The 52210-nt window shown below is 32.3% G+C and carries 76 protein-coding genes and 6 tRNA genes (1 of these 82 only partly in view); 30 read left to right on the top strand and 52 right to left on the bottom strand.

Annotated features, from left to right (window positions below):
• Window positions 1–261: 261 nt before the first annotated feature.
• From AB5150_RS04790 to AB5150_RS04535, 52 genes are all read right to left on the bottom strand, one after another.
• Entirely contained in the window at window positions 262–2790 is a 2529-nt protein-coding gene (locus tag AB5150_RS04790) for a phage tail tape measure protein (protein WP_368291400.1), read from the bottom strand.
• Window positions 2791–2901: 111 nt separating this feature from the next.
• Window positions 2902–3402 carry a hypothetical protein gene (locus AB5150_RS04785; RefSeq protein WP_368291399.1) on the bottom strand — a complete coding sequence of 167 codons (501 nt, stop codon included), beginning with the start codon at window positions 3400–3402 and terminating at the stop codon, window positions 2902–2904.
• A complete protein-coding gene (locus AB5150_RS04780; RefSeq protein WP_368291398.1) occupies window positions 3392–3664 on the bottom strand; it encodes a hypothetical protein in 273 nt (90 codons plus the stop codon). The genes AB5150_RS04785 and AB5150_RS04780 overlap by 11 nt, the downstream gene beginning before the upstream one ends.
• Before the next feature lie 14 nt (window positions 3665–3678).
• Window positions 3679–3810 (bottom strand): hypothetical protein, encoded by a 132-nt coding sequence (locus AB5150_RS04775; protein WP_368291397.1) that lies wholly within the window; start codon window positions 3808–3810, stop codon window positions 3679–3681.
• Window positions 3811–3876: 66 nt separating this feature from the next.
• A complete protein-coding gene (locus AB5150_RS04770) occupies window positions 3877–4443 on the bottom strand; it encodes a RusA family crossover junction endodeoxyribonuclease (RefSeq protein ID WP_368291396.1) in 567 nt (188 codons plus the stop codon).
• A 68-nt stretch (window positions 4444–4511) separates the two neighbouring features.
• Window positions 4512–4688, bottom strand: a complete 177-nt coding sequence (locus tag AB5150_RS04765; RefSeq protein ID WP_368291395.1) for a hypothetical protein — start codon at window positions 4686–4688, stop codon at window positions 4512–4514.
• A 12-nt stretch (window positions 4689–4700) separates the two neighbouring features.
• On the bottom strand, window positions 4701–4898 hold the full coding sequence (locus tag AB5150_RS04760) for a helix-turn-helix transcriptional regulator (protein WP_368291394.1): 198 nt from the start codon (window positions 4896–4898) through the stop codon (window positions 4701–4703).
• Between the two features lie 76 nt (window positions 4899–4974).
• Window positions 4975–6195, bottom strand: a complete 1221-nt coding sequence (locus tag AB5150_RS04755; RefSeq protein ID WP_368291393.1) for an NUMOD1 domain-containing DNA-binding protein — start codon at window positions 6193–6195, stop codon at window positions 4975–4977.
• Between the two features lie 49 nt (window positions 6196–6244).
• Window positions 6245–6418, bottom strand: a complete 174-nt coding sequence (locus AB5150_RS04750) for a hypothetical protein (RefSeq protein ID WP_368291392.1) — start codon at window positions 6416–6418, stop codon at window positions 6245–6247.
• A gap of 15 nt (window positions 6419–6433) precedes the next feature.
• Window positions 6434–6907 carry a hypothetical protein gene (locus AB5150_RS04745; RefSeq protein ID WP_368291391.1) on the bottom strand — a complete coding sequence of 158 codons (474 nt, stop codon included), beginning with the start codon at window positions 6905–6907 and terminating at the stop codon, window positions 6434–6436.
• Window positions 6908–6920: 13 nt separating this feature from the next.
• A complete protein-coding gene (locus tag AB5150_RS04740) occupies window positions 6921–7976 on the bottom strand; it encodes a GH25 family lysozyme (protein ID WP_368291390.1) in 1056 nt (351 codons plus the stop codon).
• 2 nt (window positions 7977–7978) lie between these two features.
• Entirely contained in the window at window positions 7979–8368 is a 390-nt protein-coding gene (locus tag AB5150_RS04735) for a hypothetical protein (protein WP_368291389.1), read from the bottom strand.
• Window positions 8369–8422: 54 nt separating this feature from the next.
• Window positions 8423–9568 carry a cysteine desulfurase family protein gene (locus AB5150_RS04730; protein WP_368291388.1) on the bottom strand — a complete coding sequence of 382 codons (1146 nt, stop codon included), beginning with the start codon at window positions 9566–9568 and terminating at the stop codon, window positions 8423–8425.
• Window positions 9569–10105: 537 nt separating this feature from the next.
• Window positions 10106–11107: an Ig-like domain-containing protein gene (locus AB5150_RS04725; RefSeq protein WP_368291387.1), complete on the bottom strand. Its 1002-nt coding sequence runs from the start codon at window positions 11105–11107 to the stop codon at window positions 10106–10108.
• A 46-nt stretch (window positions 11108–11153) separates the two neighbouring features.
• The gene (locus tag AB5150_RS04720; RefSeq protein WP_368291386.1) at window positions 11154–11927 is read right to left on the bottom strand and encodes a hypothetical protein; all 774 of its coding nucleotides are present in this window, start codon (window positions 11925–11927) and stop codon (window positions 11154–11156) included.
• Window positions 11917–12513 (bottom strand): hypothetical protein, encoded by a 597-nt coding sequence (locus AB5150_RS04715; protein ID WP_368291385.1) that lies wholly within the window; start codon window positions 12511–12513, stop codon window positions 11917–11919. Before AB5150_RS04715 ends, AB5150_RS04720 begins: the two co-directional genes overlap by 11 nt.
• Before the next feature lie 4 nt (window positions 12514–12517).
• On the bottom strand, window positions 12518–13549 hold the full coding sequence (locus AB5150_RS04710; protein ID WP_368291384.1) for a hypothetical protein: 1032 nt from the start codon (window positions 13547–13549) through the stop codon (window positions 12518–12520).
• Between the two features lie 12 nt (window positions 13550–13561).
• Window positions 13562–13957 (bottom strand): hypothetical protein, encoded by a 396-nt coding sequence (locus tag AB5150_RS04705; RefSeq protein WP_368291383.1) that lies wholly within the window; start codon window positions 13955–13957, stop codon window positions 13562–13564.
• A gap of 11 nt (window positions 13958–13968) precedes the next feature.
• Window positions 13969–14586, bottom strand: coding sequence for a hypothetical protein (locus tag AB5150_RS04700; RefSeq protein WP_368291382.1), 618 nt, complete (start codon window positions 14584–14586; stop codon window positions 13969–13971).
• Window positions 14587–14869: 283 nt separating this feature from the next.
• Window positions 14870–15967, bottom strand: a complete 1098-nt coding sequence (locus AB5150_RS04695; RefSeq protein WP_368291381.1) for a hypothetical protein — start codon at window positions 15965–15967, stop codon at window positions 14870–14872.
• 33 nt (window positions 15968–16000) lie between these two features.
• A complete protein-coding gene (locus tag AB5150_RS04690) occupies window positions 16001–16426 on the bottom strand; it encodes a hypothetical protein (RefSeq protein WP_368291380.1) in 426 nt (141 codons plus the stop codon).
• A 74-nt stretch (window positions 16427–16500) separates the two neighbouring features.
• Complete coding sequence (locus tag AB5150_RS04685; protein ID WP_368291379.1) at window positions 16501–17724, bottom strand: hypothetical protein; 1224 nt, start codon at window positions 17722–17724, stop codon at window positions 16501–16503.
• Window positions 17725–17807: 83 nt separating this feature from the next.
• Window positions 17808–19472: a hypothetical protein gene (locus tag AB5150_RS04680; protein ID WP_368291378.1), complete on the bottom strand. Its 1665-nt coding sequence runs from the start codon at window positions 19470–19472 to the stop codon at window positions 17808–17810.
• Between the two features lie 35 nt (window positions 19473–19507).
• Window positions 19508–21334 carry a hypothetical protein gene (locus AB5150_RS04675; protein ID WP_368291377.1) on the bottom strand — a complete coding sequence of 609 codons (1827 nt, stop codon included), beginning with the start codon at window positions 21332–21334 and terminating at the stop codon, window positions 19508–19510.
• A complete protein-coding gene (locus AB5150_RS04670; protein WP_368291376.1) occupies window positions 21318–22331 on the bottom strand; it encodes a hypothetical protein in 1014 nt (337 codons plus the stop codon). Before AB5150_RS04670 ends, AB5150_RS04675 begins: the two co-directional genes overlap by 17 nt.
• 202 nt (window positions 22332–22533) lie before the next feature.
• Window positions 22534–22617, bottom strand: a tRNA-Ser gene (locus AB5150_RS04665).
• 5 nt (window positions 22618–22622) lie between these two features.
• Window positions 22623–22710, bottom strand: a tRNA-Ser gene (locus AB5150_RS04660).
• 167 nt (window positions 22711–22877) lie between these two features.
• Window positions 22878–23147, bottom strand: a complete 270-nt coding sequence (locus AB5150_RS04655; protein ID WP_368291375.1) for a hypothetical protein — start codon at window positions 23145–23147, stop codon at window positions 22878–22880.
• Between the two features lie 37 nt (window positions 23148–23184).
• Window positions 23185–23268, bottom strand: a tRNA-Leu gene (locus AB5150_RS04650).
• 39 nt (window positions 23269–23307) lie between these two features.
• Window positions 23308–23380: transfer RNA gene (locus AB5150_RS04645), tRNA-Glu, on the bottom strand.
• Between the two features lie 1210 nt (window positions 23381–24590).
• Window positions 24591–25625, bottom strand: coding sequence for a tyrosine-type recombinase/integrase (locus AB5150_RS04640; protein ID WP_368291374.1), 1035 nt, complete (start codon window positions 25623–25625; stop codon window positions 24591–24593).
• Window positions 25626–25826: 201 nt separating this feature from the next.
• Window positions 25827–25909: transfer RNA gene (locus tag AB5150_RS04635), tRNA-Tyr, on the bottom strand.
• A 174-nt stretch (window positions 25910–26083) separates the two neighbouring features.
• Window positions 26084–26671 (bottom strand): hypothetical protein, encoded by a 588-nt coding sequence (locus AB5150_RS04630; RefSeq protein WP_368291373.1) that lies wholly within the window; start codon window positions 26669–26671, stop codon window positions 26084–26086.
• Between the two features lie 13 nt (window positions 26672–26684).
• Window positions 26685–27014 carry an HU family DNA-binding protein gene (locus AB5150_RS04625; RefSeq protein ID WP_368291372.1) on the bottom strand — a complete coding sequence of 110 codons (330 nt, stop codon included), beginning with the start codon at window positions 27012–27014 and terminating at the stop codon, window positions 26685–26687.
• A 328-nt stretch (window positions 27015–27342) separates the two neighbouring features.
• Window positions 27343–28593: a hypothetical protein gene (locus AB5150_RS04620; protein WP_368291371.1), complete on the bottom strand. Its 1251-nt coding sequence runs from the start codon at window positions 28591–28593 to the stop codon at window positions 27343–27345.
• 15 nt (window positions 28594–28608) lie between these two features.
• The gene (locus AB5150_RS04615) at window positions 28609–28836 is read right to left on the bottom strand and encodes a hypothetical protein (protein WP_368291370.1); all 228 of its coding nucleotides are present in this window, start codon (window positions 28834–28836) and stop codon (window positions 28609–28611) included.
• 49 nt (window positions 28837–28885) lie between these two features.
• Window positions 28886–29503 (bottom strand): ATP-dependent Clp protease proteolytic subunit, encoded by a 618-nt coding sequence (locus AB5150_RS04610; RefSeq protein ID WP_368291369.1) that lies wholly within the window; start codon window positions 29501–29503, stop codon window positions 28886–28888.
• A gap of 3 nt (window positions 29504–29506) precedes the next feature.
• A complete protein-coding gene (locus AB5150_RS04605; protein WP_368291368.1) occupies window positions 29507–30958 on the bottom strand; it encodes an MBL fold metallo-hydrolase in 1452 nt (483 codons plus the stop codon).
• Between the two features lie 115 nt (window positions 30959–31073).
• Window positions 31074–31147, bottom strand: a tRNA-Pro gene (locus tag AB5150_RS04600).
• A gap of 523 nt (window positions 31148–31670) precedes the next feature.
• The gene (locus AB5150_RS04595; RefSeq protein WP_368291367.1) at window positions 31671–33917 is read right to left on the bottom strand and encodes a hypothetical protein; all 2247 of its coding nucleotides are present in this window, start codon (window positions 33915–33917) and stop codon (window positions 31671–31673) included.
• Window positions 33914–34477, bottom strand: a complete 564-nt coding sequence (locus AB5150_RS04590; protein ID WP_368291366.1) for a hypothetical protein — start codon at window positions 34475–34477, stop codon at window positions 33914–33916. Before AB5150_RS04590 ends, AB5150_RS04595 begins: the two co-directional genes overlap by 4 nt.
• Before the next feature lie 19 nt (window positions 34478–34496).
• On the bottom strand, window positions 34497–34712 hold the full coding sequence (locus tag AB5150_RS04585) for a hypothetical protein (RefSeq protein ID WP_368291365.1): 216 nt from the start codon (window positions 34710–34712) through the stop codon (window positions 34497–34499).
• Window positions 34713–34795: 83 nt separating this feature from the next.
• Complete coding sequence (locus AB5150_RS04580) at window positions 34796–35053, bottom strand: hypothetical protein (protein ID WP_368291364.1); 258 nt, start codon at window positions 35051–35053, stop codon at window positions 34796–34798.
• Between the two features lie 125 nt (window positions 35054–35178).
• Window positions 35179–35472, bottom strand: a complete 294-nt coding sequence (locus AB5150_RS04575) for a hypothetical protein (RefSeq protein WP_368291490.1) — start codon at window positions 35470–35472, stop codon at window positions 35179–35181.
• Between the two features lie 16 nt (window positions 35473–35488).
• Entirely contained in the window at window positions 35489–35821 is a 333-nt protein-coding gene (locus AB5150_RS04570) for a hypothetical protein (RefSeq protein WP_368291363.1), read from the bottom strand.
• Window positions 35814–36005 (bottom strand): hypothetical protein, encoded by a 192-nt coding sequence (locus tag AB5150_RS04565; RefSeq protein WP_368291362.1) that lies wholly within the window; start codon window positions 36003–36005, stop codon window positions 35814–35816. The genes AB5150_RS04570 and AB5150_RS04565 overlap by 8 nt, the downstream gene beginning before the upstream one ends.
• Before the next feature lie 103 nt (window positions 36006–36108).
• Window positions 36109–36915, bottom strand: coding sequence for a hypothetical protein (locus tag AB5150_RS04560; protein ID WP_368291361.1), 807 nt, complete (start codon window positions 36913–36915; stop codon window positions 36109–36111).
• A gap of 302 nt (window positions 36916–37217) precedes the next feature.
• A complete protein-coding gene (locus AB5150_RS04555) occupies window positions 37218–37598 on the bottom strand; it encodes a hypothetical protein (protein ID WP_368291360.1) in 381 nt (126 codons plus the stop codon).
• 2 nt (window positions 37599–37600) lie between these two features.
• Window positions 37601–37954: a hypothetical protein gene (locus tag AB5150_RS04550; protein WP_368291359.1), complete on the bottom strand. Its 354-nt coding sequence runs from the start codon at window positions 37952–37954 to the stop codon at window positions 37601–37603.
• 177 nt (window positions 37955–38131) lie between these two features.
• Window positions 38132–38917, bottom strand: coding sequence for a hypothetical protein (locus AB5150_RS04545; protein ID WP_368291358.1), 786 nt, complete (start codon window positions 38915–38917; stop codon window positions 38132–38134).
• A gap of 1010 nt (window positions 38918–39927) precedes the next feature.
• Complete coding sequence (locus tag AB5150_RS04540) at window positions 39928–40146, bottom strand: helix-turn-helix domain-containing protein (RefSeq protein WP_368291357.1); 219 nt, start codon at window positions 40144–40146, stop codon at window positions 39928–39930.
• A 2-nt stretch (window positions 40147–40148) separates the two neighbouring features.
• A complete protein-coding gene (locus tag AB5150_RS04535) occupies window positions 40149–40355 on the bottom strand; it encodes a hypothetical protein (RefSeq protein ID WP_368291356.1) in 207 nt (68 codons plus the stop codon).
• Between the two features lie 494 nt (window positions 40356–40849).
• Here AB5150_RS04535 and AB5150_RS04530 point away from each other — a divergent pair, with 494 nt between their 5' ends.
• The 30 genes from AB5150_RS04530 to AB5150_RS04385 form a co-directional block, all read left to right on the top strand.
• Complete coding sequence (locus tag AB5150_RS04530) at window positions 40850–41083, top strand: hypothetical protein (protein ID WP_368291355.1); 234 nt, start codon at window positions 40850–40852, stop codon at window positions 41081–41083.
• Between the two features lie 83 nt (window positions 41084–41166).
• On the top strand, window positions 41167–41331 hold the full coding sequence (locus AB5150_RS04525) for a hypothetical protein (protein ID WP_368291354.1): 165 nt from the start codon (window positions 41167–41169) through the stop codon (window positions 41329–41331).
• Between the two features lie 1044 nt (window positions 41332–42375).
• Window positions 42376–42615 carry a hypothetical protein gene (locus tag AB5150_RS04520; RefSeq protein ID WP_368291353.1) on the top strand — a complete coding sequence of 80 codons (240 nt, stop codon included), beginning with the start codon at window positions 42376–42378 and terminating at the stop codon, window positions 42613–42615.
• A 172-nt stretch (window positions 42616–42787) separates the two neighbouring features.
• A complete protein-coding gene (locus AB5150_RS04515) occupies window positions 42788–43177 on the top strand; it encodes a hypothetical protein (protein WP_368291352.1) in 390 nt (129 codons plus the stop codon).
• Window positions 43178–43275: 98 nt separating this feature from the next.
• Window positions 43276–43494, top strand: coding sequence for a hypothetical protein (locus AB5150_RS04510; RefSeq protein ID WP_368291351.1), 219 nt, complete (start codon window positions 43276–43278; stop codon window positions 43492–43494).
• 13 nt (window positions 43495–43507) lie between these two features.
• Complete coding sequence (locus AB5150_RS04505; protein ID WP_368291350.1) at window positions 43508–43675, top strand: hypothetical protein; 168 nt, start codon at window positions 43508–43510, stop codon at window positions 43673–43675.
• Window positions 43676–43867: 192 nt separating this feature from the next.
• Complete coding sequence (locus AB5150_RS04500) at window positions 43868–44065, top strand: hypothetical protein (RefSeq protein WP_368291349.1); 198 nt, start codon at window positions 43868–43870, stop codon at window positions 44063–44065.
• A 34-nt stretch (window positions 44066–44099) separates the two neighbouring features.
• Window positions 44100–44249, top strand: coding sequence for a hypothetical protein (locus AB5150_RS04495; RefSeq protein ID WP_368291348.1), 150 nt, complete (start codon window positions 44100–44102; stop codon window positions 44247–44249).
• Between the two features lie 40 nt (window positions 44250–44289).
• Window positions 44290–44508 (top strand): hypothetical protein, encoded by a 219-nt coding sequence (locus tag AB5150_RS04490; RefSeq protein WP_368291347.1) that lies wholly within the window; start codon window positions 44290–44292, stop codon window positions 44506–44508.
• A gap of 28 nt (window positions 44509–44536) precedes the next feature.
• Window positions 44537–44689, top strand: coding sequence for a hypothetical protein (locus AB5150_RS04485; RefSeq protein WP_368291346.1), 153 nt, complete (start codon window positions 44537–44539; stop codon window positions 44687–44689).
• A 35-nt stretch (window positions 44690–44724) separates the two neighbouring features.
• Window positions 44725–45246 (top strand): hypothetical protein, encoded by a 522-nt coding sequence (locus tag AB5150_RS04480; RefSeq protein WP_368291345.1) that lies wholly within the window; start codon window positions 44725–44727, stop codon window positions 45244–45246.
• Window positions 45247–45288: 42 nt separating this feature from the next.
• On the top strand, window positions 45289–45432 hold the full coding sequence (locus AB5150_RS04475) for a hypothetical protein (protein ID WP_368291344.1): 144 nt from the start codon (window positions 45289–45291) through the stop codon (window positions 45430–45432).
• A 69-nt stretch (window positions 45433–45501) separates the two neighbouring features.
• On the top strand, window positions 45502–45912 hold the full coding sequence (locus AB5150_RS04470; RefSeq protein WP_368291343.1) for a hypothetical protein: 411 nt from the start codon (window positions 45502–45504) through the stop codon (window positions 45910–45912).
• A gap of 18 nt (window positions 45913–45930) precedes the next feature.
• Window positions 45931–46509, top strand: coding sequence for a hypothetical protein (locus tag AB5150_RS04465; protein ID WP_368291342.1), 579 nt, complete (start codon window positions 45931–45933; stop codon window positions 46507–46509).
• Between the two features lie 17 nt (window positions 46510–46526).
• Window positions 46527–47051 carry a hypothetical protein gene (locus AB5150_RS04460; protein ID WP_368291341.1) on the top strand — a complete coding sequence of 175 codons (525 nt, stop codon included), beginning with the start codon at window positions 46527–46529 and terminating at the stop codon, window positions 47049–47051.
• A complete protein-coding gene (locus AB5150_RS04455; RefSeq protein WP_368291340.1) occupies window positions 47035–47382 on the top strand; it encodes a hypothetical protein in 348 nt (115 codons plus the stop codon). The genes AB5150_RS04460 and AB5150_RS04455 overlap by 17 nt, the downstream gene beginning before the upstream one ends.
• A gap of 43 nt (window positions 47383–47425) precedes the next feature.
• Window positions 47426–47629: a hypothetical protein gene (locus AB5150_RS04450; protein WP_368291339.1), complete on the top strand. Its 204-nt coding sequence runs from the start codon at window positions 47426–47428 to the stop codon at window positions 47627–47629.
• Complete coding sequence (locus tag AB5150_RS04445; protein WP_368291338.1) at window positions 47616–47783, top strand: hypothetical protein; 168 nt, start codon at window positions 47616–47618, stop codon at window positions 47781–47783. The genes AB5150_RS04450 and AB5150_RS04445 overlap by 14 nt, the downstream gene beginning before the upstream one ends.
• 265 nt (window positions 47784–48048) lie before the next feature.
• The gene (locus AB5150_RS04440; RefSeq protein WP_368291337.1) at window positions 48049–48621 is read left to right on the top strand and encodes a hypothetical protein; all 573 of its coding nucleotides are present in this window, start codon (window positions 48049–48051) and stop codon (window positions 48619–48621) included.
• Window positions 48622–48632: 11 nt separating this feature from the next.
• The gene (locus AB5150_RS04435) at window positions 48633–49271 is read left to right on the top strand and encodes a hypothetical protein (RefSeq protein WP_368291336.1); all 639 of its coding nucleotides are present in this window, start codon (window positions 48633–48635) and stop codon (window positions 49269–49271) included.
• A gap of 44 nt (window positions 49272–49315) precedes the next feature.
• Window positions 49316–49507 carry a hypothetical protein gene (locus AB5150_RS04430; RefSeq protein WP_368291335.1) on the top strand — a complete coding sequence of 64 codons (192 nt, stop codon included), beginning with the start codon at window positions 49316–49318 and terminating at the stop codon, window positions 49505–49507.
• A 2-nt stretch (window positions 49508–49509) separates the two neighbouring features.
• Complete coding sequence (locus AB5150_RS04425) at window positions 49510–49923, top strand: hypothetical protein (RefSeq protein ID WP_368291334.1); 414 nt, start codon at window positions 49510–49512, stop codon at window positions 49921–49923.
• A 5-nt stretch (window positions 49924–49928) separates the two neighbouring features.
• Window positions 49929–50102 (top strand): hypothetical protein, encoded by a 174-nt coding sequence (locus AB5150_RS04420; protein ID WP_368291333.1) that lies wholly within the window; start codon window positions 49929–49931, stop codon window positions 50100–50102.
• Window positions 50103–50107: 5 nt separating this feature from the next.
• A complete protein-coding gene (locus tag AB5150_RS04415; protein WP_368291332.1) occupies window positions 50108–50353 on the top strand; it encodes a hypothetical protein in 246 nt (81 codons plus the stop codon).
• Window position 50354: 1 nt separating this feature from the next.
• Window positions 50355–50549 carry a hypothetical protein gene (locus AB5150_RS04410; protein WP_368291331.1) on the top strand — a complete coding sequence of 65 codons (195 nt, stop codon included), beginning with the start codon at window positions 50355–50357 and terminating at the stop codon, window positions 50547–50549.
• 361 nt (window positions 50550–50910) lie between these two features.
• The gene (locus AB5150_RS04405) at window positions 50911–51210 is read left to right on the top strand and encodes a hypothetical protein (RefSeq protein ID WP_368291330.1); all 300 of its coding nucleotides are present in this window, start codon (window positions 50911–50913) and stop codon (window positions 51208–51210) included.
• Window position 51211: 1 nt separating this feature from the next.
• On the top strand, window positions 51212–51460 hold the full coding sequence (locus AB5150_RS04400) for a hypothetical protein (protein ID WP_368291329.1): 249 nt from the start codon (window positions 51212–51214) through the stop codon (window positions 51458–51460).
• A gap of 5 nt (window positions 51461–51465) precedes the next feature.
• Window positions 51466–51663 (top strand): hypothetical protein, encoded by a 198-nt coding sequence (locus tag AB5150_RS04395; protein WP_368291328.1) that lies wholly within the window; start codon window positions 51466–51468, stop codon window positions 51661–51663.
• Between the two features lie 11 nt (window positions 51664–51674).
• Complete coding sequence (locus AB5150_RS04390) at window positions 51675–52028, top strand: hypothetical protein (protein ID WP_368291327.1); 354 nt, start codon at window positions 51675–51677, stop codon at window positions 52026–52028.
• 38 nt (window positions 52029–52066) lie between these two features.
• Window positions 52067–52210 carry the 5' portion of a hypothetical protein gene (locus AB5150_RS04385; protein WP_368291326.1) on the top strand. 30 nt of this gene lie beyond the right edge of the window, so the window shows 144 of its 174 coding nt (coding positions 1–144); it begins with the start codon at window positions 52067–52069; the stop codon falls past the right edge of the window.

The following is a 52210-nucleotide window of genomic DNA, read 5'->3' as shown; positions in this document are numbered from 1 at the left end:
ATCTCACCCATAGCATTACTGTGGCGGTTATTCCTTATATAAGGAAGCTTCCGACCTGACCATACGAGTTCACACATTGTCACTATAGCCTAATTTGTTACCAAAATAGGAGAGTAGTGTGAGGTTGACGTAATTCCCAGTTATGTGTTTATGTCACACAAGTCTATTCAGACGTTATAGGGTGTTTATCACCGTGTATCTCACGGATAACATACTTTAAACCTCTGTATCCAGAGTAAATTATGTATGTTGTCGGCATATTCAAAAACTGAGGGAATACATTTTATCCCTACCGACATTTTTAATTCCAGCTACAATACCTCCACCAAGACCAAGTGTACCAATTGTACCTAGAGCAGAAGTCAATTTATTTACTCCTGTTAATATTTCATTTAAAAATGAAACAGCAGTTTTTAGTTCATCTGAACCTACAATATTATTTACAGTAGAACTCCAAGTATTAGAAAGAGTATTTAATCTGCCACTAAGAGAATCGACACTTTTTTGTGCTTCTTCCATAGCAGATCCAGAACCTTCCGAATAATCCTTGAGCATTTTGTCCATCATATCAACATTCTGTAAGAGTGCTGCAAGTTTTGAAGCTTGATATTTTCCACCGACATTCGTGAGTATTTCTGCACGTAATGGATCATCTTCATCAAGACTATTAAAGGTTTTTGCTAAATCACGCAAAATAGCAATAGGATTTCTCAATTTTTCTGTTCCATCGACTAATTCGGTCATTGACGCATTTGCTTTGTCAAGAGTGCCTGTTATTTTACTTGAAGAAACATTTTGAAGATTAATCAAAATAGACTTGAGTGCATTTCCGACCTCTTCACCACCTGATTTAGTTACAGCCTCCATTGTACCAATCATAGCAGTTAAGTCTTCAACGCTTACACGGTAACTAGATGCAACAGTACCAGCTTTCGACATACCTTCAGCCATATCTTCCATTGCTACACTGTTTCTGTTAGATACCATATTTTGTCCATCGAGAATTTCATTAAGTTTTTCAGCGTTTCCACTAAGCTTATATGCAGCATTTGTAGCAAGTATATATTTATTTGCCAATTCAGCAGTCATATCACCAGCAGCTTGAGCTAATAACGACTGTTGTGCCATAGACTCGCCTTGATCTCCATAATATCCAGAACGAGCCATTTCTTCAACGCCGCTTAAATAATCACTAGCAGTACGCCCAAGGTTACTTGCTTTATCAAATGAACTTGATGCTAATTCTTTCAACTGTGGAGTAGTCATATCAGAAGTCTTACTAATTTCTGTTATGATGTCATCAATGTCCTTCAATTCCGAAACGGATTGTTTGAATTGATAAACAAGTGTCATAATACCAGAACTAACAGAAACCCACTGAGTAAAACTTTCAGCCGCCTGTTTCATTTGATCCTTAAAACTCGCTCCAAGTCTTCCTAGACCACGCATAGCAGTTTCAGTATTTTTAAACCCCGTTTGAATGTTACCAAACTCCATTTTGGTCATCTGGGTATTAAGATCACGAAGAGAGACAATATACTGTTCATTTGTTACTTTTACTTCCTTTGTTGCCTTGGAATTTTTCTGATTCCAAGCTTCAATGGTGTTTGCCATTGAGAGTCTTCGCTGTTCAGTCACATATTGACTTGCTTCTTTTTTTACAGCTTGTAATTCAGATTTTGCAACACGAAGCTGATCGGTAAATTTATCTAACGATGCTTTATCCCCAATTTGTGAAATAGCGGTATCTAACGACTTTACCGTATTCTCCATTTGAGAAAAATTGCTTGCTTCTGTTTTAAATTTAGCCAAATTATTTTTTGCAATATTCAAAGCGGAAGATATGTCAACACTCTTCATTGTACTAGCAACATTTTCAGCATTTCTAAATTGAGAAATCATACTTTCTAGTGCAGCGATTTCCTTCTTTACGTTTGCCTCCATAGAAGACATTGTTGAATTATCTGCATTTCGTAATCCTTCGATAATTTGACTTACTTTGTTATATTGAGCCTCAAGAGCAGAAATATTACTTGCATCTTTAATTGGACGAGAAGCATTCAAATCAGAATAATTATTTTTAAGTTTCTCAAGCTTAATGAACAAATTGTCTGCTTTGGTAGCAATAGTATCAAATTGTTTTATTACGCCATTGTTATTAATAGAACCACCAGAATATTGAAAGAATCTATCTAAAATATTTCCCTTATCATCTTTCAACGTCTGTAGACGATAATTAAGTTGTTCTACAACACCATCTGCATTTTTGAGCGAAACTACAAAACCAGTTAAATTATTATTCTCTCCAAGCTTCTCTTGAACCGAAACAATATTTGATAATTTTTGAAAGTAAGCTTCAGCTTCTTTAGACACATTATTAATTCCACTGCCAGAATCTTTAAAAATCTTATCAAAGTTGCCTTTTTGGATAACAGAACTTATTCCACTTTGAATCTGTTGTCCAATCTGCTGTCCAGTTCTTTGAGCGTTCTGAACAATTCCACCATTATTCAAATTGCCAATATTTATATTAATTCCACTTAATGCAGAATTAATCTGAGAAACCATTTTTATAATAGCAGTCTGACTAATACTAACATTTTGCAAATTAATCTGAGCAGAATTTAATTGCCTTGTGAGATCAGCAATAGTTTTATCATCCAACTTGGCTTGAATTTTTATTTCACCAAGTTGATTTTTCAAAGCTTCAATATCCTGACTAAGTTGCTGTTTAGATTTTGTTTCGTCTAATCCAGCAATTAATCCAATTTGAAAATCATTTAAAGCCATTTTTATATTCTCCTTCCTAAGTGATTATTTTTGTACATAAAAATAACGCCCACGAAAGGAGCGTTGTAAAATAGAAAAGCAAGCTGTGACACTTGCAATTCCAAAATTAAGTTATTTAATAAGCATACCTATTTTCTTACAATTTTGTTTAAATAAGTTAGTTATACTACCATATTTAGTATTTATTTCTTCTAAAGCTTCATCCCAATAATCATGTTCACCATCAACCGTACCACCATGAGAGCTATCATTAAAATAATTCAAAACATCATGACCTGTAACGTTGTTGTATGATTTCCCATAATATCTAGTTGTAAATCCTGACGGATACCTGAATTGTAGGTAATCATCGTCAAAACCAACAGTAAAAACAAGTTCATTTCCATCTCTACTGACAGCAGAAGCACTGAGAGATTCCATCAACTTACCTGTTCTGTCATAATAATCAGGTTCAGTCCTGCCAGGTGGTGAAAAGACTGGTTCATTATAATAATCTATTACCTTTTGTGAGATAATTTCAAATATAACATCCCTAGTCATTTTCATAGCTTTTTCAATATATGGCATCAAAACTTTGCCAAGACCATCTATATTGCTTATTTTATTCGCCATCTGCATGTATTTCCTTATACATTATATCGTTTTCTTTTGCATCATCTATTGGTTCTTTATGAGTATCATTATGAATAACTTCTGCAAGAGCTGAGATGAATTTGTCCTGTAACTCATCAATTGGAGTATCTTTTAAAGAAAGATATAAATTTGTGACAGTCGCAACAATATCTTTTCTTTCACTCATCATTTTTTCTATAGAAGAGTAGAGTGCTAATTTGATTCTGTGTTCCTTAATCTTCATTTTAATATATGTAAACATTATAATATCCTCCATTAATTAAATTTTCTGTAAAATGTACCTGTTTTATCTATTGAATGAGCTGTGAATGAACTAATATCTCTCTGCATTTCAGCCCCACAATTATTGCAATAATGGTCTAAATCAGTATAATCAATCATTCTCATTTCAATATTCTCTTTTCTTTTGCATTTAGGACAGATAAATAGATATTGCATTTAATCATTCCCCTTTTATATATTCGATGAGAATTTATCACATTCTCCATTATGTATTTCTTTTTGAATTCGACCTTCTATAGCTTTCTTTAGAAGACTACAATTTCGTTTGTATTTTTTACATCCGATGCAGTGAGACTTAAATTCATCAAACTGTGAAGCATTGTCAAAAACTCCAATGTAGTCAACAGGATAGATAGTCAATTCAATTCTAGGATTCTCTGAATCATAATAAATTCTCTGAACCCTTTCGCATGTAATATTGTCATCTACCCAAACTAAACCTGTTTCTGTAATTGCATCTAGCATACACTTGAAATAATTGTTCGGGTCTTTATCTATCCTATCAAAATAAAAAATCGCATCTATATAAAAATGCTGTGTTGCAACTGGCTTTAAATTATAACCTTGTTTATTTACCTCTTCCTTAACATATTTAATAAAATTCTTTTGATATTTAATTGCCTCTGATGTTTTGTAACTCATTGCTACAAGTTTTTTATTTTTTGTAACAACTCTATAAGAAAGATAATGATTAACTGAGGGTGGAAGAGGAGAAGTAAGTTTTAAAATATTTCCCATTGTTCCTCCAATATAAAAAGAGCAGTCTCCAAAGAAACTGCTCTTTCCAAAACATATTTATTTAATTTTTACATTGTTATTATCATAGGGTATAATTCCCATTTACCATTAGGATATTTGCCAACATTTTCACTAACAACTTCATGTACTTCATCCAAACTACCAACATTCTTGTCGATATGAATGACCTTTCCTCCTAGAATTGAAATCTCTTCGCATATAACATTGTAATATTGCCTATCCATGTGATCCCCTCCTTACTTTGATATGCAAAATAATTCATACATATCAACTTTGAGAGCACGAGATAGGACAATGGCATTTTTGAGAAGTATATCATTAGTGTTGTCATTTTCAATTTTGCTGATAGCGGCAACAGACAAACCTGTTAGTTTTGACAGTTGTTGTAATGTTAATCCTCTTTGGTTTCGATAATACCACACTTTATTTCTCATAATGCTAATATGTACAAATATATTTTATTTATGTAGTATATTATAATATGAGTAATTTTTACTGTGGTAGAAATATTTAATCATCCTTAATTGGCAAACTTAACACTTCTGGTTTTAATTTTTCGCACTTTATATATTTCCACTTGTATTTATATTGTGTTGTATTTAATTCTCCAACACAATTCTTATAAATTAATTGGTAATTAATTCCAGTTTTTTCTTCTGCCTCATATATTGATACAAAAGTTGCTAATGGATTATTATTTAAATCATATTGTATAACAGGTCGGTGAGAATGTTTTGCATATTTATTAAGTCTTATGTAAAAATCCAAGTTTTCAATATCATTTTCATACAGCCAAATATGATTTTTGTAAGAAAAACTTTTATGAGTGCAACAATCGTTTACTCTGTTTTTATTATATTCAGATGGTAAAAATGATGAATTTGCATATATCTCTATTAGATTTCCATTTAATTCATATTGAAAAATCTTATTTGGTAATTTATATGGTGAGATTTTATTTGAAAAATAATCAGTCCAAAGATAGTTATATGCCATATGAGTTTTTGAATTTAATGCTCTTTGAATATTCCCAGTATTATTTATTCCAATAGAATTTCCTGCATCCTTAATACAATTCCATTTTTTTATAAATTCTCCACTTAACGAAAATTGATATATTTCTCTAGCATTTGGATTTTCAGAGCCACACATTTCATCTATTCCACCAACTGCTAAATTATATCCATAATTACGATCGTTAGTTTTATATTCTCGAATATAAAACTTTTCCTTTTCTGAGGCTTCTTTTTCTGTTAATCCAGATAATATAATTTCGTGCGAAAATCCATTGTCCCAACCATATTTATTAATTGCTCTGGTAAAGTATTCGTTATTCGAATATCCCTTTCCTTTATTCCAACGTTTTTCAGGAATATTTTTTGTTATTCCAAAATACATTTTGTCATTATAAATATTTTTATGACAATATAAATAATAAATATGATTTGTATTATCTTTTAATTGCTTAATAGGTTTACTGTGTTCATTAGTTTGAAGAACAAATAGATTTCTTAATTTGCAATTAATAATAGAAGAAGTTGGAATGCTAAAAATTTTATCATTATACAATATTTGGCATTTCCTCGTAGAATGTGAATATGATTTTATTATAAAACTTCCAGTTTTCTTATTGTATTCAAAATTTACAACCCTTCTATTTAACGCACTTGTAACCCAATCTATTTTTCCATTTTTTGTATCTAAATTAGACAAATTAATATTTTTATCCATACTACCTCCATATATTTCTACATAATTATTCTCCATTAGAAAAGGTGGTCTACTTATTTGCAGACCACCTATCTAATAATTCATCAAGTTCTTTAGTTTTTATATAAACCCAAAACAGTTTTTTACTGTTTGGATTTAATGCTGCTAATTTATAACTCATTCCGTTATCTCGCAAATAATTACGAAGTGGGAGAGAGTAGCAGGTATAAAGTTCTACATCCATGCATTTGTACCTCGTCTATTCATCTTTAATCTCTAGCTCCATTACTTCAGGAATAATTTTCCCTTTTATTGAATGGTTTCCGTTAGCCTTAAGATAAATATCAGCTAATAAATTGAAAGTTTCTAGTCCAGCTCTTGTTACATATCCCTGAGACATAAATTTATTATGTAAATTGTAAATTTCTGCTCCAAATTGAACAACTATTCTCTGTCTAGTCTCTTCTTCGTTTAAATCCATTCTTTTTTTTATATCATCTATTCCCTGAGATATCTTAGATATTTCTTTGTATTGCCAATTATCGTGTTTTTCTAAAGTCATAAGTCTATTCTCAACATTTTCTTTGTCCTGCTCAGAACCAGTTTTAATTCGTCCCTTCTCCTTGAAATAAGAAATGAGATCAATTATTTCTTTAATTGCAAATAATAGTAAAAACACTGCTAGGATAACACTTATATAATTTTGATTAAATACAGCTTCTATATATTTCATTCAAGCCACCTTTCTAAGAACATAAGTCCTTGAAAGTTTTCTTAACCGCTTTCGATGTTCCACAAGCTTTCTTTAATCCTTGACCAAACACACCAGGATATTCAACACCCTTTGGATTTTTACCTTTAAGTAAACATAATATTTCAAGTGCTGTAACCATCCATTGACATTCTGATACTTTAACATAATGTGAACCAAATGCGGCATCAGTAGCAGAACCCCAAATTCCATCCACAGTAAGACCAGCACCATAATCCTTGTTAAGTCCTGTCTGTACAACTTTGACAGCAGCCTTTTTGGTTTCAACTCCACGGATACCATCAACAATAATATTACATCCAGCAAACTTGTTCGCTTCGGTCTGTCCCTTTTTTATAATAGAAGAAGTAGAAGAGGTAGCTGGTTTTGAAGCTACAGGCTTAGTGATTGGTCTGACAATACTTGAAATACTTGATATTACGCCAGCCTTAGAAGCATATTTCTTCCATTGAGCTTTATCAAAATATGCTTTGTTAAGGTCAAGATCACCATTATACCCATTAAGTCTACCAACAGAACTATACTGCCTAATCGCACATGAGTAAGCTCCTTCATTCCAAGGTGTGACCTGATATCCAGTTCTATTATGGTCTGGATACTGAGCAATCCATAGTGGAGCACCCACATTTTTAACAGAGTTCATTGCTGACTTCTGTATATAAATGAACGGCTTAACTTTGGTCTTCTTATATACATAATTACACCATTCTTTACACCAAGCATAGTCATTTTTACCAAACTGAGAGTTGCCACCTGATTCCCAATCAAGAACAAATATAGCCTTACCTACATATTTCTTCGCAACTGATAGAAAACGATCTGCTTCAGCCTTAACATTTCCACCATTAGCATAATGATAAAGTCCAAGACACTTGTTGAGTTTGAGAGTCTTGTCACACTGTTTTACACAACAATTACTTGTATATCCTGTGCCTTCAGTTGCTTTCACGATAACAAAATCGCAAGGGACTTTACTAAGATCAATATTTTCTTGCCACGCTGATATATCTATGCCATTCATACTAGCCATAGTTACACCTCCTCGTGCTTTGTATCATAAAGTGCTGTATCTATAAGAGAATCAAGATAATCACCAAAATCCTCATTCGCTTCATTTAATACCTTATATACAATTGTTGGAAGTGCTTGAAGTATCTTAGTCTTAGCAAGCTCTCTAACTTCATTCATTTTATCTTCTGTCCATTCATCTGTACCTTTGATATCCTTGACAACAGATTCATAGACTGCCTTGACAGCTTTCTTAACTTCATCGTAAAGAATCTGACCATATTTATCTAACTTTCTTGCTTCAAGCCATCTATTCACCGATGTAAGAATCTTAGTGCCAACAGGAAGTATAATTGCTGTCCATATAACACCAAGAATTGTAGTCCAATCGAGGCTACTCAATATATCCTTCATAATCAATTCTCCTTTCCAAACAAAAAAAGAACGGCAAACCGTTCTTCTAAAAAGTTACTTATTCAGTTGTCTTAATATCCCCACACATCGTTGTAGATTAGAGCACAAATAATCCAATTCATCCTTTGTCTCATATCCACTAAATGTCATTCGAATACCACTATGTATTAGTTTTTCATCCAATCCAATTGCTGTAAGAGTAGAAGATGGAGTTAAGTCACCTGACGTACATGCAGAGCCAGTTGATACTTGTATATCTGCCATATCCAACAATATCATCAATGATTCACCTTCAATACCATCAAAACAAACATATAAATTATGTGGTAAGCGACTATCAATGTCTGCACCTATAATATGAGAATCCACTATATTATTAATAATGTAATCATGAACATAATCTCTATTCTCAGACGTGATAGAAAAGTAATTATAATCCTCGACTGCTGTACCAAGTGCTGCAATGCCTATTACATTTTCAGTGCCACCAAATAAACCTTGTTCCTGTGAACCATATATAAGTGGTTCTAATTCAATTGATGGTTTTTTATATAAAACACCAGTGCCCTTTAATGCACCTAGCTTATGAGCAGAAAATCCCAGACCATCGGCATTCAACATCTTTACATCAACAGGAATTTGACTGATTGATCCTGTACAATCCACGTAGACGATAGCATTATAAAAGTGGCATATCTCAATAATTTGTTTTACGTCTTGAATAGTTCCTATCTCAGAATTAGCATATTCTATGACTACAAGTTTCTTCATGGTATCCATAGATAAACATTCCTTGAGATCTTGGATATCTATTTTTCCTGTGTAATTAACTTTGAGTGGACACTTGTATTTTAATGACTCTACACACTTCAATACTGATTTATGTGAAGTAGGAGAGTATAATACTTTGCACTCGTTTTTCTGAGTATAGCCTTTTATAAATAGCGTATTATTGGCTGAACCGCCTGATGTAAAGATAATATCTTCTGGTTTTGTATTTATAAATTTTGCAACATTATTTCTTGCAGTAGTAATAATCTTCTTAGCTTCAACACCTGATTGATACATTGAAGATGGATTCTGATATGTATCCAATAGTGATACAATATAATCTTCAACCTGTGGGGTTAATGGGGTAGTAGCTGCGTAGTCAAGATAAACCCCTTTACAATTTTTCAATTTATTTGAAATATTACTCATAATATCCTCTATATAATAACTGTTTAACTAGAATATACATTTTTATAAAAATCTGCCAACGCAGAAAATAACTGAAAATTTTTCTTGAATTTCCAAACAGTTATACCATCAACATTTTTTACAAAAGTATATTTAATACCATGTTGTGTTAAGTAATTTAATTCATCAGTCCAAACACAACTGTATTCCTTATCTATTTTTAAAATTGGTTTCACCACCTTTATCTAAAAGCGTAAAAAATAGGGTAAATAAAATACAAAAATATTAGTATATTATTTACCCTAACAATACACTAATATTTTCTCACTCATATTTTTTACATCCTTTATTTTGATTATATGGGATGTATTTATCCTTATCAGAACAATATCTTTGACATGCGCAAAGGCTATCTATTTCTGATCTATTATTTTCTAACAATTTACAAACTAACATTACTCGTCCTGTACGAGAAATAAGTTTTTCGTAACAATGTTTACACATTATCATCACCTATATAATACAAGGGAGAGACATTAATCCCTCCCTTTTTTATTTTTACTCAGTTACAGTTACCTTAACAACATCGGTTGCATCACCATATTTAACAGTAATAATTGAAGAACCAGCGGCTACAGCTTTAACAACACCACTAGCGTCTACAGTTGCAGTAGCCTTTGTCTCAGAATCAAATTTGCATTCTGCTGGCTCTATCTCAACATTGCTGTAAAGACCACCCTTAATACCAATAACGCTCAGAGGAGCAGTTGCACTCTTCTTAAGAGAAAGAACAGCAGGTGTAACAGCTATGTCGGCTACAGCGATACTAGAAGCCTCTGAAGGTACTTCTGTAATATAAGCATAAACACTACCGTCTTCGCATGTAGCACCATCTACTGCAAGAGCTGAACCATCAAGCTTCGTTGTAGTATTTCCACTTGATTCAAGAGAAATATCAAATGTACCTGAAAGCTGGAATGATGGAACATCAATCTGTACTTCACCAACCTTACCCTTCTTATTATTATGCTTGTCTGCTGTAAGAATAAGTTCACCTACAAGCGGTGTTGACTCAGCATCAATAGTAAGTCTCTTAACAGTAGTATTATACTGATATGTAACATTAACAGTATCATCTGCTTCTCCAACTGTAATAGTAGTACCTGTACCAGTAGCAGTAACCTTAACTGTAGAACCATCTCCCTTTTCTACAAATACATCACCTACTGCCTTATGCTTTAATGTACCAATACCTTTTGTAAGAGTTACACATTCAGCAACAGCAAAAGCGTCCTTTAATCCTTCGAAAATAGTTGTACCAACATTTGCTGCAAGGAACTGAAGATTCCATTCAGCCATTTCAATTGAAGGTTCAACCTTTCTACCATACTTATACTTGTAAAGAGTCTTATTTCCCTTACCACCTGTAATTTCCTGATCCTCCATAGAAACAGATATAGATGTGTTAAGAGAAGTAGTACCTGTAAATGCCAGCATTCCATTATAAATAAATGCAACATCGGCAGTTGATACTAAAAAGTCTTTTGATTTCTTACCCATTGTATTATCCTCCTTAAATAATTTTATAAAAATAAGAGAGTAATCGTTATCCGATTTTCTCTCTTAATTCGTTTTCGTCTGTTTTTAAATTTTCATATTTGTCTTTTATTTCTATACTTGTCATCCAATGCTCGATAGGCTCTTTAAATGTGACCATTCCACTCATCTGTCCATTTAAACAAGCTTCATATTGGTCATATTTATTAATACGCTTTATGTATCTCCAAAATTTTCTAACCGTTAAATTCATGACATAATCATTTGTAGATTTTAAAGAAACTACTAGAGAATCAATATAGTCTTCAATATTAAAGACTTCCTTATTCTTCTTTGCTTCAAAATCTCTTGCTTTTTCCAAAGCTCGTAATGTGTCGATATTCATAAATTCATCAATATCAAAATCAATATCATTCTGAATGATAATTATCCTGCGCAAATCATCAAATATTTCATTTGTCAGGAGTTCATTATTAATATACACATCTAATGTAGATTGATTATATTGTATATCAGAATCCTCTCCACATATTATTGGGAGCATGGTTAGAATATATGAATGATAAATAGAAACCAATGGTAAATCCTTACTGGCAAAGTTTTCAGGATTTAATGCTGCTTCTTTGATAAAATCCCAATAACCCATTTTAATAACATCTTTTCTAGGAAATATAGAATCTTTCCTTGCGGTTATAGCAAGTTGGAATATTTGAAATTCTAAGATGTTGGTCATTCTTATTGGATATAAAGTAATATAATCATCATATTGAACTGGAAGGTCGAATATTAGATTCTTTTGTAAAAGATTTTTATCAATCTCCACAGACATCACCACCTGGGTTATAATTAGTGATACTGTATTTTAAGCATTTCCCATAATAATTATTGTTAGGAATGTATATTGTCATATGATTCCTTGGAGCAGGTTTTATATCACCAATTCCTTTGATTCGACTAGAACCATTAAGAATCCTATCTACACAATCGCACAAAGCATCAATTCTATTCCCATGTGTTGTAGAAGCGAAGAACCCCATATCTTTAACTTCTTTTGCGGTAGGAGAGGTTGTTTCGTTTAATCTTACAAGATCTTTTGATGTAAAAATAAATACATATAAATTAAAATCTGTGAAGATGTTATCTCTGATTGTATCAATATCAGTTTCAACAAACACAAATGTTTTTGTTTCTGTAATCGTATCATTTACAAAATCATAATCAAAAACATAACCTTGTTCCTTCCATTCCTTTCCGTCTATAATCCATTTTCCACCATTAAGAACATCAATTATATCAAGATTAGGACATTCACTTGGGGTAGGAGCTATAAGCTTAATAAAGTTATCACTCTTATATAGAAGATTGATAATATCACTTTTATATTTACTTGCAACATATAAATTAGACATAATATCACCATCCTTCCACAATAGTAATTTCTTGTTCAGCTAATATTTCATTATCATTGTTCAATATTTGCAAAATAAAAGACTCGTCAATTACTGATTCTTCATCTGGCAAAGTTATTTTGATCGTTTCTTGCAATTTATCAATAATAAAATCAGAAATGTCAAAATCAGATTTTATATTCCATATCCAATTATCAAAATCTATAATATTTCCTTCTTTATCCTTAAAACTCACAGACCATACTTTAGATTTTCCAATCCTAATAGTATTACTACCAAGAACTGAAACGACAATTTCCTCTGTTGGAAGGATAGGAGTAGGAGATATATAATCACATATACGAAGCTCTTGATTGTCAGTTTTGCTATTTAATTCATCTTTATCCGCAATAAAACTTAGGATACTTCCATGTGCATCATCGCCGTAATCATATAAAACATCATCGTTACGAGTTAGCTTGAATACTTTTTTAGGATTAGTTTTTCTCTTGTCTATAAAAACACGTTTTTCTTCAAGTTCCAAAGTTTCTTCATCATATGTAATTTTAATTGTATAATTATTAGATGTTAGGAATAAAACATTATTACCAGTTTCGCCAACATCATATTTTGAAGCAGACTGAATATTGCACCATCGTTCTATTATATTGCCGTTACTATTTTGCCATTTAAGATTATATTGACATAAACACATAGTTGCTTTCTCGTAGATTCCTTGTGTTCCAGGGTATCCATCTATCAACCAATATCTATCCTCAAAAAAGATATACATTCCTGCTTTAACAGTCTTAGGCGCAAACAAACCTATACGTTCCATAGATTTCAACTGCGTATCCCCAGTATTCCCTTGTATAATACATCGAATTTTTTGAGATTCTGATAAATCATGATTATATAATATGACTGTAGTAGCAATATCAGTTTCTAATGCTTCGTTAAAAGCATCATCCTTATAATCTTCAAAAGCTTCATTTTCATATCCACCAATACTATTAGGTTTAGTGGAAGAGGAGAGTAAATACCATTCTTTTGCCATGATAAAACCTCCTCAAATGAACGCCGTTGGTTTCTGATTTTCAACGAGATCTCTGGAATTTTCAGCAACATAATCAAGATGCGACTTTTCAGATGTCTTTGTTCCATTGCTTCCATCAATAGATAAATCCTTGCCCACAATACTAACTCTTTTATTGACTTTTGATACTTGTCTTTCCTGATAATATTCTTTCATAAAAGCAGCAAGAGTAGAAATAACGGTATCATTTAAAATACAATCAAATTGTTCCAATGTACTGTCAAATAGTAGTGGGTCTAACTCTAATGAATATCTACTGACAGCTTTTCGCAACCATATAAGTTCAAGATCAAATGGAATAATCTGCTTATCAGCAAAAGACGACTCAAAGAAATCTATTACATCTTTAGCCGTAGTACATTTTCCCATAATTTCACCCCTTATGGCTCAATACCTGTATATTTAACACAAAAATCTATCTTACGATAATCATTGAAGTTGAACTCTTTAATACATTCAATCAAATATGCTTTCTCAGCACGAGTTACAACCCTGTTCTCAATCTCAGTTTCAAAGTCTTTCTGTGATTTAATATCAAAAATGTCTTCTACTATGTCTTTTGTCAAGAAAGTCTGAGATTTATTCTCATCTGGTATATCAAAACTTAGTTCTGAACGAGTAAAGGCATCATCTATATACCATGTTGCATGAGAGCCAACAGAATCAGTACCATTTATTAGTCTGTTTCCATTCTGCGCCTGGGCGATAACTTCTTCACGAGAAAGTAATACTGTTCCCTTTGGTGGGACACTTATATCTCCGTTAGTAGTTACTCTTGGAGCACCCGTTATCCAAGGAGCAATGCTTCTTACATTTATTTTCTTATCAAGACGGTTATCCTCTTTTACGGGTTTTTCAATTATCCGTTCAACAATCTTTTCAACTGTCTTAACATTATCATTTACGTTTGATTCAGTATCATTCTTTACCTCAGATGCTGTATTATCAACTTCAATATTTTCTGTATTATTTTCTATATTTTTCTTTTTATATGGCATTTACCAAATCCTCCTTATCAACTATAAATATATTTTCAACTAATATTTGTGCTTAACCTCATTATATAGAGCAATAATTTTATCCAATCTTTCAGATTTTGGAAAGATATAATATTTTACATTTGTCGCTGGATGAACACCTATGCTGACATATGAAATATCGAAAGCTCTAATAAAATGAGATAATTTTCTTGAATAACAATAAAAATTATTGTCCATAAATTTTCTCCATATAACTAAAACACAGAGGTGAATATTTAACTCACCTCTGCATATAAATATCTTACTTTAATGAATCAAGGCTCTGATCGTGAAGGAGTCCTATTTCATACTCTCTATTTGGAGCTACAAGAGCACCAACTGAGAGGTCAAATCTGGACATAATCTGACCTGTTGTCACATCTGTACCAGTAAATGATGTAAGACCTCCACGAGTAATAGTATAAATAGGAGACTGACCACCAGCAGGAATTACATAACCAAGTCCAGCAGGAAGCATAGTATCAAAGTTGTCCCCAGCCTTATTCATAGTTGTAAGATCATAAGGGTTTGGGAGTTCTGAGAGTATTGCGCCATTATACATACCCATAAGACCTGTGCTATGTATCTCATCCATTACTTTCTGTGAAATACCTGTAACAGCAGGAGTAGTGCCAGAGAATCCAGCAAAATCATTAAACTTAGAAATCAGTGCATAGTCACCTGTAATAGTTGGTTTTCCAAAACGTCTTACATTAGCAATTACCTTATCGGCATTTGTCTTTGTAAGACTTGCATCATCAGCGAGGTATTTAACACCCTTTGCATTCTTAATAGCTGTATAAATTGTCTCAACAACATACTTAGCAGCATTATTTCTAATCTGGACTCTTACCTGATCCTGAAGTTCATTTTCATCTGTCATATCACCAATAGCAGCCTTTCTATAATCTACAGCATAACCACCAGAGATATTGACAGTAGCAATAGGAACTCTCTTCTTTCTAATAACTGGGAATGTTACATCCTGTCCAGCAGCCTGAATCTTTGAACCAAGATTCGCAAACTCTGGGATTTCAACTTCACAAGAATCATTGAATCCAATAGCCTTGTAGTTACCATAGATAGAAAGTAACTTGATCTCCTTCATAAGAACTGGCTCTATTGCAAAACGTCTAATTTCGTTTAACTCAGACATTGCACTGATATCGCCATTAGAAGCCTTTGAATTAAGCTCCATAATATACTTGGCAGCTACATCTGCCTTCTTTCCATAAGGTGCTAAATCCTTACCCTGTGCCATAGCAGAAAAAATCTCTACGACAGGAGAGTTAGCCTTTACTTTACCACTAACAAAGTTAGCGTCTTTTCTTTCATTGTTAAGTTCAAAAGTATATGACATAGTTAAAATCCTCCTTAAAATATCTTTTGATTATTAGGCTGTTGCACCATTAACTAAAACAACAACACCCTGCTTATTACCAATTACACTCTTGACCTCAAGATTGAGTTCTTTAGATACCGAAGCATTTACTTCAAGAGAACCATCTGCTGTTGCTGTAAGTTTGTTACCAACAGCTACTTCATCAGGGAGTGGGTAATCATAAACTTCAAGTTCCTCACCTGCAAGCTTTGTAAGGTCAAGAACACGAACATGCTCACCTTTTGCAATAGGATATTTAGGAAGACCTGCATTATCTCCATCCTCTGCCTGCATAATTACCTTTGTGCCATCTTCAGCGACTGCAAAAGTGCCAGAAGTTACTGCACCGAAAGCACCATTAAATGTATCAGCACCAGCGATAGCATCTTCAAATGCATACTTGTGCTCAATCTGATCAAAATTTCTAAATTTAACCATTTTATAATTCCTCCTTAAAATAAAAATGACTCAGAGTATAACCCTGAGTTTGAATGTTTTAATTATTGTTTTTTTTAAAAAATATTTGTATCTTCGTCATCTGCATGAGACTCAGCACAAACCTCTGAGAAAATATCCTCTACAGCATTATCCTTTACTGAATTCTGTTCTGCAATTTTTGCATCAGCTTCGGCTTTCTTCTGAGATTCAACTATATTCATACAAATTTTTGATTTGATAGAATTGATTTCAGAAGTAACATTATCTAAATCTTCTTTCTTTGTAGCTGCATTAATTTCAGAAGTGAGTTTATCAATATCTTCCTTTGCCACAGCTTTTTCATCCTCATTGAATTCACCAAGAGTAGCATCTAACTCTCCAAGTTTCTCAGCCACCTTTGCTTTTGCAAGTTCCTGTTCAAGAATCTCTCTTTCAGCCCAATATGTTTCATGGTCTTTCTTTAACTGATCAAGAGTAGCCTGAATCTGTTCAACTGAAGCATTGAGTTCTGAAATTTTAGCATCCTTTTCAGCAAGTTCAGAATCTTTTGCTTCAATAACACTATTTAATTCTGTGATCTGTGTTTCATAAGCCTGTGACTTATCATTTAATTCAGAAATAGTAGAATGAATAGCATTCTTCATGTCTTCAATTGTAAAATCCATTATTTTTTTGTCCTCCTTATTTTGTTTCTTTTCTGATATCTCAAGCAAAATGGCACTGTCATCAGCAGGGGTAATATTAAGAAATGCACTCCCAGAATATACATAAGTCTTAGGCGTTCTGAAATCATCAGTAGGTGTTTCTTCTTCATAAACGATCTTATTATCATTTTCCTTTATACCCATAATTTCAATAGAAGTATCTACATTCCCTAATGTATAATTTTTTCTTAGCCATTTGATAAATTTCGGATAGCGTTGAGAATATAAGAATCCATTTGCACATACTGCTTCGATATCATTTCCATTTTTGTCTTTGATAGTCTCAATAGTAGCACTTTCACATACACCAACTACATCAGAATTTTCAAAAACTGGCTCTTTAATGCCATCAGGAGTTATCTCTTCACCTGTTAATCCATGACCAAAAGGAACTTCTTTCTCTTCATCTAACTCAGCGCAAAAAGGCATTCCTTTGGCAGAATCGAGAGCATTTAATGCATATTCTTTTTTCCAATGTAAACCATTTGCATTTGTTTCTTGTGGGTCATCATGGATTTTATGAAGCGCAACCTTGATTGGCACACGACCATTTTTACTTGATTTATTAGAAATTTCGAGGATATTTCCTAACATATACTTATCCTCCTTATTGAGTTATATATAATAAAAGAAACCTATTATTAAGCAGACTTCTAATTATTACTGTTATTTAATTATTATTTATTGTCACTTGGACTAGGTAAATTATTACCATCATTATTCTGTGATTTCACAGTATTTTCAGTTGGATTATCAGTTTTTGGTCTTCCTCCAACTTGGTCATCTTTAGAAATAGTGTTGCTAGTAAGATGAGGCACATATTTATCGAAAATCTTATTGTCATATTCTTCATCGAGAATATTAAAATAAATATCTGGATTGATACCTGTGCTTGCTATTAACATGGTCATAGAACCACTTGCCTGTAAATATAAACCTTTCATCATTTCAAAAAATTGCTGTCTATTAACCAAGGAAGTTGGGAGATAATATACTTCGACACAATTGCGTCTATCTTTGATTATATTTTCATTTATTACATAATTCAGTTCATGTTGTATTTCCTGAATCCATGTATATACTTGAGCATTTACCATTTCCAAATTATGCTGACCACTGGCAAATGTACCAGTAGAAGATGCACCTAATAGTTGGGCTGCGAAACCTAAATCCAAAGCAATTTTATCAGTAAGATCTGATTCATTTTTATTGTCAAAAATATCAGTAGCGTCTACATTGAGTGTATCTATTTTTGTACCTGCCGATACAGTAAAGAATGATGTGCCACCACGATTATTCTTGGTCATCACAGCTTGTTTAACTTTATTATGCTGATCTTGCTGCTGGTTTTTTGTTAAGGCACAACTACCTTTGTCTTTTCCTTCAGGTAATGTTTGAAAAATTATCTTATTGTTTAATTCCTTCAAAACGTTACGTTTTGTGTCTACAAATTCATTCTGATAGAGTATATCAGCAATTGCTGCAATAGCAAGAGGTCTTCCCCAAGGTTCACTAATTTTACATTTTATTTTATGTGCAATCGTATGTTTATTATCCAATATAAGCCAATTATCACCTGTAAAACTACCTTTCTCCCATTGCGAATAACCATTACGAATTTCGGCAGGATATTGTTTCAATTTTCGGTCTTTCTCATCTTGAGTTACACATTTCTCATCAAAATATCTTAAATTAAACGCAACAACATTTCTGTTGTTTTTTCTACCAACAATTTTACAATATTCGTATGGAAGAGGAATAATAGATGCATTCATACCCATATCACAAAGCTCTACTATATTTTCAACATCATAATCAGATAACGCTCTAGTATGATCGTTTGTTTTTTTTGTAACTTCAAAATAATAAAAACAATTACCCTCATTCATATCTGTAAATAACGCATCTCTAATAAACTGTTTATCATTAATATTTTCAAGTGTAGACAGCATAATATCTTTATTTTTATTTAATTTGGTTTTTCCAAATAAACGTTTTTTTCCATAAATAACTCTATCTAGGCATGGAAGTGATACCATGTAATCAATAGAATTAGTTACGACACCTTCGCTATTATAGACAAACATTGCAAGTCGCCTAGTGAGAGAGTGGTTTGCAATCGGATCTTTTACAATAGAACGAATTTCTTCGGGTGTAAATTCATCGTAAAGATTACAACCAAAAATATCTGTAGAAGCTATTGATCCAAAATAACTATTATATTCATAGGTTTTGGATGGGGTAGCAGTTTGAGTAGACTGAGATGTTTGAGTTGAATTTGTTTCTGATATTTGCGATTTTGGAGGGCGACCTCGTTTACGCTTTATTTGTTCTTCTGGCAATTGAGTGCCTCCTTTCTAAAGTATTTCAATTTTCATTAGTTAATGAGTGTGCAATAATCGTAATCACTTGAACTTGCACCAATTAAATCGTTTTCGAGTAAATCGAAGAAATATGACCCATATGAACAAGAAGTGTATCTATCTTTTCGGTTTTTACCTTGTTCATGAATTTTAATAATACCTGTTTGTGGCATTTTTTCATAATTTAATTCTGCACATTCACTTATCATTGCTTGGGTTTCAAGAAATGGGTTTTCGTATTCCATTTGTCTATCCAAATCAACCTCATTGATATAATCCGTATTTTCAGCAAGGATTTCTTCTTTTGCGGTATTGTAATTAACAAGAAAATCAATCTTATTTTCATTAAGATTTTTCCTGAATCCAATAGCAATATCACTATTAAGCTGCTGTGTTGCATTAATAGCAAATATACAAGCTTTCGCATTTGGATCTTGACATACTTTTGCATACTCATCGTTATTCATACACTTAATAGGAGAGTATTCAACTCCTCTTTCTTCATCATATAAAACCTTTTGTAACGAATAAAGAATCTGAAGACCACCATTCCTTACGTCCAATACTATATAATCAGCGTTAAAGTCATCGTATAATTGGCGAATTCTTACTGCCTGTAATGTTGTATCACCAATTTGATTCGATTCAATATATGGATATTGTCGTCTATATCCTTGCTTAACTTCCACAGTATTATTTTCTGATTCATAAGTTATAGATTCTGGAATGCCACGAATACAACTATAAACAGAATTATCATTTTGATCACCTGCAACAAATGCTATATCACAAGAAATTGCTCTTATTTCATTATCCTGCTTTGGAATAGAATACTTGTTCCTTTTGTTTGTTTTTACATCTAATATATTACGTGGATAAAAAACATGTTTTAGAATTTGACGATTCATTAACATGGAATAAGTAAAATAAGATGATAGAGAACCTTTAACTCGAAGATTTAAAAATTCAGTTTTCCATGTAATAGGATCTTGTTTCTTTTTCTCTCTTTTCATTTGTTGCATCGTTTTTAAATGGTGTTTTAATGTGATGCTTTCATCAAATGTTAAAAGTATTGACCCGTCATTTTTTAACATTCCATTAAATGCCTGATCTACAATATCCCACATCCAGTTTCCATCATCGATCCAACTGCTAGAAATAAAAATGTCAACTGGGTTTTCTTGCAAGATTGGTATATCTCCATAAAGTATATTTCCAATACTTTTTCTCATGTAAGGTCTATTTCTTACAGTCTGAAATGGAGAAATAACAGAATCTTCTATTTTCTTGTTAATTTGTCTGAATTCTTCTCTACAACTTGCATGACTACGATTTCCTCGTGCATTATCGTTTGCTGTATATACGATAATTTTAGAAGTATTACGGAACTTTACATATGTATCATTCATACTCGTACTAACTTTTTCAATCTCGTTAGATAACGGCTTCGACCATTGCATCAATTCGTCTTGTATTTTTGCACTCACCATTAATTTACTTTGACCTTTTGTAGCAGAACCTATTACAAATAAAGTCCCTGGATATAAAATGCAACGACAACATGCATATAAAGCAATAATAAAAGACTTAGCATCGTTTCGACTCGCTATCATACATATAAAATTTGATATTCCCATTTCATATATAGCGATTTGCTGATACGGATAAAGCGAAAGCTTTAAATAATCTCGACAAAACAGATGTAAATTTCTACGCCAGAAAGAACACCATGCTATTGTATTGATTACATTATTTTGGTTGCTAAGAAAGTGTGTAGATGGGAATTTTTGGTATAGAGACAATTGATTTTCGTCTGCTGGATAGTTAGTCATCATCTTCATTGTCTTCACCATCAGGAACATAAAATTCCTTATCCCTTATATTCTCATCAAACATTAAATTTTTCATTGGTCTACAAATATGGCGGTCATAATAATCACCAAGTTCATCCCAGTCGGAAAATAATTGCTTATCCTTATAAAATTCTTCAGGTGTATATTGGGATATTGTTGCCAATGTCACTCCAAACGTTTCACTATTGCTTTCATCTTTTTCTTCAATAGTTCTTAATCCAGCTTGTTTAAAAGTTTTTGCATATTGTTCAACAAGTGTGGCATATTCTTTGGAATCGCCATTCTGTAACGCATGTATTTTTAACATATTAATATTGCATAAATCTCGAATAAATATTTCCTGATTCGAGTCAGCATTAGGATTATTTTTCTTAAGCATTCTCCAATGTTCATCAAGATTTTTATAATCTTGTGGTGTAAAACCAACCCCCCACCTATCAACAGCAGAACCAGAGACATTTATATCGTCAGCTTTTATTTGATCTTTTGATGATATTACTTCCTTTTCTTTTTGTTCATAGTTGTATTTTATCGAATCAATAAATGTCTTACGTCCTCCGCAATTCAGATTTTTCTTTGCTGCATAATGTGAAATACGTGACCTGTCACGATGTCCACTATATGTTTCACTGGAAGCAGCAAGAGCTGAGATATCGTAATTCCAACCAGCTCTTTGACAAAAATCCTCTATTGCATGTTCTTCATTGTTCGAATATAATGCAGTCATTTGTTCTACATAACGATCAGTACATTCCTTACACCAAGGTAAATAGCCACCATTAGCTTGAAATAATACATCATTACTCTTTTGAAAATAAGATTCTTGTTTTGAATAACCACGACCACAACAAGAACACTTGAATTTATGTTTCTTTTCATCGAATGCAATAGGGGATCTTGGTATTTTTATATTTACATTCGTATCAATAATTGGAGTAGCATTCATGCTTTCAATTATCTTTTCATTTTTTGTATCTTTTGGCACGAAGCCACACCTCCTTCATTTTCAACTAAATAAGAGAGTAGCAGTAACCGATCTCCCTTAAAAATGAGCATAAAAATAACAGCTATGATTAAGCTGTTTTTATCAATTCATTTTTTCAAACAACATAAAAAGAAGCCACTTCATACAAAATGACTTCTCATAATTTCCAATATTAAATTTCCAATGAAAGTGCAATTTAGAACGCCGTGTTAGGGATTCGAACCCCAAAGACTTTTACATCCAGACTGTTTTCAAGACAGCACCCTCGACCAATCGGACACACGGCATTAGCGTAGTATATAGGACTCGAACCTATGCACCGAATAAACGATGACCTCTGATTAGCAATCAGGTGCAATACCAACTCTGCCAATACTACATAACAAAAAGAGCCATCTCCAAAGAAATGACTCTTTCTTTATCAATCAGTCGCCAAACTGATTATAACTGTATAGGGCGGTAGTAAGTGGTGAACTTGCAAACCTAAGTTTCGTATGCATCCAAAAAAATAGGCTTTTACATCAGGTTTACCGCACGAAAATTATATTATGGTTCAGATGGATTAGATTCTGTAGTATCTACCTTAATTTCATCCGCGGTTATTCCAACATTGTATGTCACATCAGCAATCACACGAATATTCTCAAATCCAATTGTCTTATCAAGTTCAGCAATTGTATTCTGTAATTTATTTACATCTTCGGTAGAATACTCAGTAAATGTAACTGTAGAACCTGTAGTAGAAGTAGTTCCATATATCTCCCAAAGATTCTTTAGCTTTGCCTGTGTATTTTTAATTAAAATTTTATATGTCATACTTTTCCTTTCTACAAATTAGATTTTATTATTTTAGTACAGGTAGTGAGACTTGAACTCACACGGTATTATTACCAGAGGATTTTAAGTCCTCTGTGTCTGCCTATTCCACCATACCTGCTTATCTTATGTCTTTCTCAATAAACTAAAGCAATTATAATGATCTGTAGGAGATTTGAACTCCTGTTGCCGCCGTGAAAGGGCGGTGTCCTAGACCGCTAGACGAACAGACCTAATGTGGGTGTCTCACCCACTGGATCAGTATAAAGCACTAACTAACTGATTTTGGACTGTACACATCCAGTTATTTAAAATATAGTCGCTTATCAGCAACCTAATTCATGCTTCCATGCACTTGTTTTTCTTGCTAACCAACGCACAAGAAGAGTAAGTGATAACTCGTATCAACCAAACTACATTGCGCTTATGTATTGATACTCCATATTTTCAGACTTACAATTAAGTCTACTGAACAAGATTTTACATCTCTTGCCCGATGTCACTATAATTCCATATCTAAAATCGGCATTATGATCCTAGCGAGCGACTATAATCCCTTTAAACTTAATGGAGAAGTTTTCAATATTTTTTTATTTAGACCACAGCCCTCGAAGGATGCTGTAGTACAATAATGGTTCTCATTAACGCAGAGAAGCACGAACATCTTCTCATTTCTAAGACTGAGAGCCACCGATAATCCTAGATGTCGATAGGAAAGAAGTAGGACTTACAATGCTACATGAATAGTAAATGCCAAGATATTTATTATCACACTTATATTTTAGCAGTGAATGCATAGCTTTCTTTTATACTCTGATTCGCTTCCGAGTTTACAACGCCAATGATCAGTAGCGAAGGTACTTTTAGAGTAGCAACTAACTCAATATTTTTATCTCGTGCTTTTATATACAGCCTTACGAGTGGCTGTTACTCACTTATATTATTCTCTGTTTGGTTGCCCATTTAAAGGTTTTTTATTTTGGATTGTTTTGACAGAAACTGTCATATGAGATATAATAGAAAAGACAAGCAAATTCCCAACATTTTGATTTTGGCTAGATTGAGATGGTTAGGCGGTTTTGAGTTATCCCAGGAACAGTGATGATCCTGTTTATATAAATCCTTTCAGGGAAATAATGAGAAAGGAGGATGACATAATAGATATTTTTTGTTGCATTAATTGTCGGAACAGTAGGTAGTATCATTGCTACATACTTAGTAAGACTTATAGATAAATTGATACACAAAAATGACCGCCACTCGCCAAAGCACGGTCATTAATGTGTTAAGTATTTTATTTTTATATTTAGCCATTTTTGATTATTGGCTCAAACCGTTTAACGGGATTTGCTTGTTTCTTTTGACTTGTATTGTAACACATAAAATTGTGTGATGCAAGAGGGAATTAGACGAAGTATTAGATGAAAGTTTCATCGGGATTGCTTACAAATCAGAAAGTGATTTTTGTTCTACCTGTTTTATTTCTCCATCAGCAAAATATTTTGCAAATTGCTCATCTGCATCAATATCCTTGTACACTGATACCATATCTAGCGAACTCCAACCGACTAGCATTTGAATTACATCATCAGGAAGACCGCTTCGAGAACAAGAAGTTGTAAAGAAATGACGAAGGCTGTGAAAATAGAAGTCTTCTCCTAAATGTTTACTGAATGTATCAGCCCAACTATCAAGTGTCCCTGAATCCATAGGTTCATCTATATATTCTCCATTTACTTTCTTTGGAAATAACCATTCAGATTCAATTCCGTGTTCTTTCCTATAATTCATCCACAAATCAAAATATGGCTTAAATGGCTTTGCAAGTGTATATACCGTCAACATTTTGCCCCTAGAGCCTCTTCCCTTTGTTTGGATCTTTTCAGGTGTTTTATATAAAGAACCATATATAATATTTTCATCATCAAAATAGGATACTTTAAATCGTGGCAATTCACTCTTACGTCTACCACTAAATGCAGCTAATGCTAAAATACAAGCCTTGTCATATTTACCTTTCTCAACCCAATAATCAAGCATATTCTGTACCTGTTCATCAGATAATACAGTTTTGGTAAATACTTTCTCATTTGCAGGATTTTCAATTTTGCGTATAATTGGTTTAAAATTCTCATACTCATCATCCAATATAGCTTCAACATAATTTGAAAGCGATGAGAGAGTAGATTTTACTCTACGCATTCTAGCTGGCGACCACTTATATTCAGTAAGACAAAAGCTCTGATAACGAGCAATATCTCTCTTAGACAAATCAATAAAAAATTTATTGTCACAATGCTGAAGTAAATAAACCCAGAAAATGTAAAGGTCACGTCTATAAGCATTGATTGTATTTGGAGATCTATCAACTGAACGAAGATAGTCCAAAAAATCATTTCCTAATTCTATATTTTCTTTATTACACTGAGCCAATAACTCATCAGTAACAATATTGTTATGCTGTATTTTTCTACCCATTAAATCTCACTTCCTTTCAAACAAAAAAGAAGTGAGATAGTAGTAAACACTAAACCACTTCTTTCAAATATTTATTCGATATATATTTTATATATTTCTTCATTAAATAAGGATAGCGGCAACATATCACCTATTGCCGAGCATTCATGGTATATTTATTGTCCCCCACTAGGGAAAGAGGTGCTATCCGTATCCTCTTAATGGGCAGAGATGGATTCGAACCACCGATGTTTCTAGCGTAAAGAGTTTACAGCTCTTTGCCTTCGCCACTAGGCTACCTGCCCATAATAAAAGAGTGCGCAGCGACAACTACACACTCCAAAAATAAGACAAAAATGGCAAATTATCCTACTTAAAGGCACTTACAAGTCATAATTGTCTGATTATTTCAAACTACTCTAAAATGAATAATTTACCCATTAAAAGCGCATCAAACTATTCACATCTGAATACTTTGACTAAATATTAAACGCTTTCAGAATCTTCTCAATATCCTTATCACTCAGATCCTCAGTTGTATAATATGAATAACTCACATAAGAACCATCGTTAACCTTACTTGCTGTGAATCCATGCATATAATCATCATCAAGCTTGTATACATTATAATCATGACCTATACAATTCTCACAATCACCGTCACAATCACAATCATCAGTTAATCCAAATAATATAACTTCCTTGTCTTCATTGACACAGTAATCTATTACATCCTGCTTTATATCTCCATCCATATTAATATAAGCTATATCGACATTATTAAGAATAATTTCATCATCAACAGGGATAGCAGTAACATAACCGTCATTGTCAACATATACAAGATATTCATCTGTCTTGTACCAATCAATGAAATCAATTTTTTTAACACTTGTCTCAGGAATTTTTAACAAGATACTTGTGATATACTCAGCAAATTCCTTATTTACAATAATTCCTACGGTTTTTTCTGTACTAAATAATCTATCAAGAAAAACATCTACAATGTCCTCATATTCATCGACATTGATGATATCCATATCTTCATATTTTGTATGTTTCTTCATAAGCTCACCTCAATTAACCCAGAGTCTTAACTGCCGTAGAAACCTTAAATACAAGCTGATCTTCTGCATCTTTATGCCATGTAGAACCCTTATTATCCCCAAGCTGAACAGTACCAGACTTCTCTGCGACATGCTTTGCGGTGAAATTACCAACACCAGGAAGAGGAATCTTCTCTGTCTTGTCTTCAGTAACATTGTCAATAACACAATCTGCAAATGCTCTTAATACAGAGGTAATTTCCTTCTGAGTAAATTTCTTCTTTGGATGATTCTCATCAACATCTATATTGAAAATATCTGTAGCTCTATCTGTAACTTCTCTAATCATTACGTCTTTTGTCATAATTTTATTTCTCCTTTTTTCTCAATTAATAATAGTTTTCAACTAATTTCGGCACTTCTATAAATTTGCCGAATAACAAAAGAGGGTAGCAGCTCGATGAGTCCACTCCCTCATATGTGGCTTCATCAGCCCAAAAACCGAAGTTATTCCCATTTATTAATTGCCTGTTGGGTTCAGGTCTATTTACATCGCAGCAGTGACTCTACGATGCCATGCAAGTCGGACTACCCAAAAGTAGAAGAGTAGTCCTATGCTCACAGTCACTTGTCTCAATATTAAAAACTATGCATCTCCGTACATAGTCTACTTTGTCGTAAAATTAGTGTTTTTAACTAATAAAATCTAATGGAATATTATATGTTGCTTCTCTGCCATACACATCATTAAATATCATTAATGTTTGCCCTGGACGAGAATACAATCTACTATCATTTGAATAGTCGTCTGCACCACATAATGACCTAATCAATATGCTTTCAATATCAAATCGCTCAAACTCTTCAAGATGATGTTTGTCACCTGATACCGTATAATCAATTGTTTCACCAAATTTACGAGAGAAGATCGTATTAAGTGTAACTCCGATATCTTTGAAGTTCTTTTCCAAGTCACCGTGTACGCAACAGATATTTTTTCCAAGTACATTCAATTTTGTGAATTCCTTATATTCAGAATATAAGATCTCTACCTTTGAATTGTTTTGTAAACGCTGTTCAATCCACCAAGGGATGATTTTTTCCATATTATCTGAATGAATGGATTCACTTTTATTTTGTATAGTTCTCATATGATTACCATAACAAGAATGCAAAACCACATGATTTACTTCGTTAGATAAATCATTGATTGCTTCAGCCATAATTTCAGCAACATGCATCAACTGATCGCAAGCTTTTTCTTCAGATGCAATTCTACAAGTCGTATGAATTGCTCCATGTGATGCATCTCCAAGCATCACAATATTAAGTACATCAACATTATTTAAACGAATAAATTCTTTTGACATTTCCACAAAAGCTTTTATACGCCTCTTGCAAATATCAGTATTGTATTTGTTCCAAATATTATCCGTAACCATTCCATAGTGCCAATCAGACCAAAACATGATCGCCTCTTTATGAATATTTGGTTTAAACCATCTTTCATTGAATATCAATGGCTTTTCTTCATTTAATCTATTGGCAACATCAACAAGTCTATCCATTAAATGCTCTGAACGAGCATCAAATATAAGCTCTCTGTTATATTCTCTGCGTTGATCAGACAAACGTTTACGCTCTTTATACAGTTCATCCTTCTGGATCTGTAACTCCTTAAAATAAGAATCATCCTTGCCATCAGAATTATCCATGCTATTTTTCCACTTATAATATTCAGATACAAAAGCAGATCCTATAAGTGGTGGCTGAGACCCTTTACGAATCGTATCAGGATTAAATTCAAGTCCATACCTTGCGCAAATTTCCGACCAATCATCATCTGAAATATGTTGAACCTTATTTGAGCAATCCTGTAAAAGTTGCTCATATTTCTCTTGATTTAATCCGTATTTTGCTAATTCTTCTTCAAAATTAAACAATCAATCACCAACTCCCTACTCATCTTCAGTGATTACATCAAGATTCTCATCGGTCTTGAGCGCAACCGTAAAATCAATCACCTGATTCTTGAATGCTGTAAGAAGGTCAGATATTTTTATATCCTGTTCACTACCATTCTCGTCTTCATATGTAATAGTAGAGCAATCCTCTGAAAGTGTACCTGCCTTAATTGTTAATTTATCTGTTGTTGTTCTTGTAAACTTTAACTTACTATTTGCCATTTTCCTTTTATCTCCTTATCAACTAAAATAGGAGAGCACACTGCTCTCCTTAAATTATTTCATCTATATCACAATCTATGCCAATTATCTTATCAACTATATGGCGTTCTTTTGCTTCTTCAGAAAACATATAATATTCTCTGTCCTTGATTTCTTCAATAAAATCAGCAGTCATATCAGTGTGTTCTATCATAAACTTTGTCATACGTTCATCAAGCTTATCGTAAAACTTCTGGATATCCTTACCCTTGTTTCCGCTAGATACATAGCCTGTCTGTCCATCATGGTAGAGGACGATTGTATTTGGAAAACAGTAGCGAATATGTCCAGCAGCAAGAATATAACTAGCCATAGATGCACACTTTGCAAAACCAACTGTAACCACAGGTGTTTTTGAATATGTTATCTGACTCAATATTTGAGTACCAAGTACGCAGTCTCCACCATCACTGTTAATGTATATAAATATTTTCTTACGCTTATCTACTGGAAGATTTTTATCTTCTGAATTCCATTTGAGAATCATAAGACATACATTCTCTAATAAGTCATCAGTTATTTCCTGATTGATAATAATTCTTCTATCATTGAGATGATTCTTTATAATTTCGTTATATATGCCATCATCTTTGTTAATTTCAAATAGTAATTCTTCTATAATTGACACCTCCTATAATGGTATAATCATATCTTTCTCAGAACATTTTACCTTATAACACTTATCATTCTTAGATGTTTCTTCTCGTAAATGCTCTTTCAAACAATTTTTTGCTTCTGTAGATCCATGTACCAAGATAAGCTGATTTGTATTCAAGTTACTGCCAAATTTTAATAAGTCATCAAAATTAGCATGGGAACTGAACGTGCTCATCGTTATGCAATCTGCTCTATTAGGTACAGAAACTTTATTTATATTGATTGTTTTATGGGCTTTGCCATTTTTTATTCTATATGACAAATAAGAATCATCTGTTCCTACAAATCCAGAGAAACAAATCATAGAATTGACATCACGTAAATACTTATCAAGATAAGATAATATCCTCCCATTCGTGCAAAAACCACTACTTGAGATTACAATTTTAGGTATAGAGTCATTTACCCATGCCTTCGATTCTACCTTTTCACGCACATATTTTACATTTTTCCAATTATACACTTTTGCCCATAACTCATGAAAATCTGAATCAAGAATATCTTCGTAAGCTTGGCATATATCACAAGTTAGCATCGAATCAACGACTATATCTGTTTGAAAATCTTCATTTTCTCCAAATAGGAGATATAGTGTTGTCAATAATTCCTGAGATCGTGAAAATGAAAACGCTGGAAGAATAATAGAACCTTGTCTTTCTAGTACAGTTTCTATAGCAACTCGCAAATGTTCAACATCGAATTCACGAGTTTTCTTTATAGTTCTAGTATTTAAACCGTAAGTTGACTCCATGATTGATATATCAGAAAAGGTAGCTGGGATTTCTGTATTTTCAACATAATGATTTTTAGTATTTAACGCTCCAATGTCAGAAGTATATAGAATTTTCTTTGTTTTTATTCCATCATTTAAAATAAGCTGTAACTGTGTAGCTCCTACACAATGAGAATTTTTAAACCATTGAAAACTAACCACATCATCTAATTTGTAAACATGATTATACTCATTATATACATGAATATAGTCCAGTGTTTTATACACGTCTTCTTCAGTATATAGTGGTTCGTATTCTCTATTATATCTTTTTGATAAAACTCGTGCCTCATCATTTACAATAAAAGCACAATTAAGTAATAAATATTTCGACATAACCGAAGATGGATATGCCATAATTATTTTTCCATGAAATCCTTCTTTGATAAGACGGGGCAATAGTCCGATATGATCAATGTGCGAATGTCCAACAAACACGTAATCCAGTTCATCAGGCTTGAATTTGAATTTTTCTGAATTTGCTTTATAAGCTGCCAAATATGAATTATCCTGTAATAAGCCACATTCAAGTAAAATTTGTTTATTTGCAAATCTTATATAAATCATTGATCCAGTAACATCTTTTGCATTATTACCACAAAATAAGATTCCATCATCTTTTAGTTTCGCTTTTCTTGCGATTGTAAAAACCACCTTTCTGTTTTAGTTTCATCCACAAGTGAAGAAAAGTGGAAGAGTAGCGTGACTCTGACTCGAACAGACCCTTTGGGGTATGAACCCAACATGCACCTTTACACCTTACCGCAAATTGGAAATGTAAGACTCGAACTTACGACCTCATGATCCCAAATCATGCGTTCTACCAAACTGAACTAATTCCCAAAGATAGCAGTAGTCATGCCTTCAGAAAGAAAGTACAACTGCTGCCAAAGAAATAATGATATGTTTAATTCTGCTTGAAAACGCCTCGAATCGTTCCCCATAGGTTTGATTCCTATATATCTTCCACAGAATGTATATGGTACAGTTTCGCTTGCTGTACTTAACTGGTTTGGCGCACCACATACAAGTTTTTCACATAGCGTCACAGCAATGATTTATAGCTATGTGTTAGACGAAATATTATAATGTCTCTCGACAATTATATATTCTCTGTTTGATCAGCTAAGAAAAGCTGATTTCATTGTTTTATATTCGGGGCAGATAATGATACGTCTGCCCCTAGTATACTTTTTAAACTTGCAAGCCCTTACTTATTACACGCATTGGCAATGGCGTGGGAGTTTACTAACACAACTCTGCGCTTTCTTCCCTCCATATAACGGACGTTAAGCACTTTTGGAAACCCTTGAAAATAAAGGGCTTCGGAAGAAAACTACAAAATAATCGTGCAGTTTTTTGCGCATTATTTACAATAAAAATTCATTAAAAACTTATTTTTATCAACTCTATATAGCAAATTTAATATTTTTCTAGTATGCTTTTCGGGATTATATGTGCGATTTTTTGAAGCACCAGTCTCACTACTCAATCCTAGTGCAATTTCAATTAGACGATTAATAGTGACGACATTTTTTATTTTCATTTTAGAAAGCTCAGATATGATTTCAGAATTTTTTTCAGATAAGAAGGATATATACTCTGCATTATCTAAAATATTAATCTTTGCAGATTTTACGCTTAAGTCATAGTCTTCTATAATCTTCATCATCTTTGTCATTTGTCTTCGATTGGCTTCTCCATTCATCTTAATAAAAAATACAGAAGTTGGAATTGTTTCAACGGTAGAAGCGTTCTGAATTTTATTAATCCAATCTTCAAGCCAGTTCATAGGACATAACAATTCTCTATTGATACGACTTTTAAGTTTATTCTTTGATTCGTCAATTTCATCTTGTGGAAGTTCTTTGCCATCTTTTGTATATTTAATTTCTCTGGTATATTTCATAAACTCAGGGAAATCGTACTTTTTATACTTTGGTTTACCTAAATCCGTATACCCAACGATTCTTTTAATGCTCATGCAAGGAAGTTTGCTAATTCTATCAATTTCTTTATTACCATCAATTTCATATTCCCTTTTACATCCATCAATAATAACCTGTGCAAGAACAGATAAGATAATAAAATTGTCATAAAGTTCTTTAAGTTTTTTCTCATCAGGACTATCTTTTTGTAATTCTGTCCAATAATAAGTCATTGCCAACTGAGCCAAATTACTTGAATATCCGATTCCCATACGTGACTTTGAAAACTTGTTATCCATAGCGGCATAATCTTTTTTTGTATTATTATAGGTAATGCCAGACTCTTGTAATGCATTTACGATAGTATAAAAATCTCTATAACATCTTTCTGCACATTTGACCATTGTTGATTGATTTGTGACAAGCATAAAATCCGAGTCTTCATCCATCCCATTTGCTCTATCTTGAATATCCGTATGAATGCAATTGACTGCTATGATATTTTTACTAAATGCAAAATATTTATCCATTTTTTCTGAATAGACATTATGTAAATAACATATATTATTTGGGGAATTATGTGGATTTCTAAACGCTGCAAGATATTCATTATTATCAAAACGTTTAGTATAACACTGAATACAATTAGATTCTTGAGAAAGTGTTGGATCTTTTTCAAAATCTTCACCAACAGAATAGAGCAGAAGTGCATAAGGATTACCACATACAGTCAAATTATCACCATTGACCATAATTTTCCCTTTTCTCATTCTGTATACATAATCAAAGATGATTTTCTTTTTTTCTTCTCTAAAAAATGTACTATTTCCAAACTCATGATTTTGAGCATATAAATCGGCAAGCATCTCATAATGATTTACATCATTTGCATTCTTTCTAAGAAACTTTTCAAATTCATCATTGTCACGTTTAAGTAATTCAACATAATCAATGCTAATCCGAGCAATATCTTTTACATTATCCTTCGTACATGGAAGAGTATTAATCATCTGATAACTCAACTGTTGATATTGTCCTAATTTACTAGGGTGGTCAGTTTTTACAATGCCCCACATATCACCATCAGAATGAATTCTTTCGCACCAATAGTCATATGCTTCAGTAATATTATTACCCATTAAGTCTTGAAATTTCTTCCATTTAATCGCATTATCAGTGGTTATCATCTTAATATCTTTTAAATAATGCCATTTACCAAACATATCTTGAACCTGGTATGTATTGTAATTATATCCATTTTTATCACACCAATCTTTAAAGAATTTTTGAAGATAACTCTTAAAAGCACATGCTTTAAAAAGGTGATTTCTGAGTAATGCCATTCCGTTAATATACGATGGGAGACGAAGATAATTATAATCAGCTTCGATTAGTGCCATACCATCCCAAATTGTATTTTTAACTTGACGTTTTTCTTCGGATACAACACATTTTTTACGTTTTTCAATTACCTTTTCGTTTTTGTTAGTTTCTTTATTTTTCTTTTTGACTTCTACTTCGTATTCTTCTGCTTTAACAACTTTTGTCATTGTTTCAAAAAAGGAATCCTGATCTTTGAGAATTAGAATATCCTCAACAGGTATATGAAGTGTACCAATAATGGTAGATGTGGTAAGTGGAGCATAGGCTGACATTTCAACGATTTTCGCATTGTCATGACTCATTTTTTTCCAAGTCCAATTGTTAGCCAATCATATGCAATGTCATATAATTTACTATTTATGAAAATAACTTGTCCAAGTTTAGCTTTGGCACTTGTACGAAAAAGCATCTCATAATGAATTGTTTCTTCTTTAATTGTTCCGTCTCTGCGTTTACGTTTATATGTAACATTAACACCATTCTCATAAAAATACTCTCGAATTTCATCTCGTGATTTTTCATCATACAGATCTTTTCTATCTTCAACTTTTTGTAATGCCTGTTTAATACGTTCCTTAGAATCACCATCAGTATCATTAAATAACTTTTCTAATCGAGTATGCTCATTATCATAAGAGCGACTTCCAAATTCATAATCAAGACAAATTATATCTCGTGTACTTTCATTTTTTTTACCAGGTTTTCCTTTATAAATATTTAATCCGTTCTTTTGCAAGAAAAAACTAAATAAACTGTTGTTAAACATAGCATCAGTATATGTAAAATAATCTCGTGTTCCAAGATTAACATCATACAACATACCAGCACTAATATTTTTTATTTTAATTCCATATTCACTCATTCAGTATATCATCACCACCTTAATCTAAGTTCTCCCAAAATTCATCTTCAGAATCATATCCACCATAATCTAAGCTCTCTGCAAACTCGTGAGATGATTTTGTAGATGCTTTGTAATAACATTGTTCCAATTCAGAACATTCTTCACATCTGAAATTGTTATCAAATTCACATTTCGAAAGTTCATCTATAATCAATTCTTTCATTTCTTCAACAGTGTTAAAATTATTATTCATATAAAATTACCTCCTAATAATTAGAATTTTCTTCATTCAAACATATTCGATTCCTATATTCTCTATTCGATTTTCCCAAAATTCTAATATTCACAACCCCTCATAGTCTCGATATCTACGCCCAAAAATTTCATTAACCATTTAGGATCTTCCATTGCACATTCATAATGCACATACCTATTACCACCAACAGTTAAATATCTACCTATATATTTTTCACCATCATAAATTCCTTCTCCGCATAACTCACATTTGTATGCCGAGAATGGCGTTTTATAATTAGGACAGCCAGAGATATGGTCGTTCCCAGTTACACCACAATATTCACAACATTTACTCATATAATTTCCTCCAATCTATTATTCTCTATTTCTTCATATACATATCCATCATTTGTTGTATAGTATATATGTCTTATTCCTAGATCCTTAATTGCAGCCATACAACTAGGACATGGGCGAGCAATTCAATGTTCCTGATCACAACGAATCCTATATACATATAACTTTACCTTTGAAAAATTTATATCCAGATGTCGGATAGAAAAGATGCGATTGATCTCTGCATGAAGTTTAGGATAAAAATAAGAAGTCTGTGGATGATATCTATATCTATTGTAATATTTCTGCATAGGATGTGTTTTATTCGTGTTGCAAGCTATCCCAATAATATTTCCTTGATATACTGCAACACACCCTACATGAGTCCTTTTATAATCAGATATTTCGGCGGCTTGATGAGCTTTCTGAAAATATCTCATATCAGCTCTACTCAATCTATTCATCAATGCCACCTAACAGATCATCACCATAGTCAAAACAGTTCAACTCATACTTAATCCTTTTGATATAATAATTAAATTTACCAGCTTCAAAATTCTCGTTAATATACTTATTAAGATCATTCCTTATATTCTGTGCATCTGTTTTAATAATGATAGAAGAGTGGTCTTCCATGAGATCGAGATGATTAACCTGGTCATCTTTAATATAAAAATTCGCTGTGTACTGACCTAAAGCCTTATCCCAAAGTGCAAATCCAACTATTGAGTAGCCGTTATGTAAGCTTGTCTCTATCCCTATGTTTGAAAAATTCTCATATCTAAGCATTCTGTGTGTTCTCCTTTGTTTTCTTATCTTTTATATTATTTCGACAATCTCTATCAAATTTCCAATCTGACATTATTCTGCCAGCAATATTTCTTGTACCAACGTAACTCATATCAAAATCTGAAGCATAAATATTTCCTCCAAATGTGTTATGATGGTCGTAATTTCCTATGTAATTTGTCATGTGTTTTTGTTCTCCTTCTGATTTTAAAATTATTTTTGTTCATTCGCATCGCTCCTTTGTAGTGTTGCGTTTATTTGTGTCGTATGTTTATTCTCTGTTTTAATCATGCTTTATTTCCACTTTTCATTTCTCCAAATGAGTCTACATTATAGATTTCCAACATCTTAGTAATAGCCCATTCAATTTCTTGCTCATATCCTTCTTTATTAAGTACATATATATTTGGTACATTCTGCGGTGGTTTCTTTGGATCAGGCTGAACACTGCCAACTTCTTTTTTGATTAAAAGTGGTTCTTTGTCACCTATAGAAGAGGTGAGATATTGAATACATTGATTGATTGTGTCCTTTGACATAGCGAGTTCTTTTGACATAGATTCTATACTTCGCCAAAAAGCTTCTGGTTTAGTTTCAGGATTATACGTAGATTCTTCATTATCTTTATTTTTAGGACGAATGAAGATATATGAATTAATATAGAGAAAAGCCATTAGTATATTCTCTTTATTGATACTTGATTCACTCATCATAATAAAATCAAGCTGAGAAGATGTGATTTTTGAGAACTTATCAACAACATCAAAATTTTCAGGAATGATTTTAATTTCAATGCCAGTATCATATCCAAGCGTGTCAAGATCCTGTTGAACTTCAATCATTTTGTTGTTAATCATATATTCCAATACATCAAGAATTTCTTGAACTGCTTTTGGTCTACGTTTATGTGTTTTATATCCGTAAAAATTTAAAACCTTTCTAAGCGTAATCCAACTATAATCCTCATATGATCTATATTTATCAATAAGAATGTATGTAATATAGAATTTTCGACTAACCCCATATTTAGTTTTGATGTTTCCTTGAATATAGTCATTTGGAAAACGAGTAAAGTATTCTGTTTTCTGTTGCAATAAAAATTCCTCCTTTATATGTGATATTTATTTATTCTCCATTTGAGATTAAGTGAGAAATAAATTTACGAGCGTTCAGTAAAGTAGGTCTGAACCCCCACTTGTTTGTTTAATTTTTAAAATTGGTAGGGGGTGAAACCTACTTTGCCGAACTGAAAGAAGATATATAACTTATTTAATAAGACAGACTATTCGTAATTTATTCACTACGTTCATAAATTACTCTTTAAAAATCGGTTCGATTGTTATTGATTGCTTATTCAAATTACTGTCTTAATATTTGTCTATATATTCTCTTGTCATTACTCATTTTCTCTCTGATTAAGATTCACATATTTATCACTAAATTCAGTATTGAAGACTGGCAATCTATCATGGTACTGTTCATATATTTCTTTACCAGACATGTGAGTTGTATATTTCCATCCATTAGGTAATTGTTTATAAATAGTTTTGTCATCTACAATACTTTTTTCTTCACTGAATCTATCACCTATCTTGCCGCAAATAGAACAGTAGCTAAGTAATTGTGTAGTAAGATTATCCTTTCCCATAAAAGAAAATTTATATCTGATAATACATTCTTCATATTGATGTTTGTGTTTTGATTTCTTTTTAACTTTGGATATGTTACTTCCTGTGTTTTTTCTGTACTTTGGTATTTCCTGATCAAAATTATTCATAATTATTCCTTCCTGCATAACATACTTAATACTTCATCTAATATAATTGTAGATATTGGGTAATAGGTGATCATATCTTTATTATTCTCTGTTTCAGGCACAATAAAATATAATTTATTAGCATTGTCAAATTCGTAGTGATGTTTATAATTTGAACTATTTTTAAGTTGTTTTGTTACAAGTGCACGAGCTTCTTTTTCTGTTGCAGCATGGGCAAGGATAAAATATTCATTTGGATATAGATATACATTATTTTGATAGATAGGTTTGACTTGATATCCTGTACAAGTAACTTTCTGCTCAATGTGTAATAATTCTTTCTTGATGAGTGCAATTGCGTATACGTTTTTATTCATGAAATATTCCTTTCTGTATCTGTGGGATTAAATTAACGAAAATGACACCTATTTTTGATTTTGATTATTAAATGATAAATTGGTCGTCTGATAGGCTATCATTCAAATTTACATCAAAAATCGTGCTGTAAGTCTAATGATTATATATAAGAAACATTAAGGTCAGAGTAATATTAATCAACTATCAAATATTGTTGGCTTTGCTGTAGTTAAGTTATAGTTGATCAGATTGTATTTTTGTAACAGATTATCTACTATTGATTCAAATAACTTTCTAATAGTTGGATTGTGTTCTATTACGTCTAATGTATAGCAGGTATCTAAGTTATTAATGTAACAATAATCGGCTATTTCCTGGTTAAGATCTATATCTGGATATGTATTTTCTAATTCAGTATATAAATTCTTGTATAGTTCAGTATTAGATATCTGAAAGTAATCAGTAAGTAACTGATACTTAGGAAACATCTTTGAAGTCCAATATGAATATTTCTTCTTTGGAATATTTGGTGTATGTTTTGTCTCTTTAATAGTATTTATTTCCTGTTGCATTAATGTTATTGTTTGCGTGAGAGCAGTGAGAGTATTAGTTATTGAAGTTAATGTTGATACTATTGATGAATCTGGTGTTAATTCATTATGCCTGTATTTTTTAATAACATCCCATACCCAATCCATAAATTCATTTGCACATTTACTTTTAGACCATCTGCATATTTCCATCACACCTTTTTCGGTATAATAATAAATTTGATGACCGTTTACCAAATTGGTAAATGAGAATTTATTAAGTCTGTCTGAATGTCTGTTATGAATTTTTCCAATTGCAACCATTGGATCAGCGTATTCCAATGCCTGACCAATCTGTTCTCTTGTAAGAAGTATGTCATCATTCATGTTTCTGTAGAAGTTACATGGTAGGTTATTAAATGTTTCTGTTGTAATTAGTTTTAAATTGCTCATTTGTATTTTCCTTTCTTGCGAATATTAGTGGTTTCTTGGTTATATATTCTCTGTTTGGTTATTTTTAATAGACAGAATTGTTTATCTACCCAAAATTATTTTTCTTGCTACGCTGCGAAAATACCGTCCCTAATCATAGGGACTATTTTTATTGCTGTACAATGAGTTTGTTATATGGGATCTGTGGAGTAAATTAACGATTTTAAAGGTGAATTTTAATTTTGATGGCTTGGTCGGTAAATTGGTAGGGTGAAGGGTTGAATTGAATTTTAGGGTTAGATTTGATGATATAGGTCGTTTGGGAGAGGGGATAGTGTGAATGGATGTGTGAGGTAAGATATGATGTTCGATTATTTATTTTCGGCAAAGTGGTATTAATATAAGGAAATGATACTTATTTTAAGGATATTTTAAAAGTTGATGTGGTTGAGATGATTGGTGGTTTGAGAAAGAATTCAGGTAGGTTCGACAAAATGGTTGATTTATAAGGAATTTTATAGATTTTGAGTGGAAGAGTGATGAAGATGGGATATGAGTAATTCGGATTTTTGATTGAAAATTAAGGGAGTTGTCGAACTAAGTATCGAACTGAAAATGGAGAATTTCGTGTGAGTGGAACAGATACACTGAAAAATCGTCTGGTGGTTGGCTGCTAAGATGTAAACACACCCCACCATATCAAACTTGAAAAACCTGGTAAAAACAATAAAAAAAACAGTACCTAATACTATACTATTAGATACTGTTTTGCATTGATATATATATATATATATATATATTAACGTGTACTAGCTAGTGTGCATTTGTTCGTCTTAATATTTAAATTTTGATTACTCAAATAAAAAAATATATTTTCACAATCTGCAATCCCATAAAAATAAATATCACGTTATATCATACTATCCCTATTCTAACATACATTTATATATTATATAATGCGACCACATAATTATATATTAATATAATCCATTTTATTATTTATTCTAGTTACTAGGGGTATTTTATTAAAATTATTTACGCTTTACAAAATCAATTACAAGATCACATTCTAAAGCATCGCACCACATAGCTAGATCTGACAAGGCTAAACGATTATTATTAAATCTGTTATTCAACTGTTGTGGTATCATGTCACACTTTTTTGCAACCTCTGCCATAGTCATATTACAATCTATTGCCATTTTTTTAAACTCATTTTTAACTTGCTTGTTATTTTCATATTTAAACATGTCTATATAATTTCATCCCTTTTTAAACAATCAATCACATATTCATTTAAACTTTTATAACCGTGATTATTTAACCATGTTTCTATAGTTTCCCTTTTATCTACATCTATAAAGATATTAGGTCTCCATCGACTGTTAGCATATTTTTTATTTGCTTTAATTCTAGCGTCTGTATATTTATATTCTTGTTTCTTTTGTGCACTATTCACAAAATCACCTCCAAAATTCAAGTAATTAAAATTTTATCATTTTTTAGATCAAAAATCAATTATACAACATGCACATAAAAACTACTATATCATACGTATTACATAGCCTTAAATTGTGCAGATTATACAAATATCATACGTATTACACGAACAACCGTTCTTTTATCGTCATTTTGTATATGTTATCAAGTTGCATTATATCATACGTATGGTATAATGAATACATAAGATAAAGAAAGTTAATAAGTTCTATCGTTAGGGGCAAGTCCTATATGGGCAAGCTATACCTATGTTATACCCTTATTAACTTTGCCTAAAAATACACATAAAAGGAGGTTGTTCAATATGCGTACAGTAAACAATTAAATTACATAATCTCTATATTGCTACAACTAAAATGACAACAACAGAGATCAAAAAAGCAGAAAATGCAGGCTTTACAGTAATTGAAAGATAGCACATTTAAAAGAGAATAAATTCAGGAGGTAATCACCATGAGAAAATACACACTTAAGCAGTTAAAAAACCTTGTAAACAATGGGTTAGCCGTTGATCTTACAAAAGGTAACAATGATATGTATAAAGAACTTATGAAAAAAGAAGGTTATTTAAATCAAGTCGGCTATGCCATCGGTATATATGGCTTGAATGGCAAGTTATTAAAGGGTGACAAAACGGGCACATTATATGCAATAACCGCTAGATCATCCGCATTATACATATTTTAAAGGTTTCCTGATGAGTCTTTGAAAATTAAGACGAAACCGCCAGAACAGGCGGTCGAAACTACATAAAAAGAAGGTGTAAGACTATGAATGATATTAACACATTATATACCTGTTATGAGACAGAGCAAACAATGACCAAAAAAGATTGGTTTTTATATTATCTGCTCAATATTGATAAAGTAGAATATACAGACTTTATTTCATGGTTTCACGATATGAGAAAATCAGGGGTACTTGAAATAGCATAATTCAGAGGCAAGCGGTGAAGCCGTGGTATTCAATTACAACTTGCCATTTGCACAATGATAAATAAATACAATGATAACAAAGTATATTTTGAGGTCTACCAGCTTTGATCTGAGGGCTACCAGTTTGGTAATAAGTGCATAAAATCAAAGAAGGTCATAAGTGAACTATACAGATAGAAACATTATCAAAGTATTTTATAGAGGCTCGGAGGATGCCTGACTGCCTCCATTATCAAAAAACAGGCGTGGCAATGCCATCCACCTGGGAGAGTATAAGATACACCCACATAAGATAACATCAGAACACGGCAAACAATTAAATTGATATATAGAAGGCTCTATATATTTTTTATAATATATAAAAGTCGTAGTTAACACCGACTAAAAAGAAGGTTAAATGTTGATGTTGCCAAAATTATGAGTACAACAGACAAGTGAAGAGGTAGACACTGTATAATAAAAACTATCCGCTATAGGAAATTTGAAATAAATAGCTTATAGTACGGCTGTAAAGGTAGCAAGTACCATCAGGATAAAAATAAACTTGACGTGTAGAGGATCACGACCAAACAACTAGCAGTAAAGCGGAGTAAATCCAGACTAGAGGCAAACTTGAAAAACAAGGGTAAGATAACGAGACTGTGAATCACTTGTGAAGTCTGATACATAATAATTTTATGAGGCTATACAATACAGACAAAAATACATCTATACAATATATTGCAAAAGTTTATATCTGAGTTGGGCAAAAATGAACGGCTAGTACCTTATTAGTGAGTAGTAAACAATATGATATATAACAATTGTTTTCCCTGTTTGTAACAAGTATATAAATAAAAGGGTTATCAAGTTAACTACATTAATTTGTATTATTGATAACTCTTTTATTTTGTCTGTATGAATAGCTTTATAATGACTATTCTATAATAAATATTTATGATTATATAATATATGGTTGTAGATATTTAGTAGATAGCAAATAAAAGCTAGTAGACAGCAAATAAAAAATAATATAATATATAACAAATATAAGGAGGAATAAAAATGGAATGGTTTAAAGATACGTTTTTACCATCATTTAATTTTTGCAAAAGTAAAAGAATATCAGAAAAACAGTATGATATTTTTGTCAAATATCTTTATGATAAATATCTGTATAAAGAATTAGATAGAAACAACGCTTGTATTCAAGAATATCACATTTATAATTTGGTAATCATTATACAATCAAGTCATGTAGGATATGGCAAGGGATGGAATGAATATTATTTAACAATACAATAAAGGAAAAGTAAACAAATAGAAAAGATAAATAATTTAGACAAGATAAAAAGAATGAATGGATAGAGTATAAATAATATACATAATCAAATAAACTCAATAATATTTATAAGCAACTCATAAAAAATATATATGGGTTGCTTTTTTAGTGGAAAAATTAAGGAGGTACAACACTATGAGCGAAAAATATAATTATTTAGAAGCAGTAAAAGAGGATGTAAGAGAATATATAAATAATGAAATTAAACTGCTAGATTTTAGCAGCCTGGAAGAACTGGAAGAAAAACTTAATGATGATTTATGGATAAATGACAATGTAACAGGAAATGCAAGCGGAAGTTATTATTGCAATTCTTGGAAGTCAGAAGAGGCGTTGTCTCATAACTGGGATCTGCTGGCTGAAGCGTTGGAAAACTTTGGACAGGATGGAACGGATATTTTAAAACAAGGATCTGAAGCAATGGACGTTACAATCCGTTGCTATTTACTAGGACAAGCAATAGCGGAAGTTTTAGAAGAGGATGATATAGAGGAAAAATTAGAAGAAAATCAGGCAGAGGAATAAAACATATAAGTATGTTATAAATGGCACATTCTAAAAACAGGGTGTGTCATTAATAATGTATTTATAGAGAATAACACATTATAAGGAGGAATAGGAAAATGAGAAATAATAAATTGTATACATATAATGAAGTATGCCAGATGTACAGAAGGCATACAAAAAAATTAATAGGTCAAAAAATATCAGGGGTTATTCTGATAGTAAGTTACATATTGATGAATACATCAATGGAAAAAACAATTCCAATTTACATATTAACAGGTATTGCACTCATATGTGGTTTGTGGATGATATGCACACCTAAAAAAATCATATAAGGAGGAAAATATCATGGCAATTAGAACAATAAAACACGGATATGTTGTAACCACATACCCTTGTAATAATGGCTATATTAGTGAAGTAATAAATAAATATGGCGTATCGGAAAAATGTAAATACTCTTTTAATGTCATGGAAGCAAAAGAAAAACATAATAAGTTATTAAAAACAGTATAGAAGAATGGAAAAATTATGAAGAATTTAACTAGTAATAATTTGAGAAAAGCCAAAATTTTAATAGCTGTAATTAATAGCTGTAAATATGAAATCAATGTAACTGCTGAGAATGTACGATCAATAGTACAGTCGGTTGTAAATAGAGTTGCGTTGAAGTTATAGTAAATGGATATTTCATAAGGAGATGAAAAAATGGAAAGAGCAATGATTATTGTAGTAAGCAACAAAGAATGGAATATGCTTAAATCAATATTAATGGATTACAAAGGTAATTCTGATAGACTGGATGTTATAGCAAAGGAGTTATTTGAAAAGTATAAGGCAAAGAAAAATGTCGATGCTGTTTTATTAGATTACACATATTACGGAAAGCTGATTATAGAACAGTAAATACGTGTTCCCTTAGAATTGGAGGTAAGAGAAAATGAATAGAATTGATGAAATTATTTATAAAGAGACACAGAAGGCAGCTTATGAAGAACAGTGTGAACAGGGATTTGTTCATCAGGAACAGTCGAACGAAGATTATTTCGAAGGTTTGAACGATTATTTTGATGGAACAATGAGTATTTGAAATTAAAATGTGTGTTGCTTATGAATTGGAGGTAAGAGAAATGAAATATAAAAGATGGTTAAGATGTATAAAGGATTATGAAGAAGATTTAACCGGCAATGATGATTTTGCTACGGTTTGGACGACTGGTAAAGTATATGGGGCAATTAAGCATCATGACGGAACATATACAGTTGAAACAAATATGGGTACAAAAGGAATTGTAGGTGTCGAATATTCATGTACACCAGATTATTTTGAAGAAGTGAACACAAACTAAATGCGTGTTTCTTTCGGAGGTGAAGCATATGACCGCAAATGAATGGTTGAAGAAAAACAATATTGATTTATCAAAATATCATGGAAATGTAGGTGATTATGAGGGCAATATTTGTATTGAGACAGATGATGGATGGATTTTTTGGAATGCAGAGGGAAAATGGGAAAAAGTAACCGTTTGAAATTCGCATTTACTAGGAAATGGAGGATAACAGATATGACTTATAAATATAAGTGTGGAAATGAAATAATTAGAGTATTTGTATGGAATGATGATTTTCATAATGAAGTGTCAGTTGAAGATACAAAAACACGGAAATCATATGATCGTACAATCAGAGAAGATGAAAAGGGAAAGTTCTTTACTTGGAATCGCAACAAAATTTATCTTAATGATTGGATTAAAATCTCTATGAAGGAGTTGAAAGAGAAAATCGAAAATGGAGAATGGATTACTTCAGATGATTTATGCCAAGCAATTATGACTGATGGGATTGAAAATGCCAGGTTTATTGTTCCATTGAATACAACATGTGGATTTGGATTTTTCTTAAACGGAAATGAATTTAAAGACACATTATGCAAGGTAGAAGAAAGATGGAATCGAGAAATTAAACAGAACTACAAAATTGTTCTGATACCAGTTGAGCCTGATGATAGTGTTGCAAGTAGTCGTGATTATTATACTGAGGATTTAGTGTCACTTATTAAAGAAGGACATATTAAAATTGTAGCATAAAGTCAAAGTAAACTAAGATTTTATGGAAAGGAGTGAAGAGAAATGGCTAAAAATAAATCACGGTGGAATGACTTACCGTATTATAAACGCTTGGCAAAACGGTTAAAACAGTATGGCGTTTCGGATGAAATGTGTGAGCATATTAAAGAAATAGGAAAGAAAAGAGAAGAACGGAATAACAAGTAACCGCAAAGGCAGTTAGGAGAATAATCTACTAGCTGCCTATTTTATTACAAGAAAGTGAGGAAACGAATTATGTACGATTTTACAAAAAATGAAATGGAAATTATTAAAGACAACCTGATGTCATTTATTGCAAACTTTGGCAAGCCACGGATTGAGCGTGGTGATGACGGAGAAAGTTTCTATGTATTCACTGATGATTCAGATTCATGGAAGCAGTATTGTTACAACATTGATTATCTGAATGGTTGGCTATATGGATGTGTTCAGGCAGCTTGTGGAAATCCAAAGAGAGATGAAGAGATGAGAGAAATGTGTGATAGTGCAAGTTTCAGAGAAAGATATGCAATCTTATATGGTGAAAGAAAAATAAAAAATATCAACGGTCATAAATGTTATGTATTCACATATTCAGAAGACGATGAATACCAGGATGCAAACGGAGCTTTATATGACACAGTAACAAGAAGTTGGAGAAATTAGAAAGGCAGGTTGATTAGTATGATGGAGTATGAAATAGAAAAAAGAGATTTTGGTAGCACATGGGTACATGTACTTGATAAAAACGCAAAACAGGAAACAATGACAATAGAGATTGTGCATTGTAAAAATCCAGGAGGTAAAAATTCATTACCTTATGCATGGCATAAAAATGGTTGGACTGATAAAGTGATGGAAACCTATGTTGGTTGCCATACTTATGTACATGATTCGGAAAATGGCTGTTATGGTGGATATAATGTCACAGAAAAATTTGATGGAAAGCGAAATGTGATCAACTTTGATTGGTTACTCGAAGATACAGAAGAAAACAGAAAGAAAATCATTGAAGCTTGTATTGAGTTATTTGAACATGCTACAGGTAAGAGTGCAACGGAAAAGAAACTTGAACATGTAATGGAAGTTGCAAAGAAGAGAGGTATGGAAGTTGTATCTAAAATACCTGAAGGCTGGAAGAAAAATCCACTTATGACAGATCCTTATGGAGCTGTGACCATTGACAATGGAAAGCCAATTTTTATTAAAGTTGGAGATAGGCATAAGAAAAATCCAGAATATAAGAGAATGTTGTTGATTTAGGAAGGAGAGTGATTAATATGTTACCACAGATTCAGTATGACAAAGTATTACTTGGCAAAATGAAAAGCAATTATTTTAATGCAAAAGCATTATATGAAACCATTAAGGCAAATGCAGAAGAAATTCAAAGAAAAGTTCTTGCAGAGAATGAATTTTATGAGACAGAACATGTTGCGGAAATGATGGAAAAGCGAGGTGGAGATGGTAAACCTAAACGTATCCTTGATCCTGACTTAACATATATGATGGACTTAGATAATGAATTACCACGATTCATTGATTTATGTTATCCAGAATATGTAAAAGCTGGTATAGCAGATTCAAGAGGTAAAGATTATATTCCAGAAGCGAATGCAAAAGGCTTAATGTATGAGGCAGAAAAACAGCTTGTAGAGTATGGAATTGATATTATCCCTGACGAATTTGGAGAAAAGGAAACTCTTAGAAAAGCAGTACAGATGATTAAGTATAGAGATAAAGTGCTTGATTTGGTATTGAGATTAGAAAGTGGGGAGGTTGAGAATTATGCAGAAAATAATTGATAGTGCTGTTTTACTAGATGGAACGAAAATACAGCTTGAAGATTGGCATAGCGAAAATACAGAAAAATATCCAGACTTACACGGATATACAATTGGTGCTTATCCGATAGCTAAAAATACAAGCAGGTCTGGTTGGATACGAAAAGGTGAGACATTCAGACTTGGTATTGCAAGAAATGAATATGCAAATTACACAGATGATATGGTACTTGCAGATTATGAAGCGTTGAAAAATGGAACTAAAACACTTGCTGATTTGCGAGAACATTTTTGGAACAGAGAAAAAGATGCATTTTACTTGGGCTTGATTGATAAAGAGCCAGAGTGGTAATCAAAATGAAATTGTAATTTACTAAGAAAGAGGGTTGACATGTATGAACGAATTAGATAGGATCATTAAAGATTTATCTGAATCTATTGAAGATGACCAGAAATATATGAAAGAAGAGTTTGAAACAGTAAGAAATTATTGTATAGAACGGAAATTTAAGTTATCAGAGGATGAAATGAGAACAATTAAATCAATCGGTTTAGAATCGTGGATTGAAGAATGGAGGAATGATTATGAAGAAGTATAATGTGACATTTACAACATATGAAGAATATGAAGTTGAGGCAGAAAATGAAACAGAGGCACTTAGAATTGCAGAAGATGAATTAAGATCTGATAGGTGTCGTCCAATCGCAGATACTCACTATGACGAAAGCGATGTTGAAGAAATAGAGGAATAAAAATATGGAAGAATATATTTTGGATGAATGTAGAAAACGTATTCTAAAATTTCATAATATGTCTGATACAGAGATTTATAATTGGATGTGTGATAATTATAAAGGATGTAGTAATTATGAAATGATAAGAAAATGCAGTTTTATAATATTCGAGGAGAGCAGATAGCAGAGAATGTTATCTGCTTTTTTAATGCAACAAACAGAGAATAAATAAGGCAGACGCAAATAAATGTGTCTGTCTTATTTATTGGAAGGAGAACGAGAAATGAGAATAACAAGAGAAGAATTGAAAGAAAAATGGTTTACGTCATGGAATGATTCTCTCCATGATATTGTGGCAGTTCAATATGGAGATGAACCATTGATTAAATATACCCAAAATGAATATGAAAAATTTCAAAAATTAACGGGTACACTTGCAAATATTGAAGCAGTAGCTGCTTATATTTACAGTCAGAATGGGAACTACGATGAATATAGAACTCTTGTTGGAAGTGTAAACATTGCAGAAGATGGAAGAGTTCTTTGCGGTGATGTAAATGTAAAGTACAGAGGGAAAATACATAATATTATCATCAATAGAATGTATGGATTTTATAAACTTGATATTTTACGAATGAGTTCAGGAAAGGTTGTTGGATTTAGTAATGCAGATGGTCAGGGAAGTCCTTCAATTTATACAGAAGAAATGGACAAAGATTTAATTGAACGGATTTTAAATGATTCAATGGAAGATTACGGATATGGTATTCAGAAATTTATGGAATGTGCAAGAGAAATGTATGCACAAGATAGTGTAAATCACATTATGGAAAAGAGATTTGGTGCAAGAAAGTGAGGTTGATTGATATGGAAGTTGTTACAAGAGAATACAAAATATATAACTTTTCTGAATTGTCAGAAGATGCAAAAGATAAAGCAAAACAGTGGTATTTAGATGACGATTTTAGACCATCGGAATTTACTGAAATTTATGAGCAGGATTTACGGAATATCTTTCCAGATAGCGAACTGAAATTACAGTATTCTTTAAATTACTGCCAGGGAGACGGATTGAATATTTATGGAGAGTTAAATGTAAGCAATGTGTTAAATCTTCCGAAAAGTCATTTCTGTGGAGATGAATTTAATGATTTGATTGAATATTTTACGGAAAAGGAATTAAGAACAATCAGTAGGTATTCAAGTGAATGTGGAACGGATATTAAACTTCCTATGAATAATCATTATAACTATTGTTGTGTAGATAGAATTGATCTAGCAGAAGAATGGGAAAATGATTTATGGTATGCAAATTACAAAAATGTAAATAAAGAATTGCTTCAGAAGCTTGAAAAATATGTGATTACAATTATTGAAAGATTATGTGCTGATTATGAAAAATATGGTTATGAATTTTTCTATGAAGTGGATGATGAAACAATGGAAGAAGCATGTGAAGCAAATGAATGGAAATTCTTAGAGGATGGTACATTCTTTGTAGCATAAAACCGAATGAAAGAACTGTTTGATTAGAAATGGAGGTGTTAAAAATGACTAGATGTTATTTTTGTGAAGCATCAGATATAAAAATACCAAATTATAAAGTTACAATAAAAGGGAAAAAGAATGGAAATAGAGTCCAAAAGACAATTCGTGTTTGTAATTGTTGTGGTGCATGGATGTCCAGTGAAGATATTAAAGAAAAAGTTATTGAAAATTTTGGATGGGAAAGCGAGGAATGATTATGACATATTACGAAACAAAAATAGGAAAGATTATTGAGGAAGAGTTCGATTCACGAATGGGGAATGCAGTTATTTCTTACATTATGGATAAAGGTATGAGCAACGTAAAGGAGATTACTGACGAACAGATTAAGAAGCTCGAAGGTAACGGATTAATGACTCAAGATTTTGTCCAATCATTAGTAAGGTGTGCAAGACGGATATGTAATGAGTGTGAATGGATTGAATTGATTGAGTTTATCAGATTGCATTTGTGGTGTATTCCAACAGTACATGATGTGTATTTATATAAGGAAGATTTTACTGACGAGTCATTTGCAGAGCTGCTTGACAATCTTGATCTTGATGAAAGTGAAGTCGGTGAAGAGATTAAGTTATTTGCAGTAGTTGACAAGGATTGTTTAAAGGAGTGATTGATATGATGACAAGAGAAAGATTTGCAGAAACAAATTGGAAAATGAGTTATGAAGAGTACCAGAAATGTTATTGCCCAGAGTGTGAAAGAGAAGAATGTCCACACAGAGGAGCATTTAGAAGAATACCTGAAATTGATGGTGGACTTGGTTTATGTCCTAATCTAAAGGGAGAGTGATTAAGATGGTAGTAGAACGCAGATGTATTAATCTTTATTCTGATATGAATCCGTGGATGAATTTAGTTTTATTGGTAAATGATGAAGATTTTGATAAGGCAAAAGAAGTAGCAGAAAAAGCCTTTGATGATTTTTGGAATAATTCAAAAGTTGAAGAAGAATGTTGGTCTTATGGAGATTGGATTGGATGGAAACTGAAAGAAGCAGGTATCGAATATGATATGTATTTTATAGATGGTGAGGATGATTAAAATGTACAGAGTATATCAATTAACGGATAAAGAGAAAGATAAAATTGTGCGATGTCGTTGGGATGGAGATACACATTACTATGATGTATTTGAATCACAAGAAGAGTGCGATGAAGAACAGAAAAGATTGGACGAAATTGAAGCAGAATATAGAAAAAATAAAGCTGATTATTTGAAAAATTGTAAAGGAGAGTGATTAAGATGTTTAAATATATTATCAGTTATGATGGCGGTTAGTTAAGAGACAGTGGAGAATAACTTAATAGTGATAGTTAAAGCAGAGATTTAATTATCTCTGCTTTTTCTATAAATACATATGAGGAGGTGTTAGAGTGATTAAACCTTACAAAATGTATGGCGACTTCTATGTACCAGGTTGTCCAAATGCTTTTCCAACTGAGGAAGAAGCATGGGAATACATAGAAGAGAATTGCTAACACAAGAGGCATCGGCTGGTGACGCAGCCGTGTAAGTCCTCACTCCTATATTAGTATTATAACACAAAATGGAAAGGAATAGTAATGTTTTGTATTTATCTAAATTGAAGAGGTGAGAAGATGACAAGCACAATAGAAAGAGATTTTGTAGTAAAAGATGGTGTAGCAAGCTTCCCGATGAAAGAATATCCAAACTATTGCGGAATTAAAGATATTGGATATATTTCACACGGAGAATGGGCAGATGCAGAACTTGAATATAAGGGAAAATTATTCAATGAAAATGTGGTGTCAGATGCAATGTGGGGAAGATTTATTGAAGAATTTCCTGATAAAGATGGAGATTACGAAACGTTTAGTCAGTATATGTATGACAATAAAGACGAAGTATATGAATTATTAGAAGATTGGAGTGATTAATATGGTAGATCGAAAATTATTGGAGCAAGCTGCGACAGACACAGCAAAAATGATAAGAAGAGAAATTAGGGAAACTTATGGCAATGAGGAACTTCGTGGATTGAATGGATTCTTTCTTACAAAAAGCGAATTAGATATAGATACAGCAGGTCTTGAGAAAGAAATTGAGGATATTATGAAGCATCCACGGAAATATAAAGCAATGATAATGGTATTTGCATACTTTAGAAACATGATGATAAAGGAGTGATGAAAATGAAAATTACGCAGACAAGAGTAAAGCAATATAACAGTACATATAAAACAGTTATTTCAGTTGATGGGATTCCTGTGTGTATTACACGGAGCAATAAGAGAGCAAGTGACATTGTTTCTTATTTGTCTGGATATGAAGTTGAGATTAATGATGGAAAATTAAAAAAGCAGTTGGATAAGATCAGAGTTGGAAAGTGAGGTTGAATAATATGAGTAAATTAAGAGTATGGTGGATTCCACAGGTAGGGGCAGATGGTGGAGCATTTTATATTCCAGTTAATACAGTAGAAGAAGGCAAAAAGATTATGGATTTATTGGCTGCTTATGACGCATTTCAGTTACAGAACAGAATTAAACCAGATTATTGCAATACAGGCGGTATTCAGATCTGGAACGAAGAAGAGTCCGAATGGGAAGATTGGTGGATGGAGACGGAAGATGATTATTTCGATGATGTGGATGATTATTGTGAGCAGTGTGAAAAGGCAGATGAGCTGGAAAATTTTAGAAGCAAACTGTTTAAGCAGATTGATTGGGATAAGATTCATAAAATGACAATGTAAAGAAATAGCATTTCAAACGAAAGGATGGTTGATTTATTATGGCGAAATTTAATGTTAGATATTATGAGTGCTATGAAGGATTTTACGAAGTAGAGGCAAATAGCAAAGAAGAAGCAGAAGAAAGGTTAATTGATGCTATTAAGGAAGGTAGAGAAGATGCGCCAGATCAGTGTTATGACAGT

This window comes from Coprococcus sp. RTP21281st1_F1_RTP21281_210402, from assembly GCF_040915325.1.
Classification (GTDB): Bacteria; Bacillota; Clostridia; order Lachnospirales; family Lachnospiraceae; genus Coprococcus; species Coprococcus aceti.
This window is presented reverse-complemented; position numbering and strand designations above follow the sequence as displayed.

Excerpts from the sequence above, each read along its gene's own strand:
- AB5150_RS04405 (WP_368291330.1), top strand. The coding sequence starts at position 50,911 with ATGACAAGCACAATAGAAAGAGATTTTGTAGTAAAAGATGGTGTAGCA.
- AB5150_RS04655 (WP_368291375.1), bottom strand. The coding sequence starts at position 23,147 with ATGACATATAAAATTTTAATTAAAAATACACAGGCAAAGCTAAAGAAT.
- AB5150_RS04445 (WP_368291338.1), top strand. The coding sequence starts at position 47,616 with ATGAAGAAGTATAATGTGACATTTACAACATATGAAGAATATGAAGTT.
- AB5150_RS04460 (WP_368291341.1), top strand. The coding sequence starts at position 46,527 with ATGTTACCACAGATTCAGTATGACAAAGTATTACTTGGCAAAATGAAA.
- AB5150_RS04455 (WP_368291340.1), top strand. The coding sequence starts at position 47,035 with ATGCAGAAAATAATTGATAGTGCTGTTTTACTAGATGGAACGAAAATA.
- AB5150_RS04505 (WP_368291350.1), top strand. The coding sequence starts at position 43,508 with ATGGCAATTAGAACAATAAAACACGGATATGTTGTAACCACATACCCT.
- AB5150_RS04485 (WP_368291346.1), top strand. The coding sequence starts at position 44,537 with ATGACCGCAAATGAATGGTTGAAGAAAAACAATATTGATTTATCAAAA.
- AB5150_RS04780 (WP_368291398.1), bottom strand. The coding sequence starts at position 3,664 with ATGTTTACATATATTAAAATGAAGATTAAGGAACACAGAATCAAATTA.
- AB5150_RS04470 (WP_368291343.1), top strand. The coding sequence starts at position 45,502 with ATGTACGATTTTACAAAAAATGAAATGGAAATTATTAAAGACAACCTG.
- AB5150_RS04730 (WP_368291388.1), bottom strand. The coding sequence starts at position 9,568 with ATGAGTAATATTTCAAATAAATTGAAAAATTGTAAAGGGGTTTATCTT.
- AB5150_RS04760 (WP_368291394.1), bottom strand. The coding sequence starts at position 4,898 with ATGAGAAATAAAGTGTGGTATTATCGAAACCAAAGAGGATTAACATTA.
- AB5150_RS04735 (WP_368291389.1), bottom strand. The coding sequence starts at position 8,368 with ATGAAGGATATATTGAGTAGCCTCGATTGGACTACAATTCTTGGTGTT.
- AB5150_RS04420 (WP_368291333.1), top strand. The coding sequence starts at position 49,929 with ATGATGACAAGAGAAAGATTTGCAGAAACAAATTGGAAAATGAGTTAT.
- AB5150_RS04715 (WP_368291385.1), bottom strand. The coding sequence starts at position 12,513 with ATGTCTAATTTATATGTTGCAAGTAAATATAAAAGTGATATTATCAAT.
- AB5150_RS04755 (WP_368291393.1), bottom strand. The coding sequence starts at position 6,195 with ATGGATAAAAATATTAATTTGTCTAATTTAGATACAAAAAATGGAAAA.
- AB5150_RS04640 (WP_368291374.1), bottom strand. The coding sequence starts at position 25,625 with ATGGGTAGAAAAATACAGCATAACAATATTGTTACTGATGAGTTATTG.
- AB5150_RS04725 (WP_368291387.1), bottom strand. The coding sequence starts at position 11,107 with ATGGGTAAGAAATCAAAAGACTTTTTAGTATCAACTGCCGATGTTGCA.
- AB5150_RS04770 (WP_368291396.1), bottom strand. The coding sequence starts at position 4,443 with ATGGGAAATATTTTAAAACTTACTTCTCCTCTTCCACCCTCAGTTAAT.
- AB5150_RS04540 (WP_368291357.1), bottom strand. The coding sequence starts at position 40,146 with ATGTTTAAATATGAAAATAACAAGCAAGTTAAAAATGAGTTTAAAAAA.
- AB5150_RS04410 (WP_368291331.1), top strand. The coding sequence starts at position 50,355 with ATGTACAGAGTATATCAATTAACGGATAAAGAGAAAGATAAAATTGTG.
- AB5150_RS04400 (WP_368291329.1), top strand. The coding sequence starts at position 51,212 with ATGGTAGATCGAAAATTATTGGAGCAAGCTGCGACAGACACAGCAAAA.
- AB5150_RS04705 (WP_368291383.1), bottom strand. The coding sequence starts at position 13,957 with ATGGGAAAATGTACTACGGCTAAAGATGTAATAGATTTCTTTGAGTCG.
- AB5150_RS04630 (WP_368291373.1), bottom strand. The coding sequence starts at position 26,671 with ATGAAGAAACATACAAAATATGAAGATATGGATATCATCAATGTCGAT.
- AB5150_RS04495 (WP_368291348.1), top strand. The coding sequence starts at position 44,100 with ATGAATAGAATTGATGAAATTATTTATAAAGAGACACAGAAGGCAGCT.
- AB5150_RS04580 (WP_368291364.1), bottom strand. The coding sequence starts at position 35,053 with ATGAGTAAATGTTGTGAATATTGTGGTGTAACTGGGAACGACCATATC.
- AB5150_RS04585 (WP_368291365.1), bottom strand. The coding sequence starts at position 34,712 with ATGAATAATAATTTTAACACTGTTGAAGAAATGAAAGAATTGATTATA.
- AB5150_RS04530 (WP_368291355.1), top strand. The coding sequence starts at position 40,850 with ATGAGAAAATACACACTTAAGCAGTTAAAAAACCTTGTAAACAATGGG.
- AB5150_RS04570 (WP_368291363.1), bottom strand. The coding sequence starts at position 35,821 with ATGCTTAGATATGAGAATTTTTCAAACATAGGGATAGAGACAAGCTTA.
- AB5150_RS04550 (WP_368291359.1), bottom strand. The coding sequence starts at position 37,954 with ATGAATAAAAACGTATACGCAATTGCACTCATCAAGAAAGAATTATTA.
- AB5150_RS04575 (WP_368291490.1), bottom strand. The coding sequence starts at position 35,472 with ATGAGATATTTTCAGAAAGCTCATCAAGCCGCCGAAATATCTGATTAT.
- AB5150_RS04545 (WP_368291358.1), bottom strand. The coding sequence starts at position 38,917 with ATGAGCAATTTAAAACTAATTACAACAGAAACATTTAATAACCTACCA.
- AB5150_RS04565 (WP_368291362.1), bottom strand. The coding sequence starts at position 36,005 with ATGACAAATTACATAGGAAATTACGACCATCATAACACATTTGGAGGA.
- AB5150_RS04450 (WP_368291339.1), top strand. The coding sequence starts at position 47,426 with ATGAACGAATTAGATAGGATCATTAAAGATTTATCTGAATCTATTGAA.
- AB5150_RS04765 (WP_368291395.1), bottom strand. The coding sequence starts at position 4,688 with ATGGATAGGCAATATTACAATGTTATATGCGAAGAGATTTCAATTCTA.
- AB5150_RS04425 (WP_368291334.1), top strand. The coding sequence starts at position 49,510 with ATGACATATTACGAAACAAAAATAGGAAAGATTATTGAGGAAGAGTTC.
- AB5150_RS04675 (WP_368291377.1), bottom strand. The coding sequence starts at position 21,334 with ATGAAGATGATGACTAACTATCCAGCAGACGAAAATCAATTGTCTCTA.
- AB5150_RS04415 (WP_368291332.1), top strand. The coding sequence starts at position 50,108 with ATGGTAGTAGAACGCAGATGTATTAATCTTTATTCTGATATGAATCCG.
- AB5150_RS04555 (WP_368291360.1), bottom strand. The coding sequence starts at position 37,598 with ATGAATAATTTTGATCAGGAAATACCAAAGTACAGAAAAAACACAGGA.
- AB5150_RS04430 (WP_368291335.1), top strand. The coding sequence starts at position 49,316 with ATGACTAGATGTTATTTTTGTGAAGCATCAGATATAAAAATACCAAAT.
- AB5150_RS04690 (WP_368291380.1), bottom strand. The coding sequence starts at position 16,426 with ATGGTTAAATTTAGAAATTTTGATCAGATTGAGCACAAGTATGCATTT.
- AB5150_RS04465 (WP_368291342.1), top strand. The coding sequence starts at position 45,931 with ATGATGGAGTATGAAATAGAAAAAAGAGATTTTGGTAGCACATGGGTA.
- AB5150_RS04685 (WP_368291379.1), bottom strand. The coding sequence starts at position 17,724 with ATGTTAGGAAATATCCTCGAAATTTCTAATAAATCAAGTAAAAATGGT.
- AB5150_RS04390 (WP_368291327.1), top strand. The coding sequence starts at position 51,675 with ATGAGTAAATTAAGAGTATGGTGGATTCCACAGGTAGGGGCAGATGGT.
- AB5150_RS04590 (WP_368291366.1), bottom strand. The coding sequence starts at position 34,477 with ATGAGTGAATATGGAATTAAAATAAAAAATATTAGTGCTGGTATGTTG.
- AB5150_RS04745 (WP_368291391.1), bottom strand. The coding sequence starts at position 6,907 with ATGAAATATATAGAAGCTGTATTTAATCAAAATTATATAAGTGTTATC.
- AB5150_RS04520 (WP_368291353.1), top strand. The coding sequence starts at position 42,376 with ATGGAATGGTTTAAAGATACGTTTTTACCATCATTTAATTTTTGCAAA.
- AB5150_RS04625 (WP_368291372.1), bottom strand. The coding sequence starts at position 27,014 with ATGACAAAAGACGTAATGATTAGAGAAGTTACAGATAGAGCTACAGAT.
- AB5150_RS04435 (WP_368291336.1), top strand. The coding sequence starts at position 48,633 with ATGGAAGTTGTTACAAGAGAATACAAAATATATAACTTTTCTGAATTG.
- AB5150_RS04595 (WP_368291367.1), bottom strand. The coding sequence starts at position 33,917 with ATGAGTCATGACAATGCGAAAATCGTTGAAATGTCAGCCTATGCTCCA.
- AB5150_RS04525 (WP_368291354.1), top strand. The coding sequence starts at position 41,167 with ATGAATGATATTAACACATTATATACCTGTTATGAGACAGAGCAAACA.
- AB5150_RS04490 (WP_368291347.1), top strand. The coding sequence starts at position 44,290 with ATGAAATATAAAAGATGGTTAAGATGTATAAAGGATTATGAAGAAGAT.
- AB5150_RS04475 (WP_368291344.1), top strand. The coding sequence starts at position 45,289 with ATGGCTAAAAATAAATCACGGTGGAATGACTTACCGTATTATAAACGC.
- AB5150_RS04395 (WP_368291328.1), top strand. The coding sequence starts at position 51,466 with ATGAAAATTACGCAGACAAGAGTAAAGCAATATAACAGTACATATAAA.
- AB5150_RS04775 (WP_368291397.1), bottom strand. The coding sequence starts at position 3,810 with ATGAGAATGATTGATTATACTGATTTAGACCATTATTGCAATAATTGT.
- AB5150_RS04740 (WP_368291390.1), bottom strand. The coding sequence starts at position 7,976 with ATGGCTAGTATGAATGGCATAGATATATCAGCGTGGCAAGAAAATATT.
- AB5150_RS04700 (WP_368291382.1), bottom strand. The coding sequence starts at position 14,586 with ATGCCATATAAAAAGAAAAATATAGAAAATAATACAGAAAATATTGAA.
- AB5150_RS04515 (WP_368291352.1), top strand. The coding sequence starts at position 42,788 with ATGAGCGAAAAATATAATTATTTAGAAGCAGTAAAAGAGGATGTAAGA.
- AB5150_RS04785 (WP_368291399.1), bottom strand. The coding sequence starts at position 3,402 with ATGGCGAATAAAATAAGCAATATAGATGGTCTTGGCAAAGTTTTGATG.
- AB5150_RS04750 (WP_368291392.1), bottom strand. The coding sequence starts at position 6,418 with ATGGATGTAGAACTTTATACCTGCTACTCTCTCCCACTTCGTAATTAT.
- AB5150_RS04440 (WP_368291337.1), top strand. The coding sequence starts at position 48,049 with ATGAGAATAACAAGAGAAGAATTGAAAGAAAAATGGTTTACGTCATGG.
- AB5150_RS04710 (WP_368291384.1), bottom strand. The coding sequence starts at position 13,549 with ATGGCAAAAGAATGGTATTTACTCTCCTCTTCCACTAAACCTAATAGT.
- AB5150_RS04790 (WP_368291400.1), bottom strand. The coding sequence starts at position 2,790 with ATGGCTTTAAATGATTTTCAAATTGGATTAATTGCTGGATTAGACGAA.
- AB5150_RS04500 (WP_368291349.1), top strand. The coding sequence starts at position 43,868 with ATGGAAAGAGCAATGATTATTGTAGTAAGCAACAAAGAATGGAATATG.
- AB5150_RS04615 (WP_368291370.1), bottom strand. The coding sequence starts at position 28,836 with ATGGCAAATAGTAAGTTAAAGTTTACAAGAACAACAACAGATAAATTA.
- AB5150_RS04480 (WP_368291345.1), top strand. The coding sequence starts at position 44,725 with ATGACTTATAAATATAAGTGTGGAAATGAAATAATTAGAGTATTTGTA.
- AB5150_RS04695 (WP_368291381.1), bottom strand. The coding sequence starts at position 15,967 with ATGTCATATACTTTTGAACTTAACAATGAAAGAAAAGACGCTAACTTT.
- AB5150_RS04510 (WP_368291351.1), top strand. The coding sequence starts at position 43,276 with ATGAGAAATAATAAATTGTATACATATAATGAAGTATGCCAGATGTAC.